At 68.0% G+C, this 56891-nt stretch carries 52 protein-coding genes (1 of these 52 running past the window's edge); 38 read left to right on the top strand and 14 right to left on the bottom strand.

Features of this window, described 5'->3' with window-relative positions:
* The 17 genes from ACXJLH_RS07325 to ACXJLH_RS07245 all read left to right on the top strand — a co-directional run.
* Positions 1 to 304 carry the 3' portion of an Rrf2 family transcriptional regulator gene (locus ACXJLH_RS07325; protein ID WP_457391967.1) on the top strand. It extends 152 nt beyond the left edge of the window, so the window shows 304 of its 456 coding nt (coding positions 153–456); the start codon falls outside the window, past its left edge; its stop codon occupies positions 302 to 304.
* Positions 301 to 633 carry a metal-sulfur cluster assembly factor gene (locus ACXJLH_RS07320; RefSeq protein ID WP_056197899.1) on the top strand — a complete coding sequence of 111 codons (333 nt, stop codon included), beginning with the start codon at positions 301 to 303 and terminating at the stop codon, positions 631 to 633. The genes ACXJLH_RS07325 and ACXJLH_RS07320 overlap by 4 nt, the downstream gene beginning before the upstream one ends.
* Before the next feature lie 8 nt (positions 634 to 641).
* Positions 642 to 1742, top strand: a complete 1101-nt coding sequence (locus tag ACXJLH_RS07315; RefSeq protein WP_457443227.1) for a hypothetical protein — start codon at positions 642 to 644, stop codon at positions 1740 to 1742.
* Complete coding sequence (locus tag ACXJLH_RS07310) at positions 1717 to 2907, top strand: NnrS family protein (protein WP_457443225.1); 1191 nt, start codon at positions 1717 to 1719, stop codon at positions 2905 to 2907. The genes ACXJLH_RS07315 and ACXJLH_RS07310 overlap by 26 nt, the downstream gene beginning before the upstream one ends.
* A 17-nt stretch (positions 2908 to 2924) precedes the next feature.
* Complete coding sequence (locus ACXJLH_RS07305) at positions 2925 to 3593, top strand: hypothetical protein (protein ID WP_457391975.1); 669 nt, start codon at positions 2925 to 2927, stop codon at positions 3591 to 3593.
* Positions 3590 to 3805: a DUF3079 domain-containing protein gene (locus tag ACXJLH_RS07300; RefSeq protein ID WP_457443223.1), complete on the top strand. Its 216-nt coding sequence runs from the start codon at positions 3590 to 3592 to the stop codon at positions 3803 to 3805. The genes ACXJLH_RS07305 and ACXJLH_RS07300 overlap by 4 nt, the downstream gene beginning before the upstream one ends.
* A 62-nt stretch (positions 3806 to 3867) precedes the next feature.
* Entirely contained in the window at positions 3868 to 5736 is a 1869-nt protein-coding gene (locus ACXJLH_RS07295; protein ID WP_457443221.1) for a type IV pili methyl-accepting chemotaxis transducer N-terminal domain-containing protein, read from the top strand.
* Positions 5733 to 6398, top strand: a complete 666-nt coding sequence (locus ACXJLH_RS07290) for a response regulator (RefSeq protein ID WP_457443219.1) — start codon at positions 5733 to 5735, stop codon at positions 6396 to 6398. Before ACXJLH_RS07295 ends, ACXJLH_RS07290 begins: the two co-directional genes overlap by 4 nt.
* A 127-nt stretch (positions 6399 to 6525) precedes the next feature.
* The gene (locus ACXJLH_RS07285; protein WP_457443217.1) at positions 6526 to 7791 is read left to right on the top strand and encodes an MFS transporter; all 1266 of its coding nucleotides are present in this window, start codon (positions 6526 to 6528) and stop codon (positions 7789 to 7791) included.
* Between the two features lie 20 nt (positions 7792 to 7811).
* Positions 7812 to 9422 (top strand): MFS transporter, encoded by a 1611-nt coding sequence (locus ACXJLH_RS07280; RefSeq protein WP_457443215.1) that lies wholly within the window; start codon positions 7812 to 7814, stop codon positions 9420 to 9422.
* A gap of 178 nt (positions 9423 to 9600) precedes the next feature.
* A complete protein-coding gene (locus ACXJLH_RS07275) occupies positions 9601 to 10938 on the top strand; it encodes an MFS transporter (protein ID WP_457443213.1) in 1338 nt (445 codons plus the stop codon).
* An 11-nt stretch (positions 10939 to 10949) separates the two neighbouring features.
* Entirely contained in the window at positions 10950 to 14741 is a 3792-nt protein-coding gene (locus ACXJLH_RS07270) for a nitrate reductase subunit alpha (RefSeq protein WP_457443211.1), read from the top strand.
* A 17-nt stretch (positions 14742 to 14758) separates the two neighbouring features.
* Complete coding sequence (gene narH / locus ACXJLH_RS07265) at positions 14759 to 16282, top strand: nitrate reductase subunit beta (RefSeq protein ID WP_457443209.1); 1524 nt, start codon at positions 14759 to 14761, stop codon at positions 16280 to 16282.
* An 8-nt stretch (positions 16283 to 16290) separates the two neighbouring features.
* The gene (narJ, locus tag ACXJLH_RS07260; protein ID WP_457443207.1) at positions 16291 to 16983 is read left to right on the top strand and encodes a nitrate reductase molybdenum cofactor assembly chaperone; all 693 of its coding nucleotides are present in this window, start codon (positions 16291 to 16293) and stop codon (positions 16981 to 16983) included.
* Entirely contained in the window at positions 16980 to 17675 is a 696-nt protein-coding gene (narI, locus tag ACXJLH_RS07255) for a respiratory nitrate reductase subunit gamma (protein WP_056197877.1), read from the top strand. The genes narJ and narI overlap by 4 nt, the downstream gene beginning before the upstream one ends.
* Before the next feature lie 8 nt (positions 17676 to 17683).
* A complete protein-coding gene (locus ACXJLH_RS07250; RefSeq protein ID WP_457443205.1) occupies positions 17684 to 18433 on the top strand; it encodes a peptidylprolyl isomerase in 750 nt (249 codons plus the stop codon).
* Entirely contained in the window at positions 18433 to 19122 is a 690-nt protein-coding gene (locus tag ACXJLH_RS07245; RefSeq protein ID WP_457443203.1) for a carbonic anhydrase, read from the top strand. Before ACXJLH_RS07250 ends, ACXJLH_RS07245 begins: the two co-directional genes overlap by 1 nt.
* Position 19123: 1 nt before the next feature.
* On the opposite strand, the gene ACXJLH_RS07240 is transcribed toward ACXJLH_RS07245, so the two are convergent.
* Positions 19124 to 19516, bottom strand: a complete 393-nt coding sequence (locus tag ACXJLH_RS07240; RefSeq protein WP_057297030.1) for a hypothetical protein — start codon at positions 19514 to 19516, stop codon at positions 19124 to 19126.
* Between the two features lie 142 nt (positions 19517 to 19658).
* Here ACXJLH_RS07240 and moaA point away from each other — a divergent pair, with 142 nt between their 5' ends.
* The 4 genes from moaA to ACXJLH_RS07220 all read left to right on the top strand — a co-directional run bounded on the left by moaA (position 19659) and on the right by ACXJLH_RS07220 (position 24076).
* Entirely contained in the window at positions 19659 to 20759 is a 1101-nt protein-coding gene (moaA, locus tag ACXJLH_RS07235; RefSeq protein ID WP_457321496.1) for a GTP 3',8-cyclase MoaA, read from the top strand.
* Between the two features lie 87 nt (positions 20760 to 20846).
* Positions 20847 to 22052 (top strand): NAD(P)H-dependent flavin oxidoreductase, encoded by a 1206-nt coding sequence (locus tag ACXJLH_RS07230; RefSeq protein WP_457443201.1) that lies wholly within the window; start codon positions 20847 to 20849, stop codon positions 22050 to 22052.
* A gap of 101 nt (positions 22053 to 22153) precedes the next feature.
* On the top strand, positions 22154 to 23596 hold the full coding sequence (locus ACXJLH_RS07225; protein WP_457349870.1) for a hypothetical protein: 1443 nt from the start codon (positions 22154 to 22156) through the stop codon (positions 23594 to 23596).
* 36 nt (positions 23597 to 23632) lie between these two features.
* Positions 23633 to 24076 (top strand): hypothetical protein, encoded by a 444-nt coding sequence (locus ACXJLH_RS07220; protein ID WP_457443199.1) that lies wholly within the window; start codon positions 23633 to 23635, stop codon positions 24074 to 24076.
* Positions 24077 to 24078: 2 nt separating this feature from the next.
* Here the strand turns inward: ACXJLH_RS07220 and ACXJLH_RS07215 are convergent, their stop codons facing one another.
* From ACXJLH_RS07215 to ACXJLH_RS07185, 7 genes are all read right to left on the bottom strand, one after another.
* On the bottom strand, positions 24079 to 24642 hold the full coding sequence (locus ACXJLH_RS07215; RefSeq protein ID WP_457443197.1) for an SCO family protein: 564 nt from the start codon (positions 24640 to 24642) through the stop codon (positions 24079 to 24081).
* Entirely contained in the window at positions 24639 to 25367 is a 729-nt protein-coding gene (locus ACXJLH_RS07210) for a formylglycine-generating enzyme family protein (protein ID WP_457443195.1), read from the bottom strand. The genes ACXJLH_RS07215 and ACXJLH_RS07210 overlap by 4 nt, the downstream gene beginning before the upstream one ends.
* Positions 25367 to 26800, bottom strand: a complete 1434-nt coding sequence (gene nirK, locus ACXJLH_RS07205) for a copper-containing nitrite reductase (protein WP_056197860.1) — start codon at positions 26798 to 26800, stop codon at positions 25367 to 25369. Before nirK ends, ACXJLH_RS07210 begins: the two co-directional genes overlap by 1 nt.
* A gap of 206 nt (positions 26801 to 27006) precedes the next feature.
* A complete protein-coding gene (locus ACXJLH_RS07200; RefSeq protein WP_457443193.1) occupies positions 27007 to 28983 on the bottom strand; it encodes a trypsin-like peptidase domain-containing protein in 1977 nt (658 codons plus the stop codon).
* 168 nt (positions 28984 to 29151) lie between these two features.
* Complete coding sequence (locus ACXJLH_RS07195) at positions 29152 to 30192, bottom strand: hypothetical protein (RefSeq protein ID WP_457443191.1); 1041 nt, start codon at positions 30190 to 30192, stop codon at positions 29152 to 29154.
* A gap of 69 nt (positions 30193 to 30261) precedes the next feature.
* The gene (locus ACXJLH_RS07190) at positions 30262 to 33684 is read right to left on the bottom strand and encodes an ATP-binding protein (protein WP_457443189.1); all 3423 of its coding nucleotides are present in this window, start codon (positions 33682 to 33684) and stop codon (positions 30262 to 30264) included.
* Between the two features lie 17 nt (positions 33685 to 33701).
* Positions 33702 to 33914, bottom strand: a complete 213-nt coding sequence (locus ACXJLH_RS07185) for a hypothetical protein (protein ID WP_457349882.1) — start codon at positions 33912 to 33914, stop codon at positions 33702 to 33704.
* A gap of 103 nt (positions 33915 to 34017) precedes the next feature.
* Here ACXJLH_RS07185 and ACXJLH_RS07180 point away from each other — a divergent pair, with 103 nt between their 5' ends.
* The 3 genes from ACXJLH_RS07180 (at position 34018) to ACXJLH_RS07170 (ending at position 35061) form a co-directional block, all read left to right on the top strand.
* The gene (locus ACXJLH_RS07180; protein WP_457321476.1) at positions 34018 to 34233 is read left to right on the top strand and encodes a hypothetical protein; all 216 of its coding nucleotides are present in this window, start codon (positions 34018 to 34020) and stop codon (positions 34231 to 34233) included.
* A 4-nt stretch (positions 34234 to 34237) separates the two neighbouring features.
* Positions 34238 to 34780 carry a 2'-5' RNA ligase family protein gene (locus ACXJLH_RS07175; protein ID WP_457443187.1) on the top strand — a complete coding sequence of 181 codons (543 nt, stop codon included), beginning with the start codon at positions 34238 to 34240 and terminating at the stop codon, positions 34778 to 34780.
* Positions 34781 to 34872: 92 nt separating this feature from the next.
* Positions 34873 to 35061 carry a hypothetical protein gene (locus ACXJLH_RS07170; RefSeq protein WP_056197841.1) on the top strand — a complete coding sequence of 63 codons (189 nt, stop codon included), beginning with the start codon at positions 34873 to 34875 and terminating at the stop codon, positions 35059 to 35061.
* Between the two features lies 1 nt (position 35062).
* On the opposite strand, the gene ACXJLH_RS07165 is transcribed toward ACXJLH_RS07170, so the two are convergent.
* Genes ACXJLH_RS07165 through pxpB form a run of 6 tightly spaced genes read right to left on the bottom strand, consistent with a single transcriptional unit; the run spans position 35063 to position 40042 of the window.
* Complete coding sequence (locus ACXJLH_RS07165) at positions 35063 to 36049, bottom strand: DUF72 domain-containing protein (RefSeq protein ID WP_457443185.1); 987 nt, start codon at positions 36047 to 36049, stop codon at positions 35063 to 35065.
* The gene (locus ACXJLH_RS07160) at positions 36049 to 37008 is read right to left on the bottom strand and encodes a DUF979 domain-containing protein (RefSeq protein ID WP_457443183.1); all 960 of its coding nucleotides are present in this window, start codon (positions 37006 to 37008) and stop codon (positions 36049 to 36051) included. Before ACXJLH_RS07160 ends, ACXJLH_RS07165 begins: the two co-directional genes overlap by 1 nt.
* The gene (locus ACXJLH_RS07155) at positions 37005 to 37721 is read right to left on the bottom strand and encodes a DUF969 domain-containing protein (RefSeq protein WP_457443181.1); all 717 of its coding nucleotides are present in this window, start codon (positions 37719 to 37721) and stop codon (positions 37005 to 37007) included. Before ACXJLH_RS07155 ends, ACXJLH_RS07160 begins: the two co-directional genes overlap by 4 nt.
* A gap of 13 nt (positions 37722 to 37734) precedes the next feature.
* Entirely contained in the window at positions 37735 to 38469 is a 735-nt protein-coding gene (pxpA, locus tag ACXJLH_RS07150; protein WP_457443179.1) for a 5-oxoprolinase subunit PxpA, read from the bottom strand.
* A complete protein-coding gene (locus ACXJLH_RS07145) occupies positions 38454 to 39386 on the bottom strand; it encodes a 5-oxoprolinase subunit C family protein (protein ID WP_457443177.1) in 933 nt (310 codons plus the stop codon). The genes pxpA and ACXJLH_RS07145 overlap by 16 nt, the downstream gene beginning before the upstream one ends.
* On the bottom strand, positions 39383 to 40042 hold the full coding sequence (pxpB, locus tag ACXJLH_RS07140; RefSeq protein WP_157281628.1) for a 5-oxoprolinase subunit PxpB: 660 nt from the start codon (positions 40040 to 40042) through the stop codon (positions 39383 to 39385). The genes ACXJLH_RS07145 and pxpB overlap by 4 nt, the downstream gene beginning before the upstream one ends.
* A 48-nt stretch (positions 40043 to 40090) precedes the next feature.
* Between pxpB and ACXJLH_RS07135 the strand changes: the two genes are divergently transcribed.
* The 14 genes from ACXJLH_RS07135 (at position 40091) to ACXJLH_RS07070 (ending at position 56728) form a co-directional block, all read left to right on the top strand.
* Positions 40091 to 40603, top strand: coding sequence for a winged helix DNA-binding protein (locus ACXJLH_RS07135; protein WP_056197829.1), 513 nt, complete (start codon positions 40091 to 40093; stop codon positions 40601 to 40603).
* Positions 40604 to 40616: 13 nt separating this feature from the next.
* On the top strand, positions 40617 to 41159 hold the full coding sequence (tadA, locus tag ACXJLH_RS07130) for a tRNA adenosine(34) deaminase TadA (protein WP_457443175.1): 543 nt from the start codon (positions 40617 to 40619) through the stop codon (positions 41157 to 41159).
* Complete coding sequence (locus ACXJLH_RS07125; protein WP_457443173.1) at positions 41159 to 42148, top strand: LD-carboxypeptidase; 990 nt, start codon at positions 41159 to 41161, stop codon at positions 42146 to 42148. Before tadA ends, ACXJLH_RS07125 begins: the two co-directional genes overlap by 1 nt.
* A 150-nt stretch (positions 42149 to 42298) precedes the next feature.
* The gene (locus tag ACXJLH_RS07120; RefSeq protein ID WP_457443554.1) at positions 42299 to 44488 is read left to right on the top strand and encodes an ABC transporter substrate-binding protein; all 2190 of its coding nucleotides are present in this window, start codon (positions 42299 to 42301) and stop codon (positions 44486 to 44488) included.
* Positions 44488 to 45471 (top strand): ABC transporter permease, encoded by a 984-nt coding sequence (locus ACXJLH_RS07115; RefSeq protein WP_457349902.1) that lies wholly within the window; start codon positions 44488 to 44490, stop codon positions 45469 to 45471. Before ACXJLH_RS07120 ends, ACXJLH_RS07115 begins: the two co-directional genes overlap by 1 nt.
* A 73-nt stretch (positions 45472 to 45544) precedes the next feature.
* Entirely contained in the window at positions 45545 to 46984 is a 1440-nt protein-coding gene (locus ACXJLH_RS07110) for an ABC transporter permease (protein WP_457443172.1), read from the top strand.
* A complete protein-coding gene (locus ACXJLH_RS07105; protein ID WP_457443170.1) occupies positions 46977 to 48824 on the top strand; it encodes an ABC transporter ATP-binding protein in 1848 nt (615 codons plus the stop codon). Before ACXJLH_RS07110 ends, ACXJLH_RS07105 begins: the two co-directional genes overlap by 8 nt.
* 224 nt (positions 48825 to 49048) lie before the next feature.
* Positions 49049 to 51727, top strand: a complete 2679-nt coding sequence (locus tag ACXJLH_RS07100; RefSeq protein ID WP_457349908.1) for a TonB-dependent receptor — start codon at positions 49049 to 49051, stop codon at positions 51725 to 51727.
* Positions 51728 to 51794: 67 nt separating this feature from the next.
* Positions 51795 to 52496 carry a 2OG-Fe(II) oxygenase gene (locus ACXJLH_RS07095; protein WP_457324272.1) on the top strand — a complete coding sequence of 234 codons (702 nt, stop codon included), beginning with the start codon at positions 51795 to 51797 and terminating at the stop codon, positions 52494 to 52496.
* Between the two features lie 425 nt (positions 52497 to 52921).
* The gene (locus ACXJLH_RS07090; protein ID WP_056197813.1) at positions 52922 to 53563 is read left to right on the top strand and encodes a hypothetical protein; all 642 of its coding nucleotides are present in this window, start codon (positions 52922 to 52924) and stop codon (positions 53561 to 53563) included.
* A gap of 79 nt (positions 53564 to 53642) precedes the next feature.
* Positions 53643 to 54467 (top strand): MotA/TolQ/ExbB proton channel family protein, encoded by an 825-nt coding sequence (locus tag ACXJLH_RS07085; protein ID WP_056197812.1) that lies wholly within the window; start codon positions 53643 to 53645, stop codon positions 54465 to 54467.
* Positions 54468 to 54505: 38 nt separating this feature from the next.
* Complete coding sequence (locus tag ACXJLH_RS07080; protein WP_056197810.1) at positions 54506 to 54931, top strand: ExbD/TolR family protein; 426 nt, start codon at positions 54506 to 54508, stop codon at positions 54929 to 54931.
* Between the two features lie 15 nt (positions 54932 to 54946).
* Positions 54947 to 55387: an ExbD/TolR family protein gene (locus ACXJLH_RS07075; protein ID WP_200955287.1), complete on the top strand. Its 441-nt coding sequence runs from the start codon at positions 54947 to 54949 to the stop codon at positions 55385 to 55387.
* Between the two features lie 81 nt (positions 55388 to 55468).
* Complete coding sequence (locus ACXJLH_RS07070) at positions 55469 to 56728, top strand: hypothetical protein (protein WP_457443169.1); 1260 nt, start codon at positions 55469 to 55471, stop codon at positions 56726 to 56728.
* Positions 56729 to 56891: the final 163 nt, after the last annotated feature.

Here is a 56891-nt window from a genome sequence, read left to right as displayed (position 1 = left end):
CGGCTGGGTGAGCACCGTGCGCGGCAAGGGCGGCGGCCTCACGCTGGCCCGGCCGGCGGCGCAGATCCGCATCGGCGAGGTGGTGCGCGACACCGAGGGCCAGGCCCTGCCGGCCGAGTGCTTCTCGGCCGAGGCCAGCCATTGCGCCATCGTCAACCACTGCCGGCTCAAGGGCGTGCTGGGCGAGGCGGTGCAGGCCTTTCACGCCGTGCTGGACCGCTACACGCTGGCCGACATCACGGCCAACCGTCAGCAGTTGGTACAGCTGCTGCACTTCATGGCGCCGGCGAGGTCGGCGCCATGACGGGCATGGCCTATCCCTACGAAGGGCCGGAGGAACTTCGGCAACCCATCCTGGCGGCGCTGCGCCGCGTGGTGGACCCCGAAGTGGCGATGTCCATCGTCGATGTCGGCCTGGTCTACGGCGTGACCGTCGAGGCCGAGCGCGTCAAGGTGCTGCTGACCATGACCTCGGCCGCCTGCCCGGTGGTGGACGTCATCGTCGACGACGCCTGCACCGAGCTCGACAAGGTCGTGCCGGTCGACCAGCGCATCCATGTCGAGGTGGTGTGGGAGCCGCCCTGGACGACCGATCGCATGAGCGACCGGGCCAAAGCCTTCATGGGCTGGTAGGGCAGGGGATGCGACGCGCTCCGGGTCTGCTGCCGCGACTGGCCTTCGCGGGCCTCGCGGTGGTGGCTCTGGTGGCCGGCATTGCCGGCGGCCTGGTGCGAGCCGGGGTCGCCGTGCCCGTGGCGAGCGCGGCCGTCGCTACCCATGCCTTCCTGATGATCTGCGCCTTCATGGGCACCGTCATCGGCATCGAGCGCGCCGTGGCCCTGAAGCATCCGGCGGGTTTTGCTGGCCCGCTCGCCTCGGGCGCTGCGGGCCTGGTGATGCTCTCCGGCGCGCCAGGCCTGGCCGCATGGCTGGCCGCGGGCGCGTCGCTGGCCTTTGTCGGCGTGAACCTGGCCGTGGTCAGGCGGCAGCGGGCCGCGCACACGCTGCTGTTGCTCGCCGGCGCAGTAGCCTGGGCGGCCGGCAGCCTGCTGCACGCGCTCGGCCTGATGGCCGGCGCCGTGGTGCCGCTGTGGTTCTGCTTCCTCGTGTTCACCATCGCCGCCGAGCGGCTGGAGATGACGCGGCTGATGCGCCGCCATGCCGGCGCCGGCCCGGCCTTGCTTGCCATCCTGGCCGTGGCTGCCTGTGGCGCGGTGTTGTCCGGCCTTGTCGCGGACGTGGGCGGCCTGCTGTATGGCTTGTCTCTGGCCGCGCTCGCCAGTTGGCTCGCGGTGTTCGACATCGCACGCCGCACGGTCCGCGCCGCGGGGCTGAGCCGCTACATGGCCCTGTGCCTGCTCACCGGCTACTTCTGGCTGGCCGTTGCCGGCCTGGCCTGGGCGGGCACGGCGCTGGGCCTGCCGTGGCGCGACGCCGCTCTGCATGGCCTCGCGCTGGGCTTCGTCTTCAGCATGGTGTTCGGCCATGCCCCGGTCATCCTCCCCGCCGTCGCCCGCGTGAAGTTGGCGTTCGGCTGGCCCTTCTATGTGCCGCTGGCGCTGCTGCATGCGTCGCTGGCCGTGCGTCTCGGCGGCGGCCTGTTCGACGCCCGACTGACGGCCGCAGGTGCCACCGGCAACGCGCTGGCCATCGCTGCATTCGTGCTGACGCTGGCTGGAGCAGCCATCGCCTGGCGAGCTCAACGGAAACCAACACATGATGCCCTTGCTGAGAATCGATGAGCCCCCGCCGGCCGCGCCCGCGGGCTTTGCACTGTTCGCGCTGGGCTTTCGGCCCTTCTACCTGCTGGCCAGCGTGTTTGCCGCGCTGTCCGTGCCGCTGTGGGCGCTGCAGTTCTCGGGTCTGCTGGGCCATGCCTATCTGGCCGGACCGATCTGGCATGCCCACGAGATGCTGTTCGGCTTCACGCTGGCCGTCATCGTCGGCTTCCTGTTCACGGCCGGCCGCAACTGGACCAACCTGCCCACGCCTACCGGCTGGAAGCTCGCCGCGCTGGCCGCGCTCTGGATCGCCGCCCGCGTGCTGGTGTTGACGCCTTTTGCGCTGGCCGCTGCCGTTGCCAACGTCGCCTTCCCGCTGGCCGCGGCCATCAGCCTGGCCTTGCCTTTCGTGAAGGCTGGCAGCCGGCGCAACTACTTCTTCATCGGCCTGCTCGCGCTGCTGGCGCTCGCCGCTGGCTGCGTGCATCTGGCGCAGTTCGGCGTCGTCGCGGTGCCCGGCTGGCTCGGCATCCAGGTGGCGCTGGACGTGGTGCTCTTCATCCTGGCCGTGATGGGCGGCCGCGTCATCCCGATGTTCACGAACAACGGCGTGCCAGGTGCTGGCGCGAGCCGCAACGCCTGGGCCGAAAAGGCGGCGCTCGGCGGCGTGCTGGCTCTGCTGGCTGCCGATGCAGTGGGCTTGCACGGGTGGCCGCTGGCCGTTCTCGCGGCCGCCGCCGGTGCCGCCCACGCCTGGCGCTGGGCGTTGTGGCGGCCCTGGCGCACGCTGCGTGCGCCGCTGGTGTGGGTGCTGCACCTGGCCTACCTGTGGGTGCCGGTGCATCTGCTGCTGCGCGCGCTGGCCGAAGCCGGCTGGCTGATGCCGTCGCTGGCCACGCATGCGCTCACCGTGGGCGCCGTCGGCGGCCTCGTCATCGGCATGATGACCCGCACCGCGCGTGGCCACACCGGTCGGCCCTTGAAGGCTGACCGCTTCGAAATCGCCTGCTATCTGCTGGTTGCCGCCGCGGCCGCCGTGCGCGTGCTTCTGCCTTTGATCGCGCCTGCCCAGATCGTCCACGCCGCCCTGGCCTCGGCGCTGCTGTGGTCGGCGGGCTTTGGCCTGTACGCGGTGCGCTACTGGCCGGTGCTGTCCCGCCCGCGCCTCGACGGCCGACCCGGCTGAAATCAACGAGACCCAACATGAAACTACCCAGCTACTTTGACGAAGTCCCCCGCCTCACGATGCAGGACCCGCTGGCCCGCGTGCTGGGCTGCGCCGAGGACGGCATCCTCGACTACGGCTTCGCCGACGCCGTGCGGCTGACGGGCCATTCCTGCGTGGCCGTCGCGTCGGCCTACTGGCTGACCTGGCTGGCGCTGGAGCAGCTCTACCCGGACGGCCTGCCGCAGCGCGGCGGCATCAAGGTGGAGTTCCGCGACGATGCGCGCTCCGGTGGGACCGGTGTCGTCGCGACGGTGGTGCAGATGCTCACGGGTGCGGCGGGTGGGTCCGGCTTCAAGGGCCTGGGTGGGCGCTTCAGCCGGGCCGGCCTGATCCGCAGCAAGCCCGACCTGGTGCTGGCGCTGCGCTTCACCCGGCTCGACACGCAGGCCGCCGTGGACGTGGGCGTGGACACGACCTCCCTGCCGGGACAGGCGGAACTGGATGTGCTGGTGGCGCTTCTCGCCTCCGGCAAGGCGGCGCCTCAGGACGAGAAAGACCTCGGCGAGCTGTGGCAGGCGCGCGTGCGGTCGCTGCTGCTGGAACGCGGGCGTGATCGCACGGTGTTCATGGTCCGGCCGGTGCATCGGCTGCGCGGCGCGGCCGGCTTTCCCCACATGCCGGAGGCCGCAGAGGCGTTCGCGTGAGCAAGAGGTTTCCGATCCGGCCGGCCAACCCCGGGCGCATCTGCTGGGGCTGCGACCGCTACTGCTCGGCCGATGCGCTGCAATGCGGCAACGGCTCGGTGGCCACGCCGCATCCGAGCGAACTGTTCGGCGACGACTGGATGAACTGGGGCCTGGACGCCCCTGCGGCCGCGGCCGAACCCGCCGGGCCAGCGGGAGCGGTGGCGGAGTGATTCGTCGCCGCGCTTGCGCGAGATCAAGCTCACGCGGGAACGGCCTGCCCAGAATCCGCCGCATGTCCAAAGGCTGGAATCGCGCCCGTCTCGCCACCAAGGTCGGCATCCTCGGAGCCGCCTTGCTGTGCATCGCGCTGGGCTCGATCGGCCTGACGCTGTGGATAGGCTGGCAGCTCGAAGGCGGCGCGGCGGCGGTCAACGAAGCGGGGCGGCTGCGCATGCAGACCTGGCGCCTCGCCCACCAAAGTGTGGGTGCCGGCAGCGATGCCCTGCGCTCGCTCACCCAGGCCTATGACGCCTCCCTGCAGCTGCTGGTGGACGGCGACCCCGCGCGCCCCCTCTTCCTGCCGCGCGACGGACACACCCTGCAGGCCTGGCGTGGCGTGCACGAGGGCTGGCAGCAGCTGAAGTCGACCGCGGCCGATGGCCTGCCGGCGCCCACCGGCGCGCAGGCCGAGGTCCAGGTTCGGCGCATCGACGTCCTCGTCGACGCCGTCGAGGCGCGCATGGCAGGCTGGAGCTCGCTGCTGTCCAGCGTGCAGCTGGCGCTCGTCGGCCTGGCCATCGCCGCGGCCCTGATCTTCCTGTACGCCTCGCACCTCGTCGTGTTCGCGCCGGTGGACCGGCTGCGCCGCGGCCTGCAGGCGCTGGAGCAGGGCGCGCTTGGCGCCCGCGTCGCCGAGGACTCGCAGGACGAATTCGGCGACCTGGCGCGCGGCTTCAACCGCATGGCGCAGCGCCTTGAGGCCGTCTACCAGGGCATGGCCGATGAAGTGCGTGCCAAGACGGCCGACCTGCGCCTGGAGCAGCAGCGGCTGGCCACGCTGTACGAGGCCACGTCCTTCGCCGCCGGGGCGTCGTCCGTGCGCGACCTGGGTGCCGGTTTCGCCGAACGCATGCGCCGCGCGGCCGGCGCCGATGCCGTGGCGATGCGCTGGCTGGACCCGAGCCAGCAGCGCATGGTGCTGCTGGCTTCGCAGGGCATGCCGCCCGCGATGGCCGAGGCCGAACGCTGCGTGGCGCCCGGCGCCTGCCATTGCGGCAGCCCCGAGCCGCATGCCAAGGTCATTCCGATCACCCGCGAGAGCGATCACAGGTCGCACTGCGCCAAGGCCGGCTTCGTCGCCGTGACGGCGGTGGCGTTGACGGTGCAGGGCCGTGTGATGGGCGAGGTCGACCTGCTGTTCCGCGACCCGCCCCAGCCCAGCCAGGCCGACCGCGAGTTGCTGGACAGCCTGGCGAGCCATCTGGCCAGCGCCATGGACAGCCTGCGCAACGAGGCGTTGCAGCGCGAGGCGGCCGTGGCCGAGGAGCGCGGCATGCTGGCCCGCGAGATGCACGATTCCATCGCGCAAAGCCTGGCCTTCATGAAGATCCAGCTGCAACTGCTGAAGGACGCGCAGCGGGGCGGCAAGGCCGATGCAGCCGTGCGCCTCATCGACGAGCTGGAGCTGGGCCTGAAGGAATGCACTGCCGACGTGCGGGCGCTGCTGATGCATTTCCGCACCCGCACCGATGGCGACGACCTGCTGCCCGCGCTGCAGCAGACGCTGCAGAAGTTCCGCCTGCAAAGCGGCCTGCAGGCCGAGCTGGAAGTGGACGGCCACGGCGCACCGCTGCCGGCCGACGTGCAGGTGCAGCTGCTGCACGTGGTGCAGGAGGCGCTGGCCAATGTGCGCAAGCACGCGCAGGCCAGCCAGGTCCACGTGCGGCTGGCGCACCAGCCGCACTGGCAGATCGACGTGCGCGACGATGGCCGTGGTTTCGACCTGGCCACGGACTCGCCCGACGACAGCCACGTCGGGCTGCGCATCATGCGCGAGCGCGCCGCCAAGGTGGGTGCCGCCGTGGCGCTGGAATCCCAACCCGGGCGCGGCACGCTGGTGCGCGTCTCCCTGCCCGAATACGAGACGGCCAATACATCATGAATGCCGAACCCATCCGCGTCCTTGTCGTTGACGACCACACGCTGTTCCGCCGCGGCCTGATCGCGCTGCTGGCCACGCAGTCGCAGTTGCAGGTCGTTGGCGAGGCCGGCGACGCCGGTGCGGCCGAGCGCCTGGCGGCCGAATTGCAACCCCAGGTCATCCTGCTGGACAACCACCTGCCCGGCGTCACCGGCGTGCAGGCCCTGCCGGCGCTGAAGGCGGCCGCGCCGGGTGCCCAGGTGCTGATGCTGACGATGAGCGAGTCGGAGGCCGACCTGGGCGCGGCCCTGCGCGCCGGCGCCTGCGGCTATCTGCTGAAGACGGCGGACAACCACGAGCTGACCCAGGCCATCGAGCGCGCGGTGCGCGGCGTGTCCAGCTTCAGCGCCGAGATGGCCGGCAAGCTGGCCACGGCCTTCCGCCACGATGCCGAAGCAGCGTCCACGGCGGCCGCCGCACCACCCGACCCGCTGGGAACGCTGTCGCCGCGCGAGCGCGAGATCGTCGACCTGATCGCCCGCGGCGACTCCAACAAGCACATCGCACGCGAGCTCGGCATCGCCGAGACGACGGTGAAGATCCACGTGCAGCACTTGCTACGCAAGCTGGATCTGGACTCGCGCGTGCAGGCCGCCGTGCTGGTGACGCAGCAACGCGCGTAGTTCTTTAGGACGAGGCCGCCCGGGCCGTCGTCCTCCCTGCGGGCGGTGCCCCGCTGCCCCTCTGGTGAATGTGCGGCGCGCAAGCTGGGCGGGACAGTCTCCTCATGTTCACTGAGGAGGAAACCGCATGACTGCGCCCCCTGTCGACCGCAAGGCCTGGTCGGTGCTGATCGTCAGCACGCTGGCCTTCACCGTCTGCTTCATGGTCTGGATGATGTTCGGCGTCATCGGCATCCCCATCAAGAAGCAGCTCGGCCTCAACGCCACCGAATTCGGCCTGCTGACGGCCATGCCGGTGCTGACCGGCTCTCTCGTGCGCGTGCCGCTGGGCATCTGGACGGACCGCTACGGCGGCCGCATCGTCATGACCCTGCTGATGCTCGCCACCGTGCCGGCCATCTGGCTGATGGCCTACGCGACGCAGTACTGGCATTTCCTCGTCATCGGCCTGTTCGTCGGCCTGGCGGGCGGCTCCTTCTCGGTGGGCACGCCCTACGTCGCGCGCTGGTTCCCCAAGAGCCGCCAGGGCATGGCCATGGGCGTCTACGGTGCCGGCAACTCCGGCTCGGCGGTCAACAAGTTCATCGCCCCGGTGCTGCTGGTCGGCTTCGGCTGGGCCATGGTGCCCCAGGTCTATGCGGCCATCATGGCCGGCACCGTCGTGCTGTTCTGGCTGTTCAGCAGCAGCAACCCGGCCCACCTCGTCACCAGCAACGTCAGCTTTCGCGAGCAGCTGAAGGCGCTGAAGGACCCGCGTGTGCTGAAGTACTGCCAGTACTACAGCATCGTGTTCGGCGGCTATGTGGCGCTGGCGCTGTGGATGGTGCAGTACTACGTCGGCGAGTTCAGCCTGGATATCCGCGTGGCCGCGCTGCTGGCGGCCTGCTTCAGCCTGCCCGGCGGCGTGCTGCGCGCCGTCGGCGGCCTGCTGTCGGACAAGTACGGCGCCCACAAGGTCACCTGGTGGGTGCTGTGGGTGAGCTGGATCTGCCTGTTCCTGCTGAGCTACCCGCAGACCGACTTCACCATCGTGACGCTGGCCGGCGCCAAGACCTTCCACATCGGCCTCAATGTCTACACCTTCACCGCGCTGCTGGCCGTGCTGGGCGTGGCCTGGGCCTTTGGCAAGGCCTCGGTCTTCAAGTACATCAGCGACGACTACCCCGGCAACATCGGCGCGATCAGCGGCATCGTCGGCCTGGCCGGCGGCTTGGGCGGCTTCGTGCTGCCCATCCTGTTCGGCGCGCTGCTGGACCTGACCGGCATCCGCTCCAGCGCCTTCATGTTGATGTACGGCGTCGTCTGGATCTCGCTGATCTGGATGTACTGGACCGAGGTGCGCCGCACCGAAGTCATGGGCCGCAACGCGCCCGAATTCCACCTCGCCGGCTGAGCGCCGAAAGGACCCGCATCATGAGCAAGAACGACATCGCGGACTGGCGCCCCGAGGACGACGCCTTCTGGGAAAGCACCGGCAAGCGCATCGCCTACCGCAACCTGTGGATCTCCATCCCGGCCCTGCTGTGCGGCTTCGCCGTCTGGGGCATGTGGGGCATCATCGCCGTGCAGATGCTCAACCTGGGCTTCCCCTTCACCCAGGCCGAGCTCTTCACGCTGACGGCGATCGCCGGCATCTCGGGCGCGACGATGCGCATCCCGGCCTCTTTCCTGATCCGCATGGCCGGCGGGCGCAACACCATCTTCCTCACCACGGCCATGCTGCTGGCGCCGGCCATCGGCACCGGCATGGCCTTGCAGCACAAGGACTGGCCGCTGTGGGCCTTCCAGCTGATGGCGCTGTGGTCGGGCGTGGGCGGCGGCAATTTCGCCAGCTCGATGTCCAACATCAACACCTTCTTCCCCAAGCGCCTGCAGGGCACGGCGCTGGGCCTGAACGCGGGCCTCGGGAACTTCGGCGTGACGACGATGCAGGTCGTCATCCCGCTGGTCATGACGGTCAGCTTTTTCGGTCTGAGCGGCGACCCGATGACGCTGGTGAAGGCCAGCGGCTGGATCTTCGGCAAGATCCCGGCCGGCACGCAGACCTGGATCCAGAACGCCGGCTTCGCCTGGCTGCTGTCGCTGGTGCCGCTGTCCGTTCTGTGCTGGTTCGGCATGAACAACCTGAAGACGGTGACGCCCAACGCCGGTCATCCGGTGGTTGCCTTCCTGAAGATCACCTACCTGTACTCGCTCGCATTCCTGCCGACCATCGGCATGCTCTATCTATACCTGCCGGCGCCGACGGGCCTGGGCCTGCTCAGCATGTGGGTGGCCATCCCGCTGGACATCATTGCGGCGCTGCTCGTCATGCGCCTGGCTGCCTTCGGCGCGATGAAGGAGAACGTGGCCAAGCAGTTCGCCATCTTCCGCAACAAGCACACCTGGAGCCTGACGGCGCTGTACGTCGTCACCTTCGGCAGCTTCATCGGCTTCTCCATGGCTCTGCCACTGGCGATCACAGTGATCTTCGGCTTCCAGCACATCCCTGATGCGGCCGGCGTGCTCGCCCACACGCTGAAGAACCCGAACGCCCCGTCTGCGCTGACCTACGCCTGGATCGGACCCTTCGTCGGCGCCGCGGTGCGGCCCGTCGGCGGCTGGATCTCTGACAAGATCGGCGGCTCCATCGTCACGCAGGTCATCTCTGCGGTCATGGTGTTCGCGTCCGCCGCGGTCGGCTATGTCATGCAGCAGGCCTACGGCTCAGCCACGCCGGAGCAGTTCTTCCCGGCCTTCATGGGCCTGATGGTGCTGCTGTTCGCGGCCAGCGGCGTCGGCAACGGCTCGACCTTCCGCTCGGTGGGCGTCATCTTCGATCGCACCCAGGCCGGCCCTGTGCTCGGCTGGACATCGGCCGTCGCGGCCTATGGCGCCTTCGTCGCGCCGGTGCTGATCGGCGAGCAGATCAAGGCCGGCACGCCGCAGTTCGCCTTCTACGGCTTCGCCGCTTTCTACGCCGTCTGCCTGGTGCTGAACTGGTGGTTCTATCTGCGCGGTGGGGCGGAGATCAAGAACCCCTGACGCGAGCCCAAGACGGCTCACGAAGGCCCGGAGGCATCGCCTTCGGGCCTTCTTGCTTCTCAGGCCTGGCGCGCGCGCCTCGTCCGAAAGAACGATGCCTTCACTTGCCCGCCTCCTCCTTCCGCGCCGGTCCTACCCGACCTGCGGTGGATGGGCAGATGGGCCCCCGCCGCGGAGCATGACCATCGTGCCAAAGACCCTCTCACTTCCACTGCGCTGGAATCCGGAAGACCCGGATTTCTGGACCGGCCATGGCCGGGCGGTGGCGCTGCGCAACCTCTGGGTCGCCATTCCCGCGTTGGCGCTGTCGTTCGCGGTGTGGATGCTGTGGTCGGTGCTCGTCGTGCACCTGCCGGCGGCTGGTTTCCGTTACAGCACCAACCAGCTGTTCTGGCTGAGCGCGTTGCCGGCGCTGTGCGGCGCCACGCTGCGCATCTTCTACGGCTTTGCCGTGTCCTGGGTCGGCGGGCGGCGCTGGACGGCCCTGTCCACGGCCAGCTTGCTGCTGCCGGCCGCTGGCATCGCGCTGGCGGTGCAGGACCCCGCCACGCCCTATGAATGGATGGTGGTGTTGGCCCTGCTGTGCGGCCTGGGCGGCGCCAACTTCGCCAGCGGCATGGCCCACATCAGCGCCTGCTTCCCGGCGCGCGAGCAGGGCAGGGCGCTGGGCCTGGGCGCCGGTTGTGCCCACCTCGGCGTGGGCCTCGTGCAATGGGCCGTGCCGGTGGTCATTGCGCTGGACCTGTTCGGCCTGTCAGCTCAATCGGGCGGCCTGTGGCTGGCCAATGCCGGCCTGGTGTGGTTGCCGCTGATCGCGCTCGCCAGCATGGCGGCCTGGTTCGGCATGGACGACCTGCCCTCGGCCGGTGTTGGCATGGCCGAGCAGGCCCAGCTCTTCACGCACCGCCACAGCTGGCTGATGAGCTGGCTCTACCTGGGCAGCTTCGGCAGCTTCATCGGCTTCGCGGCGGCCGGCCCGCTGCTGTTGCGCAGCCAGTTCCCCGGCTTCGAGGGCGCGCAGCACCTGGTGTGGCTGGGTCCGTTGCTGGGCGCGCTGGCGCGGCCGCTGGGCGGCTGGGTGGCCGACGACTTCGGCGGCGCGCGCGTCAGCCTGGCCTGCTTCGGCGGCCTGGCGCTGGGCGTCGTCGGCGTGCTGGCCAGCCTGGGCGGCGGCGGGAGCGCGTGGCTGTTCGCCGCCAGCTTCGTGCTGCTCTTCGTCGCCGCCGGTATCGCCAACGGCAGCACCTTCCGCATGGTGCCGCTGGGCTTCGTGCGCGAGGCGCAGCAAAGTCGACGTACCTTGCCCGAAGCGCAGGCCCAGGGCGCCGCGGCACTCGGCCTGTGCTCAGCCGTCGGTGCCTACGGCGGCTTCTTCATTCCCAAGAGTTTTGGCAGCGCGATCACGCTGGCCGGCGGCCCCGAGGCCGCGCTCTATTGCTTCCTGGCGTTCTACCTGAGCTGCATGGCCATCTGCTGGTGGTTCTACGGCCGTCGCCACGCCCCCCTGTCCTGCTAACGGAGAAATCAATGTCCCATTTCCTGGATCGACTGACCGCCTTCCAGCTGCCCAAGGAGGTCTTCGCCGGTGGCCACGGCGTGAGCACCGGCGAGGACCGCACCTGGGAGGACGCCTACCGCAACCGCTGGGCGCACGACAAGATCGTGCGCAGCACGCACGGCGTGAACTGCACCGGCTCCTGCTCATGGAAGATCTACGTCAAGGGCGGCATCGTCACCTGGGAGACCCAGCAGACCGACTACCCGCGCACCCGCCCCGAGCTGCCCAACCACGAGCCGCGCGGCTGCGCGCGGGGCGCGAGCTACAGCTGGTATCTCTACAGCGCCAACCGCGTGAAGTACCCGATGGTGCGCGGCCGCCTGCTCAAGCGCTGGCGCGAGGCGCTGGCGGTCTCGAAGAGCCCGGTCGATGCCTGGGCGCTGATCCAGAGCGACGAGAGCGCCCGGCGTGACTACCAGCAGCTGCGCGGCATGGGCGGCTTCGTGCGCTCCACCTGGGACGAGGTCAACGAGCTGATCGCTGCGGCCAACGTCTACACGATCAAGGAGCACGGCCCGGACCGCGTCATCGGCTTCTCGCCCATCCCGGCGATGAGCATGGTGAGCTATGCGGCCGGCAGCCGCTACCTGAGCCTGATCGGCGGCGTCTGCATGAGCTTCTACGACTGGTACTGCGACCTGCCGCCGGCCAGCCCGCAGGTCTGGGGCGAGCAGACCGACGTGCCCGAATCGGCCGATTGGTACAACAGCAACTACATCATTGCCTGGGGCAGCAACGTGCCGCAGACGCGCACGCCGGACGCCCACTTCTTCACCGAGGTGCGCTACAAGGGCGCCAAGACGGTGGCGGTGACGCCCGACTACTCCGAGGTCGCCAAGCTGGCCGACCTGTGGCTGCACCCCAAGCAGGGAACCGACGCGGCACTGGCCATGGCCATGGGCCACGTCGCGCTCAACGAGTTCTATTTCAAGGAGCGCAGCCCCTACTTCGACGACTACGCGCGCCGCTACACCGACCTGCCGCTGCTCGTGCTGCTGGAGGAGCAGACCCTGCCCGACGGCCGCAAGACCCGCGTGCCCGGGCGCTACCTGCGCGCCAGCGACCTGGCCGGCCAGATGGGCCAGAGCAACAACCCCGAGTGGAAGACGCTGGCCTATGACGCCACCGGCCGCCTGGTGCTGCCCCATGGCTCCATCGGTTTCCGTTGGGGTGCCGAGGGCCGCGACGACACCGGCAAGTGGAACCTGGAGGCCAGGGAGGCCGAGGGCGGCGGTGACGTCAAGCTCAAGCTCTCCCTCGTGGAAGACGGCGCGCAGGCGCACGAGCTCGTCGATGTCGCCTTCCCCTATTTCGCCGGCAGCGCCAGCGAGCACTTCACGCCCAACCCGCAGCAGGACGGCGTCAGCCACTGCGCCCGCGTGCCGGCCACCACGCTGAAGACGCAGGACGGCGAGGTGCTTGTCGCCACCGTCTTCGACCTGCAGGCCGCGCAGTACGGCATCGACCGCGGCTTCGGCTCGGGTGCCAGGAGCTACGACGACAACGCCCCCTACACGCCCGCCTGGCAGGAAGCCATCACCGGGGTGCCGCGCGCGCAGGTCATCCGCGTGGGGCGCGAGTTCGCCGAGAACGCGCACAAGACCAAGGGCAAGTCGATGATCATCATCGGCGCCGCGATGAACCACTGGTACCACTGCGACATGAACTACCGCGGTGTCATCAACCTCTTGATGATGTGCGGCTGCATCGGCCAGAGCGGTGGCGGCTGGGCGCACTACGTCGGCCAGGAGAAGCTGCGTCCGCAGACCGGCTGGACGGCGCTGGCCTTCGCGCTGGACTGGATCCGGCCGCCGCGCCAGATGAACAGCACCAGCTTCTTCTACGCCCACACCGACCAGTGGCGCTACGAGAAGCTGAACGTGGACGAGGTGCTGTCACCACTGGCGACCGAGGCCGAGCGTGCCGAGTTCGCCGGCAGCCTGATCGACTGCAATGTGCGCGCCGAGCGCATGGGCTGGCTGCCCAGCGCGCCGCAGCTCAAGACCAACCCGATGCAGGTGGTGAAGGATGCCGCTGCCGCCGGCATGGAGCCCAAGGACTACGTCGTGCGCGGCCTGCGCGACGGCTCGCTGCAGATGAGCTGCGAAGACCCCGACGCGCCGCAGAACTGGCCGCGCAACATGTTCGTCTGGCGCTCCAACCTGCTGGGCTCCAGCGGCAAGGGCCACGAGTATTTCTGCAAGCACCTGCTCGGCACCGAGAACGGCGTGCAGGGCAAGGACCTCGGCGTGGACGACGCCAAGCCCAACGAAGTGCGCTGGCATGCCCAAGCGCCGCAGGGCAAGCTGGACCTGCTCGTGACGCTGGACTTCCGCATGAGCACGACCTGCCTGTACAGCGACATCGTGCTGCCCACCGCCAGCTGGTACGAGAAGAACGACCTCAACACCAGCGACATGCACCCCTTCATCCACCCGCTGTCCGCGGCCGTGGACCCGGTCTGGCAGTCGCGCAGTGACTGGGAGATCTACAAGGGTTTCGCCAAAGCCTTCAGCAAGGTCTGCATCAGCCACCTGGGCGTGGAGAAGGAAGTCGTCCTGTCGCCGCTGATGCACGACACGCCGGCCGAACTCGCCCAGCCCTTCGGCGTGAAGGACTGGAAGAAGGGCGAGTGCGACCTCATCCCCGGCAAGACGGCGCCCACCATCGCCGTCGTCGAGCGCGACTACCCGGCCACGTTTGAGCGCTTCACGGCGCTGGGCCCGCTGATGGAGAAGCTGGGCAACGGCGGCAAGGGCATCGGCTGGGACACCAAGACGGAGGTGGCCCAGCTCGCCGAGCTCAACGGCGTGAACGCCGAAGGCCGCGCCCGCATCGTCAGCGACATCGACGCCTGCGAGGTCATCCTGCAACTCGCGCCCGAGACCAACGGCCATGTCGCCGTGAAGGCCTGGGAAGCCCAGGGCCGGGCCACCGGCCGCGAGCACGTGCACCTGGCCCTGCACCGCGAGGACGAGAAGATCCGCTACCGCGACATCCAGGCGCAGCCGCGCAAGATCATCAGCTCACCGACCTGGAGCGGGCTGGAGAGCGAGAAGGTCTCCTACAACGCCGGCTACACCAACGTGCATGAACTGATTCCATGGCGCACGCTGACCGGCCGCCAGCAGTTCTACCAGGACCACGCCTGGATGCGCGCCTTCGGCGAGGGCTTCAGCAGCTACCGCCCGCCGGTGGACCTGAAGACGACGGCCGGCATCCAGAACATCAAGCCCAACGGCAACCGCGAGATCGTGCTGAACTTCATCACGCCGCACCAGAAGTGGGGCATCCACAGCACCTACAGCGACAACCTGCTGATGCTGACGCTCAACCGCGGCGGTCCCGTCATCTGGCTCAGCGAGGACGACGCCAAGAGCGCCGGCATCGAAGACAACGACTGGGTGGAGCTGTTCAACATCAACGGCGCCATCGCGGCCCGTGCGGTGGTGAGCCAGCGCGTGAACCCCGGCATGACGCTGATGTACCACGCGCAGGAAAAGATCATCAACACGCCCGGCAGCGAGATCACCGGCGTGCGTGGGGGCATCCACAACTCGGTGACGCGCATCGTCACCAAGCCCACCCACATGATCGGTGGCTACGCCCAGTACAGCTACGGCTTCAACTACTACGGAACCATCGGCACCAACCGCGACGAGTTCGTCGTGGTGCGCAAGATGAACAAGGTGGACTGGCTCGACACCCCGCGTGACGACCACCTCGCCGAGGCCTACCAGGCCCAAGGCGAAAACCCCTGAAACGCGAGGAGCACGCAATGAAGATTCGCGCACAGATCGGCATGGTCCTGAACCTGGACAAGTGCATCGGCTGCCACACCTGCTCGGTGACCTGCAAGAACGTCTGGACCAGCCGCCCCGGCGTCGAGTACGCCTGGTTCAACAACGTGGAGACCAAGCCCGGCATCGGCTATCCCAAGGAATGGGAGAACCAGGACAAGTGGAACGGCGGCTGGATCCGCAAGGCCGACGGCAAGCTGGAGCCACGTCAGGGGGGCAAGTGGAAGCTGCTGATGAAGATCTTCGCCAACCCCAACCTGCCGGAGATCGACGACTACTACGAACCCTTCACCTTCGACTACGACCACCTGCAGTCGGCCCCCGAGATGAAGCATGCGCCCACGGCCCGCCCGCGCAGCCTCATCACCGGCCAACGCATGGAGAAGATCGAGTGGGGCCCGAACTGGGAGGAGATCCTCGGCGGCGAATTCAGCAAACGCAGCAAGGACAAGAACTTCGACGACATCCAGAAGGACATCTACGGCCAGTTCGAGAACACCTTCATGATGTACCTGCCGCGGCTGTGCGAGCACTGCCTGAACCCGGCGTGCGTGGCGAGCTGCCCGTCGGGCTCGATCTACAAGCGCGAGGAAGACGGCATCGTGCTGATCGACCAGGACAAGTGCCGCGGCTGGCGCATGTGCGTGTCGGGCTGCCCCTACAAGAAGATCTACTACAACTGGAAGAGCGGCAAGGCCGAGAAGTGCATCTTCTGCTACCCGCGCATCGAAGCGGGCCAGCCCACGGTCTGCTCCGAGACCTGCGTTGGCCGCATCCGGTATCTCGGCGTGCTGCTGTACGACGCCGACCGCATTCTTGAGGCCGCCGCCACGCCCAACGACAAGGACCTCTACCAGGCCCAGCTCGACCTCTTCCTGGACCCCTTCGACCCCGCCGTCATCAAGCAGGCGCGGGCTGACGGCATCCCGGAGAACTGGCTGGAAGCGGCGCGCAACAGCCCGGTCTACAAGATGGCCGTGGACTGGAAGGTGGCGCTGCCGCTGCACCCCGAGTACCGCACGCTGCCCATGGTCTGGTACGTGCCGCCGCTGTCGCCCATCAGCGCGGCGGCCAACGCCGGCCAGCTGGGCGAGGTGGGCGAGCTGCCCGACGTGAAGCAGTTGCGCATCCCCGTGCAGTACCTCGCCAACCTGCTGACCGCGGGCGACACCGTGCCCGTCGTCGGCGCGCTGGAGCGCATGCTGGCCATGCGCGCCTACCAGCGCGGCGTGCACGTGGACGGCGTGAAGAACCTGGCCGTGCTCGATCAGGCCGGCCTCTCCGAAGCCCAGGTGCAGGACATGTACCGCGTGATGGCCATCGCCAACTACGAGGACCGCTTCGTCATCCCGACGACGCACCGCGAGTACGCCGAGAACGCCTTCAACGTGCGCGGCGGCTGCGGCTTCAGCTTCGGCAACGGCTGCTCCGAGGGCGTGACGGAAACGAGCCTCTTCGGCTCGGAGAAGAAGCGAACCATCCCCATCAAGGCAACGATCTGAGGGCCGCCATGTTCACCAAACCCACCCACGCCCCCTACAGCCTGCGCGTGCTCGCCGCGCTGCTGCGCTACCCGGATGCGGCTTTGCGCGCCGCCGTGCCCGAGCTGCAGCAGGCCCTGCGCGCCGAGGCCGCGCTGCCGGCGGCTCGCATCGACGAGCTGTGCGCGCTGCTGCAGCATCTTCATCGCGACGACCCCTTCGCCGTGGAAGCCGACTTCGTCGACCTCTTCGACCGCGGCCGCGGCACGGCCCTGCACCTGTTCGAGCACATCCACGGCGACTCGCGCGAGCGCGGCCCGGCCATGGTCGACCTGCAGCAGACCTACGAGCGCGCGGGCCTGTACCTCGCGCCCGGCGAGCTGCCCGACCACCTGGCCGTGGTGCTGGAGTACGCCAGCACGCAGCCGGCGCGCGAGGCCCGCGACTTCCTCACCGAGATCGCCCACATCACGCGGGCGATCTTCAGTGCGCTGAAACGCCGCCAGAGCCCCTATGCCAGCGTGCTGGCCGCCACGCTGGAGCTGGCTGGCGAGCGCGCCGAGCGCGTCGAGATTCCGCCCGAGCCCGAGCTCGACGAAGACTGGGCCGAGCCCGAAGCCTTCGGTGGCTGCTCTTCGGCCGGCCAGTCGCGGCCCGAGCAGCCGCAGCCCATCCACATCGTGCGCAAGCCCAGTGCGCATCAACCGGGAGCCCAGGCATGAACGCCGTCCACAACTTCCTGTTCGTCGTCTACCCCTACATCTGCCTGGCCGTCTTCTTGATGGGCAGCCTGGCGCGCTTCGACCGCGACCAATACACCTGGAAGAGCGACAGCTCGCAGCTGCTGCGCAGCCGCGGCATGAAATGGGGCAGCAACCTCTTCCACGCTGGCATCCTGTTTCTGTTCGTTGGCCACACGGTAGGCATGCTGACGCCTCATGCCGTCTACGAGCACTTCATCAGCCCTGCAACTAAGCAGATGCTGGCCATCGTGGCCGGCGGCGTGGCGGGCACGTTCTGCTTCATCGGCCTGTCGATGCTGATCTGGCGCCGCATGACCGACCCGCGCATCCGCCTCACCAGCCATCGCACGGACCTCGCCATCCTGTGGATCCTGTGGGTGCAGCTGAGCCTGGGCCTCATCACGCTGCCGTTCTCGCTGGCGCACGCCGACGGCACGGTCATGCTGGTGCTGAGCGACTGGGCGCAGCGCATCGTCACCTTCAACCCCGACGCGAGCGGCCTCGTGGCCCTGGCCTGGCCCTACAAGGTCCACATGGTGCTGGGCATGACGATCTTCCTGCTGTTCCCGTTCAGCCGCCTCGTGCATGTGTGGAGCGGGCTGGCGTCGGTGTTCTACGTCTTCCGCCCCTACCAGGTCGTGCGTTCGCGCCGCCTGAACCTGCCGAAGTGAGGTCCACCATGGCTCATGTGAACCACATCGAGATCGCCGCCGTCGAAGAGGCGCTGGACGAGGCCGCGCTGCGCCAGCGCGCCTGCACCGAGCTGCTGCGCCAGCGCGCCATCGCGCTGGGCCTGCTCGCCACCGACGACCCCGCGCCGCGCGAGGGTGCGGTCAGCGAGGCAGCCAGCCAGGCCATCGAGGCGCTGATCGCGCAGGAACTGGCCGGCCCCGAGCCGGACGAGACGGCCTGCCGGCGCCACTACGAGGCCAACGCGCGCCACTACGCCCAGGGCGAGCGCGTGCAGGTGCGGCACATCCTGTTCGCCGTCACGCCAGGCGTGGACGTGGGCCTGCTGCGCCAGCGCGCGGAAGGGCATCTGATCCAGCTGCGCGCCAGCGACGTGGCCGCTTTTGACGAAGCGGCGAAGATGCTGTCCAACTGCCCGAGTGGCGCCGAGGGCGGGCGGCTGGGCTGGCTGACGGCGAACGACTGCGCGCCCGAGTTCGCCAAGGAGCTGTTCGGCCGCAGCGAGATCGGCGTGTTGCCGCAGCTGCTGCACAGCCGCTTCGGACTGCACATCGCCGCCATCGACGCACGCGAGCCGGGGCGGCTGCCGGCCTTCGAGCAGGTGCGCGAGGCCGTGGCCCAGCGCATGCGCCAGCTGCATCAGATCAGCGCGCTGCGCCAGTACCTGCAGACACTGGCCGCGGACGCGCGACTGGAAGGTGTCGAGCTTCAGCAAGCGAGTTCACCATTGGTGCAGTGATGCCCGACGAGCTGCTCGAACGCCTGCGCCGCTTCCAGACCGATGCCTTCCCGCAGCAGCGCTCGCTGTTCCGGCATCTCGTCGACGACGGCCAGCATCCGCTGACACTCTTCATCGGCTGCTCGGATTCGCGCCTCGTGCCCTATCTGCTGACCGGCGCCGGCCCGGGCGAGCTTTTTCTGGTGCGCAACGTCGGCGCCTTCGTACCGCCGTACGACCAGAGTCAGGGCTTCCACGGCACGGCGGCGGCCATCGAGTACGCGGTGCTGAACCTGCAGGTGCACCGCATCATCGTCTGCGGACACAGCCATTGCGGCGCCATCCGGGCGCTGTACGGCGAGGTGGCGCCGGCCGCGCAGAACCTCGCCCGCTGGCTGGACCTGGGCCGCGAGGCCGCGCTGCCGGTGGCCGAGCCCGGCCCCGAGGTGATGCGCCGCACCGAGCAGCGCGCCATCGTGCTGCAGCTGGAGCGGCTGATGGACTACCCGATGGTGCGCGAGCGCGTCGAGGCGCGGTCGCTGACGCTGCACGGCTGGCACTACGTCATCGAGGACGGTGAGGTGCACGTCTTCGACGTGGCCGTCGGCGCCTTCGTGCCGGCCTCGCGCGCCGACAACGCCGGCACAGGGCCCTATTTGCTGAGCAGCGAGGAAGACGGGCTGGACGCCAGCGGCGTGCCGCTGGCTTAGATCAGTCGATCAGGACCACATCGCCAGCAGGATTGAACGGCAGCAGCCCGCCGAACTCACCGGTCTCCACGCGCTTGGTCAACAGCTCCAGCATGCGCTGGATCTCGCTGGTGGTCGTGCGGCCGGCCAGGGCAGCGGTGAACATCAGTTGCCAGGCCGGCCCGGCGTGGCGCGCCTCGGCGGCCAGGGTCGCAAAGTCCTGCAGCTCGGCCGGGTCCTTGTCCACGCACATCAGCGGGCGCAGCACGCCGCCCTCGCCGGCGGCATGGGCGGCCCGCTGCTCGGGCGTCGCGTCGGGTTCGCACTCGGCCGTGGTGAAAACCATCAGCAGCCGTTGCGGCTCGGGCTGGGCACGAGCCATGGCCAGCAGGTCGTTGAAATGCTCGATGTTCATGGTCGACACCGTAACGCGCTGCCGCCGCGGCGTGCGCGGCGGGCGGACGAGGCGGCCATCGCCCGAAAGGAGTAGGTCGCCGGTGCCCTCGTCCTGCCACGGCCGGATGGGCCGGGCCGGGGCCGCTGCCCAGAATGCCGGCATGGACGCAAGGACAGCCCCTTTGCTTTGGATGCCCCGTGTGATCGCCTCGCTGGCACCGCTGGACGGCACGCTGCGCGACCGCCGCCAGCGTCCCTGGCGCGACCTGCGCATCTCGCTGACCGACCGCTGCAATTTCCGCTGCAGCTACTGCATGCCGCGCAGCCGCTTCGGCCCCGGCCACCGCTTCCTGCCGCAGTCGCAGCTGCTGAACTTCGAGGAGATCGCCCAAGTCGCCTGCCAGGCCCTGGCCCTGGGCGTGCGCACGCTGCGCCTGACCGGCGGCGAGCCGCTGCTGCGCCGCGACCTGACCGGTCTTGTCCGCCAGTTGGCCGAGCTGCGCACGCTGGATGGCACGCCGCCCGACCTGGCACTGACGACCAACGGCAGCCTGCTGGCCGGCCAGGCCGCTGCGCTGCGCGACGCCGGCCTGAACCGCCTCACAGTGAGCCTCGATGCGCTGGATGACACCGTCTTCCAGCGCATGAACGACGTCGGCTTCCCCGTGACCGAGGTGCTGCGCGGGCTGGAGGCGGCGCAGCGCGCGGGCTTCGAGCGCATCAAGGTCAACATGGTGATGCGCCGTAGCGTCAACGACGGCGAAGCGCTGCCGCTGGCCGAGCACTTCCGCGAGAACTTTGGCGCAGGGATGGTGCTGCGCTTCATCGAGTTCATGGACGCCGGTTGCCACAACGGCTGGAAGATGGACGAGGTGCTGCCCAGCGACGAACTGCGTGCGCGCATCGCCGCGCGCTGGCCGCTGCTGCCGCTGCCCGCCACCCGTGGCGGCGAGACGGCGCAGCGCTGGCGCTACGCCGACGGCGCGGGCGAGATCGGCTTCATCAGCAGCGTCAGCCATGCCTTCTGCGGCGACTGCACGCGCGCCCGGCTGACGGCGGACGGCCGCCTCTTCACCTGCCTGTTCGCACCCCAGGGCCACGATCTGCGCCCGCTGCTGCGCGCTTCCCAGGGCGGCGAGACGGAGCTGCGGGAGCACCTGGCCGGCATCTGGGCGCAGCGCGGCGACGCCTACTCCGAGCAGCGCGACAAGCTGCGCCTGCTACAGCCCGAGCGTGCGGACATGCATGTGCTGGGCGGTTGACGAATCCACCTGACCTTGCACCAGATCAAAGTGGTGCGGGGCGCTTGCGCCCAGCATCGCCCCTTCCGCCTTTCATCCGCCCACGCCATGACCACTCCTTCGCTTCTCGACCGCATGGCCATGGCCAGCCTGAAACCCCTGCTGATCCGCGGCCGACAGTTGCTGCCCATCGTGCAGGGCGGCATGGGTGTGGGCATCTCGGCCCACCGGCTGGCCGGCAGCGTCGCCGCCCAGGGCGCCTGGGGCACCATCGCCTCGGTGGACCTGCGCCGCCACCACCCCGACCTGATGGCCCGCAGCGAAGGCATGCGCGATAGCGACGAGAACAAGAAGACCGTCATCCAGCAGGCCAACCAGGAGGCGCTGGCGCGCGAGATCCGCCAGGCCCGCGAGATTGCCGGCGGCCGCGGCGTGCTGGCCGTCAACGTGATGCGCGCGGTGAGCGACTACGCGGCCTCGGTGCGCACCGCGCTGCAGGAGGGCGTGGACGCGCTGGTGGTGGGTGCCGGCCTGCCGCTGGACCTGCCCGAGCTGGCCCAGGACCACCCCAACACGGCCCTCGTGCCCATCCTCAGCGACGCGCGCGGCGTGGCGCTGCTGTGGCGCAAATGGGAGCGGCGCCAGCGCATCCCCAGCGCCATCATCATCGAGCACCCGGGCCATGCCGCCGGCCACCTGGGCGCGGCGCGCGTGGCCGACCTGGGCGACGCGCGCTTCGACTTCGAGACCGTGCTGCCTGCGGTGCGCCAGCTGATCCGCGACGCTGGCGTGGAGGGCCAGGTGCCGCTGATCGCCGCCGGCGGCGTGCGCTGCTGCGAGGACATCCAGCGCCTGCAGTCCCTGGGCGCCGACGCGGCCCAGCTCGGCACGGCCTTCGTCGCCACCGAGGAGTGCGACGCCCACCCCAACTTCAAGCAGGTGCTGGTGGAAGCGCGTGACGAGGACCTGGTCGAGTTCACCAGCGTGGCCGGCCTGCCCGCCCGCGCGGTGATGACGCCGTGGCTTCGCAAATACCTGAAGGCCGAGGAAAGGCTGCAGGCCGTGGCCCAGCTCAAGCAGCGCTGCACGATGGCCTTCGACTGCTTGAGCCAGTGCGGCCTGCGCGACGGCCTCAAGGGCTGGGGCCAGTTCTGCATTGACCAGCGCCTGGGGTCGGCATTGCGGGGCGAGGTCAACAAGGGTCTGTTCTTCCGCGGCCGTGGCGGGCTGCCCTTCGGCAGCCAGATCACCAGCGTGCGGCAGTTGCTGGAGCGCCTGCTGACGCCCGGCATCGCCGTTGGAACTCCTGCGTGATGCCGGCGTCCTGGCTTGACCGTTGTTACGGGGAGCTCCTATCCTCGCGCCCCATCCCGCCGGAGGCCCTGCGGCCTTGACGCCCCGAAGGAGCGCTCCCCATGTCCACGCCGCCCGACCAGTTGCCCAAGCGAGGAGGCGCCCGGACCGCCGTGCGCGAGGTGCTGGAGTCGGTCGATGCGAAGCCCACGAAGGGCGACCCGGTGGTCACGGCCAAGGGCAAGTACGACGCCGCCAAGCTCAAGCTCGAGCAGGGCGATCTGGCCAAGGTGCCCGGTGCGGCACCGCCCGGCGTGGAATCAGCGCATGCCGCCGTGCAGAGCGCCCGCAATGGACTGGTGGCTGACCCCAAGAACCTGCAGGACTATGTCCGGGCTGCCAAGGCCCTGGACGTGCTGGGCAGTAAGGTGGCTGACTACCTCAAGGCCGAGACCAAGGCCATGCAGCAGCTGAAAAAGAAATACGACGACACCAAGGCGGAGATCGACAAGGCGCTCAAGGCCCTGCCGGCCACGGCACCGAGCGGATTGACGGCCGCATTCGATGCGGTCACCCAGGCCAAGGCCAAGCTGCCCGCCGACCCCAAGACCATCACGGCCTATGTCGACGCCATCAAGGCCTTGCCGGAATTCAAGACTGCCGTGGCCGACTGCGCCAGGGCGGTAGCGCGCAAGGCCAATGTCGACAGCGGCACCGCAAAGTTCGGCTCGACGGGCACCGAGCTGAAGCAGCTCAAGGGCTCGGCCAAGCTCAACGACGAGCAAAAGCGCATCCTCGACCAGGCGCTGAAGAACCAGCTCGGCAAGACCGACAAGCCGATGTCGGACAGCGAGCTGAAGAAGTTGGCCCAGACCGTGGTCGACAAGACCAACCAGCTCGCCGAAACGCCGCTGGAGAAAGTTCCCAAGGGCAGCAAGACCATCAAGAAGGGGCTCAAGGGGATCAACGAGAAGCTGGCCCAGTCGCCCACGCTCAAGACCAATATCGTCAAGCTGCAGCAGGACAAATGGGTCATCAAGCTCAACGAGCCGGGCGGGGGTAGCTACTGCGACAAGGTCAACAAGACCATCGCCATCGACCCCAGCGACCCGCTCGACGAGGCCCTGGGTGGGCTGGCGCACGAGACCGGCCACGCGCTGTTCACGCCGCCGCCCAAGCCCACGCTGAACAGCGTGGCGGACGGGCTGGAATATGTGCGCAAGGCCACCGAGGTGGACTTCATCGACGAAGGCGAAGCCCAGCTCGTGGCCTGCCGGGCCGCCAAGGAGCATGCGGCCGAGGGCGTGGTGAGCGAGGTGCCGGCCGACGCCTCCGGCAAGTTCATGGCCATCTACGACAAGCTGGAAAAAGGCGACATCGACGAGGCCACGGCGCGCCAGGAGATGGCCAAGGAGTTTGGCGACCTCATCACCAGCACGACCCATGAAGACTACAAGACCTACTATGGCCGCGGCCATATCGACACCTGGAACAGTGCCCATGCGTCCGAGCCGGCCAAGCAGCTCGACTACGCTGACTTGAGCGGCGTGACCCTCTTCCCCTGATCTTTGAAGCCCGCACCCCTTTCGGAGCGCCAGCCCATGAGCGACCTGACCCTCTTCGCAATGATTGACCAGTTGGTGGCCGAGCCAGCGCTGGATCCCGCCAAGGTCTCAAGCCTCCTCGGCGTCACCCTGGTGCGGGACCCGGATGCCGACACAGCCGCCATTGAGGCCTGGGCGCCGGCTGCAGGCAAGGGCGGGGCGTATGAAGCGATCGACCTGCGCATGCCCGACGCCGACATTGGCGACGGCGCCGTCTTCCTCAGTGCAACGCTGCGCGAGGATGGCGGCATCGACGGGACCGCCATCGGCACGCACTACGGGCTCGACTTCAAGACCGAGATCCCGTCGCCGCGCTTTCGCCCCGGCAGCGTGCCGGTCTATCTGGTGTACGAGCGGGAGTGGGGCACGCTGTCCTTTGGCGTCACTGCGGACGCGCAGCGCCGGCTGGTTCGTTTCGTGCTGTCGATGCGCCGCCGCTGAGTTCAGGGCTGGCGCGCCACCACCTGCTTGCGGATCGCGTTGACCATGTTTGCATCCGCGCCGGCCAGCATGGAGGTGCGCGCCGTGATGCGGCCTTCGCCGTCGAGCAGGATGAGCTCGGCGCTGTGATTGAACTCTCCGTCGGGCAGGGCGCGGTACTGGAACTTCAGCAGCGCGGCGATCTTGCGCACCGTGGCCGGGTCGGTGCGGGCCAGCGTCCATTGCGAGGCGTCCAGCCCACGCTCCTTGGCCATGGCTTCCAGCTTGGCCGGCGTGTCGCGCGCCGGGTCGAAGCTGATCAGTAGCACCTTCACGCGCTTGCGCTCGGCGTCGGTCAGCGCCGCCTCGGTGTCGCGCGCCGCGTCGATCAGCATCGGGCAGACGAACTGGCAGGATGTGTAGAACATGCTGACCAGCACCGGCTGGCCGCGTCCGCCATCCAGGCGGATCACCTGGCCCTGTTGGTTGGTCAGCCTGGCATCCAGCTGGTAGACCGAATCGCCGGGCAGGGCGGCCATGGCCGCGCCGGCCAGCAACAGCCAGGCCCAGATCAGAAATCGTTTCATGGCTTTACCTCGCGAGCACATCGAAAGCCCAGGCTGCCGGTGCTGTCGGCCGCGCTGAGAGAAGAGAGCAGCGCCACGCGCATCAGCACGGCGTAGTTCTGGCGGTCCTGCAGGTCGATGGCGCCGGCGCCACAGAACTTCAGCCGGTCCGGATCACTGGCGCTGCGGCTGTCGGCGTTGACGAGCAGGGCGTTGAAGTCGTCCACCCATTCCCAGGCCACGCCGTGCAGGTCGCGCACGCCGTAGACGTTCGCCGAGCCCCCTACTGCTGGCAGCGGGCGGTTGGCCGGGCGGGCATACCAGCCCAGGATGCGCGCCAGCCAGGCCGGGTCGCCGCGCGCGTCGGTGCGCGTGGCGTCGGCTGCGGCGGCGTATTCCCATTCGTACCAGGTCGGCAGCCGGCCGCCTTCGGACTCGCAATAGGCCTGGGCGGCGAACCAGCTGACCTCGGTGACGGGGGTGTCATCACCGCCGGCCTCGGCCCAATGGCGCAGATAGCCGGCACCGGCGAAGGCCTCAGGCGCGCGGCTGGCCTGCCATTCGGTGTGGGTGGACAGGAAGTGGCCGAACTCGCTACGCGTGACGGGCGTCTCGCGCATCTGGAAGGCCGCGACGCGCGTCGGCTCGCGGTCGGTGTCGCGCGCCAGCACGCTGTTGAGCGTGCCGGCCGGCAGGGCCACATAGGCCGCGCCGGCCAGGCCCAGCAACGCGCTGGCCAGGGCCATCAGTGCGCTGCCTGGTTGGTGGTGGCGGGCTTGGCGGCACGCTGCTTCTTGACCTCGTCGGCCGAGACGCTGCCGCCCACATTGCCCCAGCTGTTCAGCACATAGGTCAGGATGTTGGCGACCTCGTCGTCGTTGAGCTGGTTCATCGGCGGCATGACCGAGTCGTAGTCCTTGCCGTTGACCTTGACCTTGCCCGACAGGCCGTGCAGCACGACGCCGACGGCGCGCTTGGCGTCCTGCCCCAGCCAGTCGGACTTGGCCAGCGGCGGGAACACGCCCGGCAGCCCGGCGCCGTTGGCCTGGTGGCAGACCGAGCAGGTGCCGGCGAACAGCGCCTGGCCGGCGGCGATCTGGTCCTTGGCCGTCAAGGTGCCGCCCGCGGCGGCCGCGGTGGCGGTGGTCACGGCGCCGAGGTTGGGAGCGGCGCGGTCACCCAGGTAGACCGAGTCGACCTCCTTGCCGGAATAGATGCTCTTGTCCTCGGGACCGTCGATCTTCAGGATGGCCAGCGCGCCCTTGTTGAAGGCGCGGAAGATGGAGTGGTCGACCATCACATAGCTGCCTGGCACCTTGGCCTTGAAGTCGACGATGGCCGCGCCGCCGGCGGGGATCAGCGTCGTCTGCACGTTTTTCTGCGCCAGCGTGCCGCCCTCGAAGCGCACGTTGTCGAAGATGGCGCCGATGACGTGGAAGCTCGACACCAGGTTGGGGCCGCCGTTGCCGACGAACAGGCGCACGCTCTCGCCCACCTTGGCCTTGATCGCCTTGTCACCGGTCAGCGCGCCCTCGGCGCCGTTGAACAGCACATAGGTCGGCTGCTCGGCGATGGCCTTTTCCATGTCGAAGGGCTGCTGGCCCTTCTCGCGGTATTTGCCGGTCGTGTAGAAGTCGCCCTGCATGACGTAGAACTCATGGTCCACCTTGGGCAGGCCTTGGGGCGGCTCGACGAGGATGAGGCCGTACATGCCGTTGGCCACGTGCATGCCCACCGGCGCGGTGGCGCAGTGGTAGACGTAGATGCCTTCGTTGAGGGCCTTGAAGGTGAACTGCGATTCGTGGCCCGGCGCCGTGAAGCTGGATGCCGCGCCGCCGCCGGGGCCGGTGACGCCGTGCAGGTCGATGTTGTGGGGCATCTTGCTGCTCGGGTGGTTCTTCAGGTGGAACTCCACCGTGTCGCCCTGGCGCACGCGGATGAAGCTGCCCGGCACGGTGCCGCCAAAGGTCCAGAAGGTGTAGCTGACGCCCTCCGAGATGGGCATGTCTTTCTCGACGACCTCCAGCTCGACGATCACCTTGGCCGGCGACTTGCGCCCGGTCGGTGGCGGCACGAAGGGCGGGCTGGTCAGCTGAGCCTGTACGACTGGCAGAGCGGGTGCGCCCTGAGCCAGCGTGGACGTGGTGATCGCGGCGAGCAAAAGCAGGCGCAGCAGCATGGCGGGTCTCCGTTGTGGTTCGGGCCATGCTAGGCAGCACAGGTAGGTGCGGCCTTGCGCTGGATCAAGCGAGGCAGCAGGGGGCTGTGCATCTCATCAACTCAACCACATCCCGCCGTGCGAGCGGCCCTCCGCCTTCTCGCCCTCGTCATCCTCGCGGCCATCGTGCTGTCGCGGTTCGGTCGGGCGAGCGTACCGCCGCGCGATCAGCGCTCGTTGACCTTCGCCTGTTGCATCAGCAGGTCGAGCTTGGCCTTCATCCGGTCCTGCGGCGTGCCGGTCTCGGCCCGGTACTGGAAGGTGTAGAGGACGTCCGGGGCCGGCTGGGTATCCGCAACGCCATAGATCGTGCTGATCATTTGCCGGTCGTTCGCGGTCAGCGCAACGCCGTCGTAGGGGTGGGCGTGATGCAGCCGTTTGCGCCATTCCGTCTTCGCGGCCTCGCTCCCGACCTCTGCGGGTGTCCCATGGCGGAAGACGTCGATCTCGGTCTTCTCGTCGGCGTTGTAGGCCACGATGCCTGCGATGCCCAACTGGGCATCCGCGGCGTCACGGGTGAATGCGAAGTCCAGCCGCAGGCGGCCGTCCTGATCGATCTTCTGCAACTCGGGCCCGTAGCTGAAAGCCAAGCGGCGATCGTCGAAGGCGAAGCTGCGGCCAAAGTCGATATGCAGCACCGATGCCGCCAGCGGCTTGGGCAGCAGGGGCCGCTGTGACAGGAAGCGGTCCCATTGCGAGAGCTTTCCTTCGTAGGACGCCGCGAAGAAGCCGGTCAGCAGCTTCATCCGCTCGATCTGGAAATCGCGCCCCAGCGTGGAGACCCTGCTCTCGAAACCGACCGTACCGTCGGGCACGGGCAGGTCGAATTCGACCAGCCAGTCGCTGCCGAACCAGGTGGTGATGTGCCAGGCGCGCACTTGCCAGACCCGGCCCCAGGAGTCGGTGAAGAGGGTGTCCTCGGTCGGAGCGCCCATTGAAACGATCTTGGCATTCTCGGCATTGATGTGGATCGTGGCCGGGGACGCCTTGAGCACCACCTCCCTGGCCATCTGGGCGTCCGAATACCACTTCGCCTGATTGACGTTGTTCGGCTTGTGCCGGTGGAACACGAGGTATCCCTTGAAGTTGGCCGAGTCCTGCCAGCCCTCGCGGCCAAGATCGAGCCGCGTGTAGCTCGGCTGAGTGAAGATCCAGTTGCCGTTGCCGTTCTGCACGACGATGGCGGGCGCGCTGCGCTCGTAGAGGCCGTGAAGCAGCCGTTCGCTGCCGCTGCCGCGGGGGAAAGTCTCGTTCGCGTTGTCGGCGAGCAGCCCGCGCAGCTGCGCCGTATTGAACTCGTCCGCCGCCTTCATATAGGCCACCGACAGCTCGGCGAAGCTCTTTGGCGCAGTGATGTCCGTCTTGAATCGTCCCGACCGCGTCTTGTCGAAGACGGCGAAGCCGGCGACGGCGCGCGAATCCACGCTCACCAGGTGATCTGGCGCGGTCTTCACGAGCGTGGCGGGAACGGCAATGTTCAGCGTGTTTTCGGTGGTGCGCATGGCGCGCACGAGGCCGATCACGCTGCCCTTGGCGTCGATCAGTGGTCCGCCGCTGTTGCCGCCCGATATCGGCGCGGAGAATCGCATCCACTTCCAGCGCCCGCTCTCGTCTTCCGGCGTGTCCGACGTGTAGTTCCCTTCCCGCATGACGACGCCCTCGCCGAGTGCGTTGCCGACGGCGTAGACCGTCTCGTTGAGCTCCGGCTTGTCATTCAGTTCCAGGAAGGCGGAACGATCCGGCTGCTTGGCCAGCGTGAACACCGCGAAGTCCTGGTCGATAGAGCCCTTGGTGATCTGCGCGATCGGATAGAGCTTGCCGTCCGCGTCGCGCAACATCGGCTCGCCGCGCGAGTCGCCGAACGCTGCGATCAGCACGTGCATCGCCGTGGCGTACTGGTTCGGGCCGATGGCGAAGGCAGTCCCTATCGACACGTACTTGTCGGAGCGCAGCTGGTAGGGAATCAGCTCCTGCCAGGGCTTGTCGTAGGTGACGGACTCCTGGGCCGGCTTGGGCAGGACGACTTCAAAGGTCGCCTCGCGCACCTTGCGCTGGATGTCGGCCTCCAGCGGCGCCGCGCACGCGCCGACGCAGAGCTGCAAAGCGAGAACCACAACCCCGCCGATGCGAGCCGCCGCTGCCAATGACTTTTGCATACGCCTCCCTTCTGGTGACGGCCCGAAGAAGGCTGGGCCGCCGAGGGATGCTGCGGCGGGCAGGCTGCCGGCTGGTATCGAGCGGGTGAAGAAGGATGAAGTGCCTGACGGGTGCCTGACTTGTGCCTGTCGGCCCGGCACCCCGCGCCACGCCCTTCAAACGCGACGGTTCAGCTTGCGAGCCCGCCACGCCAGCACAGGCAGCCCGATCAGCAGCAGCCATGCCGCAACCGGTTCGGGCACCGCCGAAGGCACGGCGTAGGTGAAGCCGCTGTCGCTTTGCAGCGTGATGCCCAGCGCGGGGTCCAGGCCGCCCATGTAGAGGTAGGCGGAGTTGCCGTAGTCGGCACTGTTGTTGCGCCCATTGAGCACATCGCCTGGCCCCCAGCCGTTGGAAAACATTCGCGTAAAGGCCACGAGCCCATAGGTGACGCTGACCTTCTCACCCACTTTGGCGGAGAAGGTCGTTTCGTAGTCCTGCAACGCGTCGCCGCCGAAATCGCCCGACACGTCCACCTTTTGATTGAACTGGTTGATGCCGAAGGAGAGCCACCCGCCGCCTTGCCCGCTCACGTCCATCAATACCTTGACCGACACGGGGGTTCCGGCGGGCAGCACGGTCGAGCGGATAGTCACACTATCCGTCAACTGCGCCGTGGCGCGTCCACCGATGGAGACGTCGTTGCCGCCCGCACCTTGAATCTGGACGAAGGTGGATGCGTGCAGTTGGCCGAAGGATGCGAATGCGCGTGCCCTGGCGTTCATCACGAAGTTTGGCACCTGCGAGACGTTGCCGGCGTCGAATACCGAACGCAGATGGGTCACAGTGCCGGTGTCTGTCGTTGGCGAGCCGAGCCCGATGAACCGACCGAACCCCACGCACTCGAAAGAAGCGGTGCTGCCGGGTGTGCAGGAGCCGGTCGTGATGACGTTGTCGGCACTTTGCGTGAGCAGGAGCGCCTCCACAAAGACACCGGCCGCCGTCGCTGAAAGCGACAGGGTCAGCAATGAGGCCGCCGCGGCAAGTCGTGCGCATCTGATCAATAACGGCGCTCTGCGTGTTGTCAGCCGGCGCCGGGCCAGCCTGCCCACCAGCCACGGTTCAGGCACGACCGCAGCCACGGTCCAGTCGATGCCGTTGTCGGTCTGGGCGCTGCCGGCCGGCAGGCCGGCCATCGGGAATGCGATCAGTTTCATGGCGTGCTCCGAGATGCGGTGCCGCCACGGTAGAACGCGGCCGTTGCCGCGCCGTTGCGGCGCGCCTGTTCAGAGCCAGGTGGTGCGCAAGCTGGCCTGGATCTCGGGCCAGTCGGCCAGGCTGGCGCCCAGGCGTTCCAACCGGGCTGCGAGCACCTTGCCGCCCAGCGCCTGCGCCAGCTCCAGCGCGGCGGTGGCGTTGGTGCGGGGGTCATCGAGCACCGCCCGGGCCAGAGCCAGCTGTGACGCGTCGGCACCGGCGCGGCAGCGCACCGCCAGCATGCGCAGCCTCAGTTCGTCGTTCATGCCCGGCGCGTCGTCGTCGGGCAACCGCGCCAGCGCGCCGGCGAGGTCGCCTTCGCAGCAACAGCGTTGGGCGTCCACTAGCGCGAGCCGCTGCCGGACACGTGGGTTCTCGAGCTCGTCGGGCGGCCCCAGGCGCCGCAACCAGCTTCGCGCTTCATTCACCTCACCGCGCAGCAGCGCGCCCACCGCGCAAGCCAGCCAGACTGGCTGCCCAGCCTGCGGCGACTGGGCCAGCGCATCGTGGTCCAGCGCCGCGAGCAGGGCCGCGGCGCGTGGCCACTGGCCCAGCACCGCCATCGGCTCCAGCACCGCCATGGCGATGCCGGCGATAGACATCGGCTGACCGATGGCGATGATCTCGTCGATGGCCGGCTCGATGTGGGCCCAGGTGCGGCCCCAGTCGCCGAGCATGAAATAGGCGTCGATGAACAGCGCGCGAAACATCGTCCTGGCCTCGCTGCCCTTCTGGTCGGCGCACAAGGCCCAGCCTTCCAGGGCCACCGGCAGCGCGTCGCCGGGGCGCGTTTGCTGCAGGAAAGTGACCGCCAGGTTGTACAGGGAGAACAGCTGCGTGGGCCGGTTGCCGAAGCGCCCGGCCAGCGCGGCGGCCTCACGCAGGTCGGCCTCGGCGGCGTCCACGTTGCCGCGCTCGGCCTGGAAGGCGCCGCGCAATTGCAGGCTGCGGGCGATCAGCATGCCGTCGCCGCGCTGCCGGCTGGCGGTGACGAATTGGTCGGCACGCGTGACAGCCGCATCGAAATGCGCGGCGGAGAACTCCAGCATGGCCAGCGATGCCAGCAGCTCCGCGCGTTCGGGGTGGGCGGGGTGGACGAGGGCCAGCGCCTCATCGCCCAGCATGCGAGCCTCGTCGATTCGGCCGTGCCGTTGCAGCGCGTCCATGCGCAGCGACAGGCCGCGCAGCCGCTGGCTGTCGTCGGTCGGCAGGGGCAGCGCGTCGAGCAGGGCGAGTGCGGCCTGGGCGCCCTCGCCGCGCACGAGATAGCGGGCGAGAGCGTGGCCCGCGTCCACCTCGACATCGGGCGGCAGTGCGGTGCCTGCGCGCAGGTCTTCCAGGCGTTGCCGGCAGGCCTCGGCCTCGGTGCGGCGGCCCAGGCCGTTTTCAGCCTCCAGCAAACGGGCCAGCAGCATGGCGGCCTGGGGCGGCGTCGGCTCGTCGGCCAAGCCGTGTTGCCAATGCCGCGCCGCTTCGCCCAGTGCCGCCAGCGCGCGGGCGGCATCGCCAGCGGCCAGCCGGTGGGCGACGGCACGTCGGGGCTCGCCGCAGGCTTCGAAATGGCGCGCGGCCTCGGCGGTTGCGCCCAGCGCTTCGGCCCCCAGCGCCAGGCGGTGGTGCACCAGGCGCCGCCGCACCGGCTCCAGGGCCGAGTCCAGCGCCTGGCGTGCCAGGTCGTGCGCCCAGGCATAGCCGCCGGCCGCATGGGCCCGCACGAGCTGGGCGCGTGCTGCCTGCTCCAGCGCCTGCACCGTCTCGAGTTCCGACAGCGCGCAGGCCGAGGCCAGCCAGGCGGCACCGAAAGGCTCACCGGCCAGCGCGGCCGCTTCGAGCAGGCGTGCCGTCTGCGCGTCCAGTCGGCGCACCCGCGCGAGCACGGCCTCGCGCACGCTGGCGGGCATGGGCAGCTCGCGGTAGTCCTGCGTCACGGCGTCGAACGGGGTGCGCCAGCGGCCTTGCTCGTCGACGTCCAGCACCGCAGTCTCGGCCAGGTCGCGCAGCGTCTCCGAGATGAAGTAGGGGTGGCCGCCGGTGGCGCTGCACAGGCGCTCGGCAAAGCGCACCGGGTCGGCGGCGCCGGACAATTGGCGCACCAGCTCGTACACCGCTTCCGCCGACAAGGGACCGAGCGCGACCGTCTCGGCCGCGAGTGCCGCGCTGAAGCCCAGCAGTTCGGGGTCGTCGCTGGCGCCGCGCCAGCAAACCAGCTCGATGGTGCCTTCCGAGCCGGCCTCGCGGCGGCGTGCGGCGGCGCGGGCCAGCAGCGTGCGGCTGGCGGGGTCGGCCAGCTGCCAGTCATCCAGCACGAGGGCGTCGAAGGCGCCGCGCGACAGCGCCAGCCAGGCCTGGATGCAGGCCTCGTCGAAGCGCAGCCGCTCGGCCTGCGTGCGCAGCGGCGCCGGTGCCGGGCCCAGTTCGGGCAGCAGCCGGGTCACTTCGGCCACGATCCAGTCGTCCAGCCCGCGCAGGTCGGGCGGCTCGCCAGCCAGCACGCGCAGCACGCGGGCACAGGCACCGAAGGCGATGTCATGGTCGCCGCTGCGGCAGCGCACCAGCGCATAGGCGCCCTGCGAGGCCGCGAAATCGGTGGCCAGGCGGGTCTTGCCGACGCCAGCCTCGCCGACGATGACGACTGCGGTGCGGCGCGCCCAGGCGCCTTGCAGCCGCGCCACCTCGGTGGCCCGGCCGACGAAGGGCAGGCGCTCCGGCCAGGCCTGCGGGGGGCGGATGGGCAAGGGCGGGGCAGCCGGCGCGCTGCCGCGCAGCGACTGCGCCAGCGCCACGGTCTCGGGCATGGGCGCCAGCCCCAGCTCGGCCGCCAGCATGGCCTGGCAGCGCTCAAACTGGCGCAATGCCGCCTCGCGCTGGCCAGTGGCAGCCAGCAGGCGCATGGCCTGGCGGTGATGCCGCTCCTGCAGGCCGTCCTCGCTCAGCAGGGTCTGCACATAGCCCAGCGTGGCGGGCAGGTCGGCGCGCACCTCGGCGGCTGCGGCCGCGGCCTCCAGCGCGCGCAGCCGCAGTCGCAGTGCCCGCTCGCGCGCGGCGCTCAGCCACGGCGCGAACTGCGGCGCGTCGTCCAGCTGCAGGCCGTCCGCCAGCTCGCCCGGCCAGCCCGCAAGCGCCAGCTCGGGCATGGCTTCGGCCAGCAGCAGGTCGCAACGCAGCGTGTCGCCAGGGTGCAGATGGTCGTCATCGGCCCGAAAGGATTCAGGCACGCCCGCCTCGCGCAGCCGCGCCAGCTCGCGGCGCAGGTTGCGGCGCGCGCTGGGTTCGTCCAGATCCGGCCACAGCAGCGCGCACAAACGCGGGCGGCTGGCGCCGCCGTCCAGCGCGAGCACCAGCAGCAGCGCCTGCGTCTTGCGATTCGTCAACGCCACGGGATGGCCACCGCGCCAAAGGCGCACCGGCCCCAACACGCGCAACTCCAGCTCGGCAGCCGACGGTTCTTGCATGCGCGGATTGTGCGAGGTCAGCGCAGGCCGCTCGACGTGGCCGGCGCATTCGACATAGGGGTGCTCAGGAAGCGCGCCAGCTCGAAGGGGCTGTCGAAGTCGCGCTGGCTGCCATCGTCCAGCACCACGCGGGCGCTGAACGCACCCGGCCCCGGTGCCCACCAGCTGAGCAGACCGCAGCGCGGCGCCGCGAGTGCTCGCAGCCGGGTGGTGTTCTCGTCCATCGACATGCGGCGACTGTGGTGGCCAGGCGTTGCGGCAGCGTTGCGTGGCGCGTGGGCTTCAGGGTTCGCGGCCGGAGCGTTAAGCTGCCGCGCCTTCACGGAGCAATTCATGCGCGCAGCCTTCAGCCTTCTCGCCCTCGTCATCGTCGCGGCCATCGTGCTGTCGCTGGTCAAGAAGCAGGCCTCGGCCTTGAAGCCGCCGCCTGGTTCACCGGCGGCCAGTGCCGCCCTGCCCATGCCAAAGGCCGTTGGCGAGCAGGTGCAGAGCAGCGTCGACGAAGCCGCCAAGCGTGCGGCCGAGGCCGCCTCCGCTGCCACCAATTGAGGCCGTGGCCGGCCATAAGCTCTTCTTCGCGCTGCGGCCGGATGAACAGGCGGCCGAGCGCATTGCGCGCGCCGCAGCCGCCGAACATGTGGCGCGCGGCCTCGTGCCGCGGTTCAGGCCGAGCCGCATCTTCCACATCACGCTGCACTACTTCGGCCGCTTCGAGGGTGAGCCTGACCCGCAGCTCGTGGCGCAGGCGATGCGCGCGGCGGCCGAGCTTGTCTGGCCGGCCTTCGACGTCGGCTTCGAGCGCTTTGCGAGCTGGGGTCGCGAAGGCGCACGCCAGCACCCCTTCGTCCTGACCGGCGGCCAGAGCCTGGAGGCGGTGCGCGAGCTGCGCGACGCGCTGGCTGATCGACTGGTCGACCATGGCCTGCCGGCAGTGAAGGACTATGAGCCCCATCTGACGCTGCGCTACGACAAGCGCCCGGCGCATGCCTGGGAGGTCGACCTGGCGGGCTGGACGGCGAGCGAGCTCGTCCTCGTTTCCAGCCCCCAGGGCCTGACGCAGCATGACGTCATCGCACGTTGGCCGCTGCAGGGCTGAGGTCTGCTCCTACAGCCCTTGAAGCTGGCGGCCGACGGGCGCGTGGTTGCGGATCGACCACGATCAAGCAACCCCTGCCAGCGGAGGCCACCATGATCCTCAAGCCCGTTCTTGCCGTCCTCGCCACCTCGGCCCTGACCATGAAGCTGGTCCAGCACCTGGGCCAGAAGCATCACCAACGCCGCGTGCGCCACGACGGTAAGCAGCATCGCGAAGATGTCAGCCGCTGGGAAGCAGAGGGCGGCAATCTGCCGGAGCCCCAGCTGCCGGCCAAGCGCTGAGTCAGCCGTCGACGATGGCTTGAGCGAGCACCCGAACGCTCAGCGGCGCCGAGCCTTCGGCCTTGTTGGAAATGGTGATGAAAGCATCCTGCCCGGCGCCCGCGGTGCCGCGGATGATGCGGGTCAACTCGGCGCGCGTCTCGGGGTCGGGGTCCAGCATCTCATTGAACTCGCCATAGCGCTTCTCGGCCTCTTCGTAGCCATAGGGGCCGTGCAGGCGGTTCAGGTTCCATCGCACCACCAGCGGCCCCGGCCACAGCGCGCGCAGCAGCGGCAGTTGCTCGGCCAGCGGCGGCAGCTTGGGATGCAGGCCGACGCAGTAGCGCGCGCCCGTGTCGCGCAGCAGGGCCGCGAGATCCGGAGTCAGCCAGGCAGCGTCGCGTACCTCGACAGCGATGACGCCCACAGGTGGTTTTGGCAGCGCCAGCAGCAGCGCATGCAGCCGGTCGAATTGCTCGCTCATGCGCGCAAGCAGTGGCCCGGGCAAGGGGCTGAGCTGGAAGACGAGGGCGCCTATCGTGGCGCTCAGGCCTTCGAAAGCGGGCTCGATGAAATCCTGCATTGCCGCCGTCGGATCCAGGAACAGCGGGTTGAGTTCCTGGCCGCGTCCGTCCTCGCTGCGCAGCAGCGCATCCGTGACGAGGCTGGGTGCCTTGACCGTGAATCGAAAGCCCTTGGGCACCTGTTGCGCTTGCCGCTCGAAGTCGCTTGCGGCGATCGGCCGGTAGAAGCCGCGGTCGATGCCCACGGCGCGCAGCAACGGGTGGGCGGCGTAGGCGGTCAGGCCGGTCTTGGACAGCGTGGCCTCGCTGTGCTTGCCGGCCCAGACCAGCCCCTCCCAGCCGGGGTAGCTCCAGGTCGAGGTGCCGAGGTGCACGTGGGGCGACAACGCCGCAGCAAGCGCTTCGTCCGCGGCCATGGGCGGCGCGGGCTGCACGCCGCGCGGGCGCTTGAGCGGCAAGTCGCCGCCGAACAACTCGTCCTGCATCAGAACATCAGGAATTTCAGCAGGACGATGTTCACACCCAGCAGCAGCAGCGCCGTGGGCCATTGCGCGCGGATGACGGCGTTTTTGTCCTTCAGCTCGAGCAGGGCGGCGGGGATGATGTTGAAGTTGGCGGCCATGGGCGTCATCAGTGTGCCGCAGTAGCCGCAGAACATGCCGATGGCGGCCATCACGGCCGGGTTGCCGTGGTGCATGCCAAGCAGGATGGGGATGCCGATGCCGGCCGTCATGACCGGGAAGGCCGCGAAGGCATTGCCCATGACCATAGTGAACAGGGCCATGCCCAGGGCATAGGCCGCCACCGCGAACAAGGCGTTGTCGACGGGGATATAGCTGGTGGTGAGATGGGCCACGGCCTTGCCGACGCCAGCGTCGGTGAACAACAGGCCCAGCGTGGCCAGCAGCTGCGGCAGCAGGACCGCCGGCCCCATGGTCTCCAGCAGGCGGCGCGCCTCGCGCAGGGCCTGCATGGGGCGTTCGCGCGTCATCCACAAGGCGCCAACCAGGCCGACCAGCGCGCCGAGGCCGACGCTGATCAGCGTGACATTCTTAGGCTCGACGAGCAGCAGGCCGCCGACGCGGACCTCCTTCAAGGTCAGCGTGCCGACCAAGGCCAGTGTCGTGATGGCCAGGATGGGCAGGAAGAGCTTGTTGCCCAGGCGCGCGGCGCTGGCCTGGCGTTCGGCCGGCTCCCGCTGGCCATGCTTGCCGATGGACACGCCGCCCAGGCCGCCGAGTGCGGCAAGCATGAGGACGATCAACCCGCAGACGACGGGCGGCAGGTTGTCGCCGACAAGGTAGATGACGGCCCACAAGGCCCAGAACAGGCCGCTGCTCCAGCGCCGCGGATTGCTGTGGTCGTGGCAGGTCAGCCAGGCGACGATGAGCAGCGCGGCACCGGTCAGCAGGAAGAGCTGATCGAGCTTGAGGAGGGCGGTCATGGCTTGGCTTCCTCTTCAGCACGGGCGCGGGCGATGTCCTGCGGCAGGCGATGGTCCATGCGGATCAGCCGCGCGGCGTGGATGACGAAGGCGGCGATGGCCGTCGGGATGCCCCAGAGGGCGATGTGCAGCGGGTCGGTGACGATGCCGTTCTCGGCCAGGAAGGTCTGCATCAGCACGATGGAGCCGAAGGCGACGAAGATGTCCTCGCCGAAGAAGAGGCCGACGTTGTCGGTCGCCGCGGCCATGGCCTTCCACTTGTCGCGCACGGCCTGTGGCACGGGGCCGTGGGTCTTCTCGGCGGCGGCCTCGGTCATGGGCGCGACCAGGGGCCGAACCATCGGGGCATGACCGCCGAGGGACGTCAGGCCCAGCGCCGCGGCGGTCTCGCGGATGAAGAGATAGACGACGAGCAGGCGGCCCGCTGTCGCCGAGCGAATGCCTGCTATCCACGCCTGGGCGCGCTCACGCAGGCCGTGGCGCTCCAGCAGGCCGATGATGGGCAGGGGCAGCAGCAGGGTCAGCGGCAGGTTGCGCGTCTTGACGAAGCCGGTGCCGAGCTTGGCGAGGATGAGGTCCGGCGGCAGCTTGGCCGCGAGGCCGGTCGCGATGCCGGCCACCGCGACGACGAGGACGGGGTTGAAGCGCAGCACGAAGCCGACGACGACGACGGCGACGCCGATCAGCGGCCACAGGGAAACATCAGCGGTCATGAGAAGACTCCGGTCAGGGGCGCAGTTGCACGCCGGCTTGGGTGAGGGCCGTGTGGATGGCTCGGGCGAAGGCGAGGGCGTGGGCGCCGTCGCCATGCAAGCAGATGGTCTGGGCCTGCAGGGGAACGGTCTCCCCGGTGACGGCCTGCACGACGCCTTCGCGCACCATGCGCAGCGTGCGGGCGACGGCTTCGTCGGTGTCTTCGACGAAGGCGCCGGGCAGGCTGCGTGGCACCAGACTGCCGTCGGCGCGGTAGCCGCGGTCGGCGAACACCTCGGCCACGGCGCGCAGGCCGGCGCGCTCGGCCGCCTTCAGCAGCTCACCGCCGGCCAGGCCGTAGAGAGCCAGTGCTGGGTTGACGTCGAGCACGGCGGCGGCGACAGCATCGGCCAATGCCGGATCACGCGCGGCCTGGTTGTAGAGGGCGCCGTGCGGCTTGACGTGATGCAGTCGGCCGCCGGCCGCGCGCACCAGGGCGTCGAGGGCACCGATCTGGTAGATCAGGTCGGCTTTCACATCGGCCGGCGCGAGCTGCATCTCGCTGCGGCCGAAGTTCTCGCGGTCGGGGTAGCTGGGGTGGGCGCCGATGGCCACGCCGCGTTCCAGTGCTGCGACCACGGTCGTCTGCATCAGCCGCGCATCGCCGGCATGCCAGCCGCAGGCGATGTTGGCGGAGCTGACGAGGGCCAGCAGCTCGGCGTCGTCGGGTGCGCCTTCGCCGAGGTCGGCGTTCAGGTCGACATGCATAGGGCAGTCCTCAGTTGGGCCAGCGTGGCCTGGCGCTCGCGCAGTGCGGCGAGGGCCTCGTCGGTGGTGCAGGGGGTGAAGCGCAATGTGGCGCCGAGGCGCAGCTGGCCGAGCTTCCACAGGTCGGCGCGGATGACGACGCCGATCTTGGGATAGCCGCCTGTCGTCTGCGCATCGGCCAGCAAGACGATGGGCTGGCCCGAGGGCGGCACCTGGATGACACCCGGCAGCACGCCGTGCGAGGCCAGTTCGGCGCCGCGCTCGCGCTTCAGCTCGGGTCCGACGAAGCGGTAACCCATGCGGTTGCTTTGCGGCGTGAGCTGCCAGTCGGCCGTCCAGAAAGCTTCGCGCGCAGTGGCAGAGAAGTCCTCGTGCTCGGGGCCGGGCAGCACGCGCACGCTCGCGCCCCAGTCAGGCGCGCGGATGCCGATGCTGCGAGCGGGCAAGCGCTCGGGCGCGGCCAGCGGCAGCACATCGCCATCGCGCAGCGCCCGACCACCGAGCCCGCCGAAGCCGGCCTTGAGGTCGGTGCTGCGCGAGCCCAGGGCGGCGGGCAGCGCGATGCCGCCGGAAACCAGCAGATAGCTGCGCATGCGCTCGCGCGGCGCGGCGAGCTTGAGCGTCTGGCCGGCCTGCACGCGCTGCCGCCACCAGGGCCGCAGCGGGCGGCCGTCGAGGCTGGCATCAGCATCGGTGCCGGTGACGGCAATGCAGCAGTCGACTGCAAAGCGCAGCGTGGCGGGGCCGAGGGTGAACTCCAGGCCGGCGTCGTCGACCGGGTTGCCGACGAGCAGATTGCCCCAGGCGAGCGCGATGTCGTCCAGCGCACCGCAGCGGCTGATGCCGCGGTCGCGCCAGGCCTCGCGGCCGAGGTCCTGCACGGTGGTCAGCGGGCCGGCGCGCAGCAACTCGATCATGCGAGGTCCGCCACGAAGCGCACGCGGTCACCCGGTGCGAGCAGCGTGGGCGGCTCGGCCTTGGGGTCAAACAGGGGCAGGGCGGTGTGGCCGATGAGCTGCCAACCTCCCGGCGTGGCCAGCGGATAGATGCCGGTCTGCGCGCCGCCGATGCCGACGCTGCCAGCCGGCACTGCCGTGCGGGGCTCGCTGCGGCGCGGCGTGTGCAACGAGGCGTCCAGCCCGCCGAGGTAGGCAAAGCCGGGCTGGAAGCCGATGAAGTAGACGATGTACTCGGCCTCGGTGTGGCGTTGCACGACCTCGTCGACCGAGAGGCCGCAGTGCGTGGCGACGTCGCCCAGGTCGGGGCCATGCGCGCCGCCGTAGTTGACGGGAATCTCGACGAGGCGGCCCGCCTGCTGGCGCCGCAGCGGCCTGGCCCAAAGCGCGCGGGCGGCCTGCTCGAGCGCCTGACCGTCGGTGTGCAGCGGGTCGAAGGTCAGGGTCAGGTTGTTCATGCCCGGGATCAGGCCGAGTACGCCTTCGGCCTGCGCCAGGCCTGCGCCGAGTTGCCAGATGCGCTGCTGGTGTTCGATCGCGATGGGTGCATCGACCGCGCAGCACAGCGCCGCTTCGCCCAGGGGGCGAATGAGGAGGTCGGGCAGCGCGGTACTCATTTGAATTTCAATAAAACGTATACGATTTGTATTCGAGACGTGTTTATCATGTCAATCATGGTTCGCAGCATCGTGTCTTCCTCGCATCTGGTGTCTGAAAAGAGCGCCGAGCTGTCGGAGTTCGAGTTCGGCCTCATCGTCGTCAGCAATGCCTTCAACCGCTGGATGGTGCGCTGCATGGCCGCCGCCGGCATGAAAGACCTGGCGGCGCTGGACATTTCGCTGCTGCACCACGTCAACCACCGCGACCGCAAGAAGAAGCTGGCCGACATCTGCTTCGTGCTGAACGTGGAGGACACCCATGTCGTCGCCTACTCGCTGCGCAAGCTGGTCGGCATGGGGCTGGTGAGCAGCGAGAAAATCGGCAAGGAGGCCTTCTTCTCAACCACCGAGCAGGGCCAGGCGCTGTGCGAGGCCTACCGCCAGGTGCGTGAGCGCTGCCTGATGGAGGCGCTGGCGGACAGCGGCCAGCAGAACCAGGACATCGGCGACAGCGCGCAGCTGATGCGGTTGCTGTCGGGGCTTTACGACCAGGCGTCTCGGTCAGCGGCATCGCTCTAAACTGCCTGCCTTCATGACAGTGCCTATCTTCACGCCAGCCGACGAGCAAGCCATGCGGCTCGCACTGGACCAGGCGCAGAACGCCTGGCTGGTGGGTGAGGTCCCGGTGGGCGCCGTCATCATGCGCGGTGATCAGGTCATCGCCACCGGCTACAACCGCCCGATCACGACGCATGATCCGACGGCCCATGCCGAGATCGTCGCGCTGCGCCACGCCGCCACTTTGCTGGAGAACTACCGCCTGCCCGAGTGCGAGCTCTTCGTGACGCTGGAGCCCTGCGCGATGTGTGCGATGGCGCTGATGCATGCGCGCTTCAAGCGCGTCGTGTTCGCGGCGCGCGACCCGAAGACGGGCGTGGCCGGCTCGGTCATCGACTTGTTCGGCCAGGCGCAGCTCAATCACCACACCGCCGTCGAAGGCGGGCTGTTGGCGGACGCGTCGGCGCAGCTGCTGCGCGACTTCTTCACCGAACGCCGCGAGGCCGCACGTGCGCGCCGTGCCGAACGTCAGGGCCTGATCCCGACCGGCGAAGCCACCGAACTGGACGAATCCTGATGACCTCACTCACGTTGTTCACGCCGTCGGGTGTCCTGGCCAAGGCCGAGCCGCTGAAGCGCGCCGCCAGGCGGCTGACGCAGCTGGGCTTCGAGGTCAGCACCGACGCCGATGCGCTGGCCAAGCATCAACGCTTCGCTGGCGACGACGCGGCGCGCCTCGCGGCCCTGCATCGCATTGCCGATGCGGCGCCTTCGGTGGCACTGGCCACGCGTGGTGGCTATGGCCTGACGCGCCTGCTCGACCAGCTCGACTGGGGCCGCATCGCGCGCAGCGTCGAGCAGGGCACGCGCTGGGTCGGCTACAGCGACCTCACGGCGCTGCAGAACGGCCTGATCGCTCGCCACAAGGGTTTGTCGATGTGGGCCGGCCCGCTGGCGTGCGACGACTTCGGCCGCAGTGAGGCCGATGGCGGTGTCGACGAGATCACGCGCGACTGCTTCCTGGAAGCCATGAGCGGCGCGCTGGAGGCCGTGGGCTTCCGCGAACCGACCGGTGGCTTCGATGGCCTGGAGGCGCGCGGGCGCCTGTGGGGCGGCAACCTGACCGTGCTGTGCTCGCTGCTGGGCACGCCGCACTGGCCCAAGGTCAAGGGCGGCATCCTGTTCCTGGAAGACGTCAACGAGCATCCCTACCGCGTCGAGCGCATGCTGCTGCAACTGCAGCAGGCCGGCGTCATCGACGCGCAGGCCGCAGTGCTGCTGGGCGACTTCAGCGGCGCAGCCAAGTCGCCGCTGGATCGTGGTTATGGCATCAAGGACGCCGTCGCCGCGCTGCGCGCCCGCACCAAGACGCCGGTGCTGACGGGACTGCCTTTCGGCCATGTGCGCACCAAGGTCTGCCTGCCGGTCGGTGGCACGGTGGAGCTCTATGTGCAGCGGCGCGAGGCCATCCTGGGCTGGCAGTCGGACCCGCGCCTAGCGCACGGCGCGCATCACCACGATGACGACTGCGGCGATGACTGCGGTCACGACCATCACCATCACTGAAGTCACCCCGGGTTTTCCTCGCCGCTTTCTCGGGGGCGGGCAGCGTTGTATAGACGAGTGCCCGACTATGATTCCCGCTATCGCCTCGGCCTGCTGCCGGGGCGCTTGTCGTTTGAGGGTGTCGGCGTGGCGGGAGTTTTCGGTTGGGCGGTGAGAGCCTTGAGCGCGTTGGCGTTCGGCCTGCTGTCCGGTTGCAACAACAGCCCCCATCCTCTCGGCGCCGAGCGCGAGAACACGCTCTACACGGCCTTTGCCGAGCGCTCGCCGCGCTACCTGGACCCGACCTCGTCGTACACGGCGCCCGAGAGCACCTACACCTACGAGATCAGCGAGCCGCCCTACGGCTACCACCCGCTCAAGCGGCCCTACACGCTGATCCCGCGTGCGGCCGCCGAACTGGCACAGCCTCACTACCTCGATGCCAAGGGCCAGCGCCTGCCCGACGACGCGCCGGACGAGCAGATCGCCGAGGCGGTCTACGACATTCCCATCCGCCCGGGCCTGAAGTGGTCGCCCCACCCGGCCTTTGCGAAAGACGCCAAGGGCGGCTACCTCTACCACCACCTCAAGCCCGGCGAGCTGGGCGACAAGCGCAGCCCCTTTGACTTCAAGCAGCTGGGCACGCGCGAGGTGGTCGCCGAGGATTTCGTCTATGCGCTCAAGCGCCACGCCAACCCGCGCATCGAGACCCCGGTCCAGGCCGTGTTCTCCGAGCACGTCCTGGGCCTGAAGGACTATGTTGCGCAGATAAAGCGCGAAAGCGCCAGCCAGCTGGCCGGCCAAGCCGAGAGCCTGGCGGACAAGCCCTTTCTCGACTTGCGCCGCTGGCCGCTCGCCGGGGCGCAGGCCGTGGGCGACCACCTGCTGCGCATCCGCCTCAAGGGCCGCTACCCGCAGTGGCGCTACTGGCTGGCCACCAACTTCACGGCCGCCATCCCCTGGGAGGTGGACGCCTTCTACGCCCAGCCCGGCATGGCCGCCAATTCGCTGACCTGGAATCAGTGGCCGGTGGGCAGCGGCCCCTTCATGATGACGGAGTACGTGCAGGACCGCCGCCATGTGATGAGCCGCAATCCCCACTACCGGCCCGACACCTACCCCTGCGACGGCAGCCCCGGCGACGCTGAGGCCGGGCGGCTGGCGGATTGCGGCAAGCGCGTGCCCTTCGTCGACAAGGTCGTGGCCATCAACGTGAAGGAGAAGGTGCCAATCAAGGAGCTGTTCAAGCAGGGCTATCTCGACCTGCCCGAGATGGACCGCGCCGACTGGGGCGTGAACCTCGCGGTCGACCGCGACGACTCCGACGAAGTGCGAGCCTTCTTCGAGCAGCGTGGCTTCCAGCTGCCGATGGATGTCGACATCAGCAGTTGGTACCTCGGCTTCAACTGGCTGGACCCGGTCGTTGGCAAGGGCGACACGCCCGAACAGCAGAAGCGCAACCGCGCGCTGCGCCAGGCCATCTCGATTGCCATCGACTGGGAGGAGGGCTATGGCCGCATCTTCCGCGACAAGGGCGGCGACGCGGCCCACGGCCCCATCCCGCCGGGTGTGTTCGGATCGAAGGAGGGCGAGCCCGGTGAGTTCAACCCGGTGACGCACACACTCGTCAACGGCAAGCCCGTGCGCCGGCCGCTGCAGGACGCCCTCAAGCTGATGGCCGAAGCCGGCTACCCCGACGGCCGTGACGTGAAGACCGGCAAGCCGCTGGTGCTGAACTACGACTTCCAGCGCGTCATCACGCCCGAACTCAAGGCCGAGAACGACTGGATGGTGCGCCAGTTCGCCAAGCTCGGCATCCAGCTCGACATCCGCGCGACCGACTTCAACCAGTTCCAGGAAAAGATCCTCAAGGGCAAGCACCAGATCTTCTGGTGGGGCTGGTTCGCCGACTACCCCGACGCCGAGAACTTCCTCTTCCTGCTCTACGGCCCCAACAGCAAGAGCCTGCACGAGGGCGAGAACACGGCCAACTACGCCAACCCTGAGTTCGACCGCCTGTTCCGCAAGCTGCAGTCGCTGGAGGACGGGCCTGAAAAGGCGCGCGTGATGGCGCAGATGAATGACATCGCCCGCCAGGACTCGCCATGGGCCTGGGGTTTCTGGAGCTACTCTGGCGTGGCTTTCCAGCGCTGGGTGCACAACGGCAAGCCGGGCGTCGTCGTGCGTGACCGCGCCCGCTACCTGCGCGTGGATGCGCAGGAGCGCACGCGCAGCATCGCCGAGTGGAATCGGCCGGTCTGGTGGCCGCTGCTGCTGCTGGCAGGCGGTGGGCTGGCTGTCTTCATCGCGACGCGTCGCGCCTGGCAGGCCCGCGAACAAGCCACCGAGAGGAAAGCCTGATGCTGGGCTTCATGCTGCGCCGCCTGGGCTATGGCCTGGCCATCCTCGTCGGTGTCAATCTCTTCACCTTCTTCCTGTTCTTCTCGGTCAACACGCCCGACGACATGGCACGGCTGAACATCGGCGGCAAGCGCGTCACGCAGGAGCAGATCGAGAAATGGAAGACCGAGCGCGGCTATGACAAGCCGCTGTACTTCGACGCCAGCAAGTCTGGGGCGGAGCGCGTCACGCACACCATCCTGTGGGACCGTTCCATCAGCCTGTTCGCACTGGACTTCGGCAAGAGCGATGCGCGCCAGGCCATCAACATCGGCCACGAGATCAAGGTGCGCATGGGCGTCAGCCTGCAGCTGGCACTGCCTCTGTTCATCCTGCAGGTCATCGTCAGCATCGCCTTCGCGCTGCTGCTGGTGTTCTTCCGGCACAGCAAGATCGACTTCTGGGGCGTGGTGCTGTGCGTGCTGATGCTGTCCATCAGCAGCCTGTTCTACATCATCGTCGGCCAGTTCCTGTTTGCGCGTGTGCTCAGGCTGGTGCCGATGAACGGCTTCGCGCCGGGGCTGGATGCGGTCAGGTTCCTGGCCCTGCCCATCCTGCTGTCGCTGCTGTCGCGGCTGGGTGGCGAGGCGCGGCTGTACCGCGCGATGTTCCTGGAGGAGATGGGCAAGGACTATGTGCGCACCGCACGCGCCAAGGGTCTGAGCGAGGGCCGGGTGCTGAGCCGCCATGTGCTGCGCAATGCCCTCATTCCCATCATCACCAGCGCCGGCAGCTATCTGCCCTACGTTTTCCTCGGCAGCCTGGTGTTCGAGAGCTTCTTCGGCATACCGGGCCTGGGTGCCTTCGTCATCGAGGCCATCACGGGTCAGGATTTCGCCATCGTGCGTTCCATGGTCTTCCTCGGCGCGCTGCTCTACATCGCCAGCAATGCGTTGATCGACATCGCCTACACCTGGGTGGATCCGCGGGTGAGGCTTTCATGACGATGGCCCCCACGTTCACTTCGTTCACTGCCCCCCGAGGGGGCGCTCATGCCCTTCGGACGGCCGCGCGGACATGAAACTGGTGCTGCTCTGGACCGACATCGCGCTGTGGCTGGTGGCAGCGGCCGTCGTCGCTTACGCGTTGCGAGTGAGGCGCCAAGCCAATCTGCGTGCGACGTGGCGGCGCGTGCTGCGTGATCCGGTCGCCGCGTGTGCCGGCGTTGTCATGGCGCTCTTCCTGCTCCTCACGCTGGCCGACAGCATTCACCTTCGACATGCGCTGCTGTCGGGCCAAGGTGAGGCCGCCGTCTACGACACGCGCACGCTGTCGCTGCTCGACCTGGTCCTGCAGCGCCAGATCGGCATGCGTGAGGTCAGCTACTCATTGCCGCTGGGCACGCGTGGCTTCAACAAGGAAAGCGTCACCGACGCCCAGGGCCAAGTGAGCCGCGACTACCCGCGCCTGCAGTTCGGTGGCGCGCACCTGACCGACCCGGCGACGCAATGGTCGGCCGACGTTGTTGCGCGCGCTGCCCTGGGCCTGGCGGGCGGCCTGCTGGCCGTCGGGGTGATGGTCGCGCTGACCGCCGCGGCCCTGGCCCGTCATCACGGTGGCTGGCGCCACGGGCTGGCCGATCTCGCTGCCGACCGCACCTACTACCCGCTGCGTGCCATGCTGATCATGCTGGCCGTCATCGCGCTGCTGGCCGGGCCCGTCATCGCGCTGATGCCGCACTACCACGTCTTCGGCACCGACCGCACCGGCAACGACGTGCTCGTGCAAGCCCTCAAGAGTGTGCGCACCGCCTTCGTCATTGGCGCGCTGGCTACGCTGGCCACACTGCCCATCGCGCTGCTGCTCGGCGTGCTGGCCGGCTACTACAAGGGCTGGGTCGACGAGGCCATCCAGTACCTCTACACGATGCTGAGCTCGGTGCCCAATGTGCTGCTGATCGCCGCCTGCGTGCTGATGGTCCAGGTCTTTCTGGACAAGAACCCCGAGCTCTTCGAGACGGCCGCCGAGCGCTCGGACCTGAAGATGCTGATGCTCTGCCTCATCCTCGGCCTGACCGGCTGGGCCGGCCTGTGCCGCCTTGTGCGCGCCGAGACCTTGAAGCTGCGCGAGCTTGACTACGTGCAGGCGGCGACGGCCTTCGGCGTTGGCGACTTGGCGATCATGGCCCGCCACATCGTGCCCAACGTCATGCACCTGGTGCTGATCACGGTCGTGCTGAGCTTCTCCGAACTCATCCTGTACGAAGCCGTGCTGACCTATGTCGGCGTCGGCGTCGACCCGGTCATGAACAGCTTCGGCAGCATGATCAACCTGGCCCGCGCCGAGATGTCGCGCGACCCGGTGGTCTGGTGGAGTTTCGCGGCGGCCTTCGGTTTCATGGTTGGCCTGGTGTTGGCGGCCAATCTGTTTGCCGATGGCGTGCGCGACGCTTTCGATCCCAAGGCCCGCTCCACCCGGCCGCGTGTCTTCCAGCGCAAGGGGGTCGCCGATGCTTGAGATCGACGACCTGCGGGTTCAACTGGATGCCGACGCGGGCCTCGTGCGTGCCATCGACGGCCTGCATCTCGCGCTGACCCGCGGCGAGACCTTTGCGCTGGTCGGCGAGAGCGGCTGCGGCAAGAGCATGACGGCGCTGGCGTTGATGCGCCTGCTGCCCGAGAACGGCCGCATCGCCGGTGGTGCCGTGCGCCTGGACGGGCAGGACCTGCTGGCGCTGCCCGAGAGCCGCATGCGCGAGGTGCGCGGCGGCCGGGTGTCGATGATCTTCCAGGAGCCCTCGACCAGCCTGAACCCGGTCATGCGCGTGGGTGACCAGATCGTCGAGGCTATCGAAGCCCATACGCCGCTGCGCGGCACCGCGGCGCGTGCCAAGGCCATCGACTGGCTGGCGCGCGTTGGCATCCCAGAGCCGCAACGCCGCATCGACGACTACCCGTTCCGCCTGTCGGGCGGCCAGAAGCAGCGCGTGATGATCGCCATTGCGCTGGCGGCCGAGCCGGAGTACCTGATCGCCGACGAGCCGACGACGGCGCTGGACGTGACCATCCAGGCGCAGATCCTCGACCTGATCCGCGACCTGCAGCGCGAGCGCCAGCTCGGCGTGCTGCTGATCACCCATGACCTGGCCGTCGTCAGCGGCATGGCCCACCGAGTGGCGCTGATGTATGCGGGCCAGATCATCGAGGTGGCGCCAGCCGCCGAGTTCTTCGCGGCGCCCAAGCACCCCTATGCCCGGTTGCTGCTGCAGGCTTTGCCCGGTGCTGCCCGGCGCGGCGAGCCGCTGGCGGCCATCGCCGGCACGGTGCCGCCGCTGTGGATGGCATTCGCCGGTTGCCGCTTTGCGCCGCGTTGCGACAAGGCCATGAGCCACTGCGCAACCACCGCACCGGCGCTGGCCGAAGAAGGCCCGCAGCACCAGGTGCGCTGCCTGCTCTACAGCCAGCCGGGCGAGGCCTTGCCGCGAGAGCCTGCGGTCGCCAGGGTGTTGATGGCAGCGGCGCCGGGGCAGGGCGAGCCGCTGCTGGACGTGCGCGACCTGTGCGTGCGCTTCGCGCTGAAGGCGCCGCTCTTTCACCGCGGCCCGCGCTATTTCAACGCGGTGGACGGCATCAGCTTCCAACTCCATGCCGGCCGCACGCTGGCCCTGGTCGGCGAATCCGGTTGCGGCAAGACGACCTCGGGCAAGGCCATCGTGCAACTGCTGCGCCGACAGGCCAGCATCAGCGGCCAGGCTCTCTTCGAAGGCCAGGACCTGTTCAGGCTGGCCGGCACTGCACTGCAGCAGGCTCGGCGCCACATCCAGATCATCTTCCAGGACCCGTTCGCGTCGCTGAACCCGCGCATGCGCGTCGCCGACGTGCTGGAGGAGGGCTTGATCGCGCTGCGCCCCGACCTCGACGCCACCGCCCGCCGCGAGCGCCTGCACACCCTGGTCGACCAGGTCGGCCTGCGCCGCGACGCCCTGCAGCGCTGGCCCCACGAGTTCTCCGGCGGCCAGCGCCAGCGCATCGCCATCGCCCGCGCGCTGGCGGTCGAGCCCAGGCTGATCGTCTGCGACGAGCCGACGTCGGCGCTGGACGTCTCCGTGCAGGCCCAGATCCTCAATCTGCTGCGCGAACTGCAGCGCGAGCAGGGCCTAGCCTATCTCTTCATCACGCACAACATTGGCGTGGTCGAGTACATCGCTGATGAGGTCGCCGTGATGCAAGCGGGCCGCGTCGTCGAGCGCGGAAGGTGTGATGAAGTACTCAGACAGCCAACTGCAAGCTTTACGCAAGTTTTACTGAAGGCGGTGCCCCGGTTGGTCTCGATCACGTCGCGCGTAGACAACGGCTAGGGTTTGACACTAGGCCTCGTAACTCCGAGAAACCGTTTCGTATCAATGGCTTACCGCCGATTGGCGCGGTCCTAGGTGCATGTACGGGGAGGGGGGCGATGCTGCGACCGCACAAACTTCCGGCACCCCAAATCTGAGCTGATCGCTCAGGCCAAGGATCGGCCCTACCCAGGGCCAGCACCGCCTCACCACAAAGGCGGGCATCCATCCATTCAGGAGTGTCAATGTTCAAAAAATCCATCATCACCAGCGCCGTCCTGGCCTTGGCCGCAACGAGCGCGCTGGCTCAGGACGCACAAAAGCTGGAACGCATCGAGATCACTGGCTCCAGCATCAAGCGCATCGACGCTGAAACGGCTGTGCCGCTGACCATCGTCACGCGCGAATCCATCGACAAGTCCGGCGCCTCGAATGTCCAGGAACTGGTCGACCGCCTCAGCTCGAACAACGGCGGTGGCCGCTCCCTCGGTGAGTCCATCGGCGACTCCGCCGCCACCGGCCAGACCGGCGCCTCGCTGCGCGGCCTGGGCCGCGAGCGCACCCTGGTGCTGCTGAATGGCCGCCGCCTGGCAATCTACCCTTTCGCCGGCGCCGGCGTTGACCTGAACGCCATCCCCCTGGCCGCCATCGAGCGCATCGAAATCCTGCGCGACGGCGCCTCGTCGACCTATGGCTCCGACGCCATCGGCGGCGTCATCAACTTCATCACCCGCAAGGATTTCCGCGGCGGTGAAGTGACGGCCGGCTACGAGCAACCCCAGGGCATCGGCGGCAAGATCGCCTCGGCACAGGGTGGCATCGGCTTTGGCGACCTGGCCAAGGACAAGTTCAACATCCTGGGCACCTTCAGCTTCCAGGAATACGACGTGATCCGCGCGGCGGACCGCGATTTCGCCGCGACCGGCAATCGTCCGGACATCGGCGTTGTCAAGTCTTCGGGCAACACCTTCCCGGCCAACGCCTACAACGCCACGACGGGTGCCTACATCCCCGGTGTCGCCAAGTTCCCGACCTGTGTGCTGCCGGACAGCTTCCCGGGCGGCGCCAACTGCCGCTACGACTACACCAGCAAGATCGACATCGTCCCCGCATCCACACGCATCGGCGGTCTGGTGCGCGGCACGGCCGAGCTGAGTTCCGATCACCAGCTGTTCGCCGAGCTGTCCTACTCCAAGAACGAGATCATTCTGGGCTCGTCGCAAACGCCTTCGAGCACCACGGGCCGCGACGACTACCTGTACCCGGCTGGCGGCAAGTACTACCCCACTGCTGCCGTGGACGCGTCCAGCAGCAAGGGCTATCGCGGTGACCTCGTCATCGCCTGGCGCATGGTGGACGGCGGCCAGCGCCTGACCAGCGTGACCAACAGCATGACCCGCGCCCTCGTGGGTGCTGAGGGCCAGCTCGCAGGCTGGGATTACAAGGTCGGCCTGATGAAGGCCACTTCCAAGGCCAGCGAAGACTTCCTGACTGGGAATTTCTCTGACACGCAACTGGTGCGCGTGCTCAAAACCGGCAACGTGAATCCCTTTGGCCCGAACGACGCGGTCGGTTTGGCCTTGCTGAAGGAAGCCGAACTGCACGGCAACAACCGCGCCTCCAAGACGACGTTGAATGCCTTCGACCTGTCCGCAACGCGCGAACTGTTCGCGATGGCCGGCGGTAACGCCGCCATCGCCGCGGGTCTGGACATCCGCAAGGAAGAGTATCTGGACGGCTACTCCGAAATCGCCGGCTCCGGCGACATCGTGGGTGGTTCGGGCAACGCCGGTAAGGTGCGTGGCGAACGCAAGACCACGGGCATCTACGCCGAGCTGAACCTGCCGGTCATCAAGAACTTGGAACTGAATGCTGCCGTTCGTGGCGACCGCTACAGCGGCGCCAAGGGTGAGTCGCGTGATGGTTCCTTCAGCTCGCCCAATCTGTCGTCCACCAGCCCCAAGTTCAGCCTGCGCTGGACGCCGATGAAGGAACTGCTGGTGCGTGCCTCGGTGGGCAAGGGCTTCCGCGCTCCCGCGCTGGACAACCTGTATGCACCTTCGGCCGGCACCAACACGGGCGGCAATTTCACCGATCCGTACTACAACACCCTCAAGGGCTGCGCGCAGTTCCCCGATCCCAACTACTGCGACACGCAGCTGACGGTGATCAACAACAGCAACCGCAACCTCAAGCCTGAGAAGTCCAAGACCGCCACGATCGGCATGGTCTTTGAGCCGATCAAGGATCTGTCGATGGAAGTGGGTTACTTCGACATCAAGATCACGGACGGCATCAAGGCACTCAGCGGCGACGACATCCTGAAGGACTGGTTCTCCCACCAGACCGGCGCTACGACCAGCACCTCGGTCTACTCCAGCCGTTTGGTCAAGAACGCCCAGGGCTATCTCGACCACGTCGAGGCTTCGCTGGAGAACGTCGGCCAGGCCAAGGTCTCGGGCTTCGACCTCTCGGCCAAGTACCGCATTCGCACCGCGATGGGCAGCCTCACACCGAGCTGGGAAGCGACTATCGTCACCAAGAGTAGCGAAACCAATGTCGTGACGGGTGATGTTGAAGACACCTTGGGCAAGTACCTGCGGGGTGGCCCGGTGGTGCGAGTCAAGCAAAACGTCAGCCTCGACTGGGACACCGACGCCTGGGCAGGCGGCGTTCGCTACTTCCGTCAAAGCGGCTATCGCGACTACGACGAGGTGCGTCACGTGCCCAAGTACGACCTGTGGAGCCTGCAGGGCCAATACAAGGGCGTGAAGAACCTGGTCCTTACAGCCGGCGTCTTGAACCTGCTCGACAAAAAGCCGCCGACGACGGTCCAGGAAGACTATTTCCAGGTCGGTTTCGACCCGACCTACGCCGACGTCAAGGGTCGCAGCTTCTACGTGCGCGCCAACTACAAGTTCTGATCCGCATCGATCGAACAGAATCCAGCAGGCCTTCGGGCCTGCTTTTTTATTGACGTTCAACCTTTCCATGGACTACATCAATCCGGCTCTCGACCTGAACCAGCTCACTGCGCAGTTCGGCCGTGACCGCCGCCTACTGATCCGCGATTTCTTCAAACCGGATGTCGCCGATGCCTTGGCTCGCGCCGTCGAAGCTATCGACTGGAGCTTGTGCTATCGCGACGCTGAGGGCGACCGTCGGCTGACGGGCGAGCAACTGCGCGGGCTCGGTGAAAACCAGCGAAGCCATCTGAGCAACGGCATCATGGAAGTCGCCCGCCGCCAATTTCAGTTCTCCTTTTTTACTGAATCCCTCGCGGATGCAATGAATCGCGGCGAAACCGGGCTACTGGCACGTTTCATACGCTGGATGGCCGATGAGAACTTTCTGAACGTGATGCGCGACATCACCGGCGTGCGGGAGGTCAACCGCGTGTACGCCCAGGCGACGATGTATGCCCCGGGGAGCTTCCTGCTCGCCCACGACGATCACGTTGACGTCGAAGACCGACGCCTGGCCTATGTCATCAACCTGACGCGGCAATGGCGACCGGACTGGGGTGGTCTGCTGAACTTCAGCGAGCGCGACGGCACCGTCAGCGACAGCTTCTTCCCGCATTTCAATTCACTCTCGCTGTTTGCAGTGCCGCAAACCCACTTCGTCTCCTATGTGCCGCCGTTTGCCCAGGGCCAACGCAACGCCATCACCGGGTGGTTGATTGCTGCTTGAAAGGGTGGCCTCGCCTGAACCCTCCGGCTTTGTCCGCCTTTTGTGTCCAGATGCATGTAATCGCGCTGTTTCGCTTGCCCGGGTTAGCCCCAGGAAGTCGTGACAAAAGCGACGGCTAAGATGCCGGCATGGCCAGATTTGGCCGGTGGTGTAGTCTCTCGCTGCGCCTGGTTCGTGGCGATGAAACGCGTGCCCGACGGCTCTACTGCCACCGGGCGTTTTTTTTGCCTTGAACAGGTGTAAAGAGGCTTTACACACCGGCGGCACTGCGTGTTTTCGACGAGGCGGAATCGTTGCTTCCGCGATTTAGAATCCACGCCCTTCGGGAACCAGTTCACGGCAGGAGCGCAACTTTCGCCGTGGCGGTGGCCGCTTGTCCGAGAAGAGTCATTGACTGTGATTTGTAGTTGCAAGAAGGAGCGCGCATGAATTTTGCGCAGGAGAAGCAGGGCGCATCCCGGTTCACGGGCTTCGGCATCGTCGTCCTGATCCACGTCGTGGCCATCTACGCGCTGGCCAGCGGTCTGGCTCGCGATATCGTCAAGAAGGTCACCGGTCCCATCGACGTCAAGGTGATCGAAGAGAAGGTCAAACCGCCGCCGCCGCCAGAGAAGGTGGTGCCTCCGCCGCCGGATCTCAAGGCGCCGCCTCCGCCTTTCGTGCCGCCGCCCGAGTTCCAGGTGACCGCACCCGCGCCGCCGGCCCCGGCCATCGTTTCCACGCAGGTTCAACCGCCAGCCGCCGACATTCGCCCGGCGCCGCCGCCGGTGGTCGCTGCACCGCCTCCGCCTGCTCGCACGGGCCCCGTCAAGGCAGCCATGGTCTGCACCAAGATGGGCAAGCCTGAAATGCCGTCGGTCAACTGGAGCGGCGAAGCTCTGTACAAGGCTATCGCCACCGTGAAGGCAGGCCGTGTCACAGCCGTTGAAATCACCTCGCAGCGTGGTGGCGTGGATCGCAAGGCGCAGCGCGCCCTGATCCAGGCCATCGAAGCTACTCTGCGTGACACCTACGAATGCCCGGGCGATCACGTGTTCGAGCAGGAGTTCCAGTTCAAGATCGACTAAGAGACCTGCTTAGAACCCGGCGCCAGACCGGCGCTTTCAGAACCGCATCAAAACAGAATTTTTCCTAGGAGTTGACTCCATGATTTCTCGCATCACCGGCTTCCTTGCCGCCATCGCCATGGTCGCGACCCTGGCCGTTTCGCCTGCCCACGCGCAAGATCAGAAGCCGGCCGACGCCGCCTCGGCCGCCGTGGTTGACGCCGCCGCCGCTCCGGCTGCTGCCGCCTCCAAGCCGCAAGACAACCCCTATGGTCTGGCCAACATCGTTGCCCATGGCAACGTTGTCGACCAGGTCGTGCTGTTCATCCTGGCCATGATGTCCATGGGTTCCTGGTACATCCTGGTCGTGCGCCTGTGGGACACGAGCAAGCTGTCCTCCGAAGCCAAGGAAGTCCGCGCCACCTTCTTCAAGAAGGCCAGCCTGGCCGATGGCATCCGCAGCCTGAAGGAAGAAAGCGCCTTCCGCTACATCGCCACCACCGCCATCGAGGCTTCGGAGCACCATGAGGGCGCCCTGACCGAGAACATCGACCACAGCAGCTGGGTGACGATGAACGTCGACCGCGCCGTTGCCGACGTCAACACCAAGATCTCCGCCGGCCTGGGCTTCCTGGCGACCGTCGGCTCGACCGCTCCCTTCATCGGCCTGTTCGGTACGGTGTGGGGCATCCTGAACGCGCTGACCGCCATCGGTCTGGCTGGCCAGGCTTCCATCGACAAGGTCGCCGGCCCCGTGGGCGCCGCGCTGATCATGACCGCTATCGGTCTGGTCGTCGCCGTTCCGGCCGTGCTGGGCTACAACTGGCTGGTGAACCGCAACAAGGGTGTCATGAGCCAGGTTCGTTCCTTCGCCGGCGATCTGCACGGCGTGCTGATGGGCAACCGCTCGGTCGCCAAGCGCTAATTCATCCCTGAGCAGCCGCTCGTAAAGGAGCCAATGCCATGGGCATGAACGTCGGATCCTCTTCCGGCGATGACGAGGTGGTCTCGACCATCAACACCACGCCCCTCGTGGACGTGATGTTGGTGCTGTTGATCATCTTCCTCATCACCGTGCCGGTGGTGACGCAGTCGATCGCGGTGAATCTCCCCAAGGAGACCAACCAGATTCGCGTCACCAAACCGGAAAACATCGAAATCTCGGTCAGCAAGGACGGCGACGTCTACTGGGGTACCAAGCTGATTCCCGACATGGAGGAGCTGGTCAAGCGCCTCGGCAAGGAGTCGGTCAAGAACCCGCAGCCCGAGGTCCATATTCGCGGCGACGACAAGGCGCGCTACGAGTCGGTCGGTCGCGTGATCTTCGCCAGCCAGCGTGCCGGCATCATGAAGGTCAACTTCGTCACCGAGCCGCCGGCTCGCAACTGATCCCAGGAGTCAAACATGGGAATGAATGTCGGAAGTTCGTCGGGAGATGGTGACCCCGAAGTCATGATGGACGTCAACACGACGCCGCTGATTGACGTGATGCTGGTGCTGCTGGTGATGCTCATCATCACCATCCCCATCCAGCTGCATACGGTCAACCTGGACATGCCACCGCCGAGCACGACGCCGCCTCAGCAAGACCCGGTCGTGCACACCGTCATGATCGACTTCGACGGCACTGTCTACTGGGATGAAGCTGCGCTGGCGAACAGCAAGGACGCAGTCGACGCCAAGATGCAGGAAATCGGCGCGATGCCGATCAGCGATCAGCCTGAAATCCATATCAAGCCGAACAAGCTGGTGGACTACGGCGTCGTTGCGGCGGTAATGGCCTCGGCCCAGCGTAACAGCGTCAAGAAGATGGGCATGGTTGGTAACGAGCAATTCGTCAAGTGACGTCTGCGGGACCGCTGACCACGATACTGTGATGCGCGCTGCCCGAAAGGGCGGCGCGTTTTTGCTTTGCAGGAGAGCAAGTTGAAGACTCTGAAAACCATGGTGGCCGTCGCCGTTGGCGCCCTGGCCCTGACCCTGAACGGCGCGCCCGGCGCGGAGTTCGGCTTCAGCCAGGCGGCCGCCCAGGACAGCGTGCGCAAGGAAGTCGGCACGCCGCTGACCGAGGCCAGCAAGTTGGTCAAGGCCGGCAAGTACAAGGAAGCGCTGGGCAAGCTGCGCGATGCCGAAGCCGTGGGTGGACGCACCGCCGGCGAAACCAACGCCATCGAAGGTGTGCGTTTCTCCGCCGCGATGGGCGCCAACGATCCCGACACGATGGCGCGCTCCTTTGACGTGCTCAAAGGCGCGGGCAAGCTGGGCCAGGCCCAGCAGCTGCAGTACATGGAGGCCATCGCTGGCACCTATCTGCGCAACCGCGACAACGGCAAGGCCCTGACCTGGGCGCAGCGCTACTTCAAGGAAGGCGGCAACAGCCCGACCATGAAGCAGGTGCAGCAGAACGCGCAGTTCCTGTCCGGCGACATGACATCGACCATCAAGGACACGCTGGACGAAATCGCTGCCGACGAGCGTGCGGGCCGTGCGCCACCCAAGGACAAGCTCAACCTGCTGCTGTTCGCGGCCCAGAAGAAGGGCGACGGCAACGCGGAATCCGTGGCGACCGAGAAGCTGCTGAACTTCTATCCGGATCCCAAACTGTGGGCCCAGATCCTGGGCGGCCTGCCGCAGAAGAAGAGCTTCGACAGCAGCCGCTACGCGCTGGATCTTTATCGCCTGCGCCTGGTCACGGGCAACATGTCGCGCGGTGCCGAGGACTACATGGAGATGGCCCAGCTGGCCGCTCAAGCAGGCTATCCGGAAGAGGGCAAGCAGGTCGTCGACAAGGGCATGGCTGCGGGCGTTCTGGGGCAGGGAGCCGAAGGCGCCCGCCACAAGCGCCTGGCCGACCTGATGGTCAAGAAAATCGGCGAAGCCAAGGCCGCTGCAGCGGCCAACGAGAAGGCTGCCGCGGATGCCAAGGATGGCAACGAGTTCGTCAAGCTGGGGCTGGCCAATGCCTTTGGCGGCAACGCCAAGAAGGGCGTCGAGCAGATCGAACAAGGTATCGCCAAGGGCGATCTGAAGCGCCCCGAAGACGCCAAGCTCTACCTCGGCCTGGCCCACCAGCTGGCCGGCGAAAGCGCCAAGGCACAGGCGGCCTGGAAATCGGTCAAGGGCAATGAAGGCGCCGCTGACCTGGCGCGCCTGTGGGTCATCCAGTCGCGTTCAGCCAAGCGCTGATCGTTGGGGATCTCTAAATGAAAAGGGCCTGGTGCGAACCAGGCCCTTTTTCATTCCGCTGCCCGTTCGATACTGGTATTGCGGGCCGAGCGCTGGGCCTGCCATGGGCCAGAGGCCCATGGCCTTCCGTAGGCACAAGCAGTCCGCAGGGACTGCTTGTGTC

This window comes from Roseateles sp. P5_E4, from assembly GCF_054049255.1.
Note: the sequence above shows the minus strand (reverse complement) of the source record. Positions and strands in the feature narration are given on the sequence as shown.

Coding starts and splice junctions, on each gene's coding strand:
- ACXJLH_RS07295 (WP_457443221.1), top strand. CDS start 3,868: ATGTCCAAAGGCTGGAATCGCGCCCGTCTCGCCACCAAGGTCGGCATC.
- ACXJLH_RS07090 (WP_056197813.1), top strand. CDS start 52,922: ATGAATTTTGCGCAGGAGAAGCAGGGCGCATCCCGGTTCACGGGCTTC.
- ACXJLH_RS07160 (WP_457443183.1), bottom strand. CDS start 37,008: ATGACCGCCCTCCTCAAGCTCGATCAGCTCTTCCTGCTGACCGGTGCC.
- ACXJLH_RS07165 (WP_457443185.1), bottom strand. CDS start 36,049: ATGCAGGACGAGTTGTTCGGCGGCGACTTGCCGCTCAAGCGCCCGCGC.
- ACXJLH_RS07115 (WP_457349902.1), top strand. CDS start 44,488: ATGCTGGGCTTCATGCTGCGCCGCCTGGGCTATGGCCTGGCCATCCTC.
- ACXJLH_RS07095 (WP_457324272.1), top strand. CDS start 51,795: ATGGACTACATCAATCCGGCTCTCGACCTGAACCAGCTCACTGCGCAG.
- ACXJLH_RS07210 (WP_457443195.1), bottom strand. CDS start 25,367: ATGGCCCTGGCCAGCGCGTTGCTGGGCCTGGCCGGCGCGGCCTATGTG.
- ACXJLH_RS07180 (WP_457321476.1), top strand. CDS start 34,018: ATGCGCGCAGCCTTCAGCCTTCTCGCCCTCGTCATCGTCGCGGCCATC.
- ACXJLH_RS07275 (WP_457443213.1), top strand. CDS start 9,601: ATGACCATCGTGCCAAAGACCCTCTCACTTCCACTGCGCTGGAATCCG.
- ACXJLH_RS07125 (WP_457443173.1), top strand. CDS start 41,159: ATGACCTCACTCACGTTGTTCACGCCGTCGGGTGTCCTGGCCAAGGCC.
- ACXJLH_RS07190 (WP_457443189.1), bottom strand. CDS start 33,684: ATGCAAGAACCGTCGGCTGCCGAGCTGGAGTTGCGCGTGTTGGGGCCG.
- ACXJLH_RS07245 (WP_457443203.1), top strand. CDS start 18,433: ATGCCCGACGAGCTGCTCGAACGCCTGCGCCGCTTCCAGACCGATGCC.
- ACXJLH_RS07220 (WP_457443199.1), top strand. CDS start 23,633: ATGAGCGACCTGACCCTCTTCGCAATGATTGACCAGTTGGTGGCCGAG.
- ACXJLH_RS07225 (WP_457349870.1), top strand. CDS start 22,154: ATGTCCACGCCGCCCGACCAGTTGCCCAAGCGAGGAGGCGCCCGGACC.
- pxpA (WP_457443179.1), bottom strand. CDS start 38,469: ATGCATGTCGACCTGAACGCCGACCTCGGCGAAGGCGCACCCGACGAC.
- ACXJLH_RS07155 (WP_457443181.1), bottom strand. CDS start 37,721: ATGACCGCTGATGTTTCCCTGTGGCCGCTGATCGGCGTCGCCGTCGTC.
- ACXJLH_RS07305 (WP_457391975.1), top strand. CDS start 2,925: ATGAAACTACCCAGCTACTTTGACGAAGTCCCCCGCCTCACGATGCAG.
- narJ (WP_457443207.1), top strand. CDS start 16,291: ATGTTCACCAAACCCACCCACGCCCCCTACAGCCTGCGCGTGCTCGCC.
- ACXJLH_RS07145 (WP_457443177.1), bottom strand. CDS start 39,386: ATGATCGAGTTGCTGCGCGCCGGCCCGCTGACCACCGTGCAGGACCTC.
- tadA (WP_457443175.1), top strand. CDS start 40,617: ATGACAGTGCCTATCTTCACGCCAGCCGACGAGCAAGCCATGCGGCTC.
- ACXJLH_RS07320 (WP_056197899.1), top strand. CDS start 301: ATGACGGGCATGGCCTATCCCTACGAAGGGCCGGAGGAACTTCGGCAA.
- pxpB (WP_157281628.1), bottom strand. CDS start 40,042: ATGAGTACCGCGCTGCCCGACCTCCTCATTCGCCCCCTGGGCGAAGCG.
- ACXJLH_RS07215 (WP_457443197.1), bottom strand. CDS start 24,642: ATGAAACGATTTCTGATCTGGGCCTGGCTGTTGCTGGCCGGCGCGGCC.
- ACXJLH_RS07290 (WP_457443219.1), top strand. CDS start 5,733: ATGAATGCCGAACCCATCCGCGTCCTTGTCGTTGACGACCACACGCTG.
- ACXJLH_RS07080 (WP_056197810.1), top strand. CDS start 54,506: ATGGGCATGAACGTCGGATCCTCTTCCGGCGATGACGAGGTGGTCTCG.
- ACXJLH_RS07270 (WP_457443211.1), top strand. CDS start 10,950: ATGTCCCATTTCCTGGATCGACTGACCGCCTTCCAGCTGCCCAAGGAG.
- narI (WP_056197877.1), top strand. CDS start 16,980: ATGAACGCCGTCCACAACTTCCTGTTCGTCGTCTACCCCTACATCTGC.
- ACXJLH_RS07135 (WP_056197829.1), top strand. CDS start 40,091: ATGTCAATCATGGTTCGCAGCATCGTGTCTTCCTCGCATCTGGTGTCT.
- ACXJLH_RS07170 (WP_056197841.1), top strand. CDS start 34,873: ATGATCCTCAAGCCCGTTCTTGCCGTCCTCGCCACCTCGGCCCTGACC.
- ACXJLH_RS07075 (WP_200955287.1), top strand. CDS start 54,947: ATGGGAATGAATGTCGGAAGTTCGTCGGGAGATGGTGACCCCGAAGTC.
- ACXJLH_RS07240 (WP_057297030.1), bottom strand. CDS start 19,516: ATGAACATCGAGCATTTCAACGACCTGCTGGCCATGGCTCGTGCCCAG.
- ACXJLH_RS07100 (WP_457349908.1), top strand. CDS start 49,049: ATGTTCAAAAAATCCATCATCACCAGCGCCGTCCTGGCCTTGGCCGCA.
- ACXJLH_RS07195 (WP_457443191.1), bottom strand. CDS start 30,192: ATGAAACTGATCGCATTCCCGATGGCCGGCCTGCCGGCCGGCAGCGCC.
- ACXJLH_RS07310 (WP_457443225.1), top strand. CDS start 1,717: ATGATGCCCTTGCTGAGAATCGATGAGCCCCCGCCGGCCGCGCCCGCG.
- moaA (WP_457321496.1), top strand. CDS start 19,659: ATGGACGCAAGGACAGCCCCTTTGCTTTGGATGCCCCGTGTGATCGCC.
- ACXJLH_RS07230 (WP_457443201.1), top strand. CDS start 20,847: ATGACCACTCCTTCGCTTCTCGACCGCATGGCCATGGCCAGCCTGAAA.
- ACXJLH_RS07185 (WP_457349882.1), bottom strand. CDS start 33,914: ATGTCGATGGACGAGAACACCACCCGGCTGCGAGCACTCGCGGCGCCG.
- ACXJLH_RS07315 (WP_457443227.1), top strand. CDS start 642: ATGCGACGCGCTCCGGGTCTGCTGCCGCGACTGGCCTTCGCGGGCCTC.
- narH (WP_457443209.1), top strand. CDS start 14,759: ATGAAGATTCGCGCACAGATCGGCATGGTCCTGAACCTGGACAAGTGC.
- ACXJLH_RS07085 (WP_056197812.1), top strand. CDS start 53,643: ATGATTTCTCGCATCACCGGCTTCCTTGCCGCCATCGCCATGGTCGCG.
- ACXJLH_RS07110 (WP_457443172.1), top strand. CDS start 45,545: ATGAAACTGGTGCTGCTCTGGACCGACATCGCGCTGTGGCTGGTGGCA.
- ACXJLH_RS07285 (WP_457443217.1), top strand. CDS start 6,526: ATGACTGCGCCCCCTGTCGACCGCAAGGCCTGGTCGGTGCTGATCGTC.
- ACXJLH_RS07250 (WP_457443205.1), top strand. CDS start 17,684: ATGGCTCATGTGAACCACATCGAGATCGCCGCCGTCGAAGAGGCGCTG.
- ACXJLH_RS07280 (WP_457443215.1), top strand. CDS start 7,812: ATGAGCAAGAACGACATCGCGGACTGGCGCCCCGAGGACGACGCCTTC.
- ACXJLH_RS07105 (WP_457443170.1), top strand. CDS start 46,977: ATGCTTGAGATCGACGACCTGCGGGTTCAACTGGATGCCGACGCGGGC.
- nirK (WP_056197860.1), bottom strand. CDS start 26,800: ATGCTGCTGCGCCTGCTTTTGCTCGCCGCGATCACCACGTCCACGCTG.